Raw genomic sequence first — 57,671 nt, 5'->3', positions numbered from 1 at the left:
GGCCCGCCTGCCTCGATACACTGAACGCCGTTATAGCCCTCAACCATGTAGTCTTCGGGGCGGAGCTCTTCGGAATGAAAATCGACCTTTTCGAGAACGTCGATGACGGTCGGGATCAGGCTCTTGGTCAATGTGAAGGTGGAATCGTGCTTCGGGTCGCAACCGATCTGCAACACGCGCTTACCAATCTTGGAAAAGGCGACCGAGAGATTGGACGAGGTCGTCGACTTGCCGATCCCGCCCTTGCCGTAGACCGCGAAGACCTTGGCCCCATCGATTTCCATCGTCGGGTCAAGATGGACCTGCACGCTGCCTTCGCCATCGGCTCGCTCCCGGAGCTTCTCTGCGATGCGCGCCTCGCGTTCGGCGGTCTTGCCATGGGTGTAGATGTTCATTGGGCAGCCTCCCTGACCAGCCCCTCGAGACGGTCTTCCAATTCTTCGCCGGCCTGTTTCAGGGCGGCGAGCGTTTCTGCATCCGGCTGCCAATAGTTGCGCTCATGCGCCTCGATCAGCCGGTTGGCGACACGGGCGGCAGAAGCCGGATTGAGTGTGGCCAGCCGTTCCCGCATGTCAGCGTCGAGCACGAAGGTTTCCGTGATCTGCTGGTAGACCCAGGGGTCGACATCGCCTGTGGTCGCCGACCAGCCGAATGTATTGGTCACCTGCGTCTCGATGTTGCGCACGCCCTCATAGCCATGCTTCAGCATGCCCTCGAACCACTTCGGGTTCAGCGTGCGCGTGCGTGTCTCCAATGCGACCTGCTCACCGAGGGTGCGGACACGTCCCTCGCCTTGCGTCTGGTCGGAGATGAAGACCGGCAGCGAACCGCCACCCTTGGCCCTGTTGACCGCCTTGGTCAGGCCGCCCAGCGTGTCGAAATAGTTTTCGATCGTCGTCACGCCGATCTCGACGGAATCGAGGTTCTGATAGGCCATGTCGACCTGCCCGATCATCGCATCAAACACCTCGGCCTGCGCGCTGGTCTTGCCGCGACGGTTGATCGCGAAGCTCTTGCGGTTGCTGTAGGTCTGGGCGATCTCGTCATCGTCGCTCCAGGACGACGATGCGACCAGCATGTTGACGTTGGAGCCATAGGCGCCATCGGCATTCGAAAACACCCGGTAGGCCGCAGCCTCGATATCGCAGCCATGGCTTTCGCAATAGGCGAGCGCGTGCTTGCGGATGAAGTTCATCTCGACCGGTTCGTCTGCGACAGCTGCGAGATAGCTCGCCTCGGCAAGCATGCTTGCCTGGATCGGCAGGAGATCCCGGAAGATGCCAGACAGCGTCATGACCGCATCGATGCGTGGGCGCTGCAGTTCCTCAAGCGGCACCAGAACGGCGCCGCAGACACGGTTATAGGCATCGAGCCTCGGCCGCGCACCCATGAGTGCCATGGCCTGAGCCAGCGGCGCACCGCCGGTCTTGAGATTGTCGGTGCCCCAGAGGACGACGGCGACCGTTTCCGGCAGACGACCATCGGCAGCTAGATACCTTTCGAGTACCTTCGCGGCCTGGCGCTCGCCATCCTGGATGGCAAAGGCGCTCGGAATGCCGAAGGGGTCGAAGCCGTGGATATTGCGGCCGGTCGGCAGGAGTTCAGGCGTGCGCAACAGGTCTCCAGAAGGCGACGGTAGCACATACCGACCGTCCAGGGCGCGAACGAGACCGTCGATCTCGCCGTTGTGGGACAGTTCGCGGTTCATCGTCACCAGCTTGTCGATGCACTCCTTGAGCTCGCCCACGGCACTCTTCGTCATCCGGGCAATCGTCGCGGCGTCACCCTTGGCGATCGCGGCGATCAACTCAGTCTGAAGGTGCGGACGCACGGCAGGCGGCATGTTTGCGGCGACATGGTCGAGCATTTCCAAACGCTCGTTCTCTTCCATGGCTCGACCGGCAATGTGCAAACCGTGCGGAATGAGCGCGTATTCGACTTCGGCCACCTCGGCGACGAGCGCCAGCACCATGTCGGCCTCGGCAAGCGCAAGACCATCCTTGCCGAGATCCAATTGCTCGGCCTGCACCCGGATCAGTTGAAACAGCCTCTCGCGCTCGACGCGCGCCTCGGGCGCGGCACTGCGATAGCGATCCAGGCTGCCCTTGATCTCCGTCAGGCCCTTGTAAAGCCCGGAATGCGTGATCGGCGGCGTGAGATAGGAGATCAGCGTCGCGGCCGACCGACGTTTGGCGATCGTGCCTTCGGACGGGTTGTTCGCGGCATAGAGATAGAAGTTGGGAAGCGCACCCAAGAGGCGATCCGGCCAGCAGTCCGCAGACAGGCCGACCTGCTTGCCCGGCATAAATTCAAGCGCGCCATGCGTCCCGAAATGCAAGACGGCATCGGCGCGGTAGGTGTCTCGCAGATAGCGGTAGAAGGCAGCAAAGGCATGGTTCGGGGCAAAGCCGCCTTCAAACAACAGGCGCATCGGGTCGCCCTCGTAACCGAAGGGCGGCTGGATCGCGATCAATAGGTTTCCATATTGCCGACCGAGCACGAAGATGCCGCGACCATTGCTCAGAACACGGCCGGGCGCCGGGCCCCATTTCGCTTCGATGTCGGCCAGATGCTGTTCGCTACGAACATGCTGATCGACCGGAATGACCACATGCACATTGGCTTCGACGCCATAGAGCGGTGCATTGCCCTCGAGTATCCCCTGCTTCAGAGCTTCCGCATCGGCGGGCAGGTCGATGGAGTAACCCTCGGCCTTCAGCCGACGCATGGTCTCGAAAAGACTCTCGAAGACGGAGAGATAGGCGGCGGTGCCGATGCTGCCGCTGTTCGGCGGGTAGTTGAACATGGCAATGGCGATGCGGCGCTCTGCGCGCTCCTTGCGCCGCAGGTCGACCATGGCGGCGAGCCGATCGGCGAGCAGGACGACGCGTTCGTCATCCGGCTGCATGCAGGCCCGACCCGATGGGCAAGAGGCAAGTTCCCTCGAGCAGATGCAGGCGCGCGCCCCGCCACCGGCGTCAGAACGACCGCCGAAGACCATGGAGCCGATCGAGCCATCGAGTTCCGGGATCGCCACCATCAAGGTGGTTTCGATCGGCGTCAGCCCCTGTGTCGACGAGAACCAGACTTCCTTGCTCTGAAACTCGGTTGCCATCGCCGAGAAATAGGGAACGTCGAGCGCAGCCAGTGTCTGGGCAGCGGCAGCGGCATCGCTGTAAGCCGGTCCGCCGACCAGCGAGAAACCGGTCAGCGAGCAGAGTGCATCGATGCGTGAACCACCCGCGGCAGGCGTCATGAAGCGATCGATTGCGCCGCGCATATCGAGACCGCTGGAGAATACCGGCACGACATTGAAGCCGCGCAGTTCCAGCTCGCGGATGACACGGTCATAATGGCCGGTATCGCCAGACAGGATGTAGGTTCTGAGAAGCAGAAGCCCGATCGTGCCGCGCGCACCCGCCTTGTGCGGCAGGCTTGAAAGCTGCGTCGTGACCCTCGGCTTCAGGCCCGGATGATAGAGACCCATATCGGGATATGCGACCGGATCTCCGACCGTGATGCGGCCCTGGAGGCCCTTGCGCTCGCCCTTGGCATATTTGCCGACCAGCAGGCGGACCATGTTGGCGATGTTCTCGTCCGAAGCCGCGATGCGATATTGCAGCGTCAGGAAGTAATTGCGCACATCCTGGGCGGTGCCCGGAATGAAGCGCAGCAGTTGCGGCAGTCGGCGCAGCATGGCGAGCTGACGTTCGCCAGCGGTACGACCGCTATCCTTGCCGCCGCGGGAGCTTTTTCCCCGAAGCTTCTTCAGGAGCGCGAGCGGACCCTTCTGCTCCTCGCTCATCTTGAAGCGACCCATAGTCGTGTATTTCATGATCGTGCCGGCCGACATGCAGCAGGCCATGGCGTCGCATTCGAGGTGGCGTGCCTCGAGCACGTCGGCGATGGCGCGCACATGCTCTTCGACGAAGATCATCGAGACGATGATGATGTCGCCGCCAAGGATCGCCGCGCGGCAGGCTTCAAGGCTCGCCGGATTGTCGTTCCAGTCGGTTGCAGCATGCACCGAGAGTGTCAGCCCCGGCAGGTCTTGTGCGAGGCTGCGCCGGGCATCATCGACGGCCGCGACAATGTGATTGTCGAGTGTCACGAACACCACCCGGACCGGGGTGCTGTCAGCGGGCGAAATGAGCTTTCGCGTCATACAGCGTCTCCACGGTTATGGGGCGGATACCCTTGCGGGCGGCGAAGATTTCCGTGTTCCGGCGGGCCTTGCCACGCACGAAGAACGGGATTTTCTTGAGTTCACGCTCGGCGTCTGTCGTCCAGGTGACATCGCCCGTCGGCGTTTCGGCAGCCGGCAGGATTTCGCTGGCTACCGGTTCCTGTGCGACCGAGACAGGTGCCTCTGGCGTGTGACCGTGCAAATGCGAGGCCTGGGCCTGATCGTTGAATTCGAAGTCGTCGCGGAACATCTGCAGGAGATGCTCCTCGAGGCCCATCATCAACGGATGGACCCAGCTGTCGAAGATGACGTTCGCGCCTTCGAACCCCATCTGCGGCGAATACCGGGCCGGAAAATCCTGGACATGCACGGGAGACGAGATAACGGCGCAGGGAACGCGCAGCCGCTTGGCAATGTGGCGCTCCATCTGCGTGCCGAGAACAAGCTCGGGACGGGCGTCGATGATGGCCTGCTCGACGTCGAGATGGTCGTCGCTGATCAGCGCCTCGATACCGAATTCCTCGGCAGCCTCACGCACTTCGCGGGCGAATTCGCGCATATAGGTGCCAAGGCCGCAGACCTTGAAGCCAAGTTCGCGGCTCGCAATGCGGGCAGCGGCAATCGCATGGGTCGCGTCGCCGAAGACGAAAACACGCTTGTTGGTGAGGTAATTGCTGTCGACCGAGCGTGCATACCAGGTTGCCCGGTCCTCGGCCTCGCCAACGAGCTCCTCGTTCGGAAGCCCGGCCAATGCCCGCACTTCCGCGAGGAAGGCACGCGTGGCACCGACGCCGATCGGAATGGTGGAGACGAAGGGCATCCCGAAGGTCTTCTTCAGATAACGCGCCGCGCTATCGCCGATCTCCGGATAGAGCACGATGTTGAAAGCGGCCTCCGGCAAGCGCGCGAGATCCTCGACCGTCGCCCCAAGGGGCGCCACGACCCGCACATCGATGCCGTTGGCGGCGAGCAGCCGCTGGATCTCGGTGACGTCGTCGCGATTGCGGAAACCGAGCGCGGAGGGTCCGAGAATGTTGCAGCTGTTCGGTGCAATCTCGGTCGGGCGCTCCTGCCCGCCGGTAAAGCTGCGCACCAGCCTGTAGAAGGTCTCTGCCGCGCCCCAGTTTTCCTTCTTCTGATAGGATGGAAGCTCAAGGGGGACGACCGGGATGCCGACATCAAGCGTTTTGGCGAGCCCTGCCGGATCATCCTGCAGCAATTCTGCCGTGCAGGAGGCACCAACCAAAATGGCATCCGGCTTGAAACGCTCGGCAGCGTCACGGCAGGCGGCCTTGAACACATCGGCTGTCGAGCCTGCGAGATCACGCGCCTGGAAGGTGGTGTAGGTCACCGGCGGACGCGACTGGCGTCGTTCGATCATGGTGAAAAGCAGATCGGCATAGGTGTCGCCCTGCGGCGCATGCAGCACATAGTGCACGCCCTTCATCGAGGCGGCGATCCGCATGGCACCGACATGCGGCGGTCCTTCATAGGTCCACATAGTGAGTTTCATGATGCGGCCCTCCGGTTGCCGGAGCGGTCGCCCGCGATCATGGCCTTGCGTGTCAGCGGTCGGGCAAAGAGTTCGGCGAGATCACCAGCCTGCTCGTAGCCCTGGATCGGCGTGAATGCGAATTCGATCGACCACTTGGTAACGATGCCTTCAGCCTCGAACGGATTGGCAAGCCCCATGCCGCAGACGACGAGGTCGGGCTTGGCCGCGCGGCAGCGGTCGATCTGGATCTCGACGTCCTGACCCTCGGAGATGGAGACGCCCGGCGGCAGCATGGCAAGCTCGCCGGCCACGTGTTCGCGGTGAAGATAGGGGCTGCCGACCTCGATGATCTCGGCATCGAGCTCGCGGCTGAGATAGCGGGCGAGAGACGGCTCCATCTGGCTGTCGGGGAAGAGGAATATCCGCTTGCCGGCAAGGGCACTGCGGTAATGCGCGGTGGCTTCAAGCGCACGGCGGCGCGGGGCCTCGGTGACGGCGGCGAAACGAGCCGGTGACACGCCGAAGGTATCGGCAATCGCCTTCAGCCAGGCGGTCGTGCCTTCTTCGCCGAGTGGGAAAAGCGCATTGATACGTGATGCACCCAGGCTCTCAAGCGCGGCTGCCGTGGCGCCGAGATAAGGCTGCGCCAGAACAAACTTCGTGTTTGGACCGATTTTCGGCAGGCGCTCGCTGCTGCGACCGGGCACGAAGACGACATCTTCGAGACCGAGTTCATCCAGCAGCCGGGCAAACTGGTCTTCCACGACATCGGCGACCGAACCGGCCACTACGAGCCTTGCAACCTTGTCACTGGCACCGTGGACAGACTGATCCCGCACCAGAGCTGCTAGGAAATTGTCTTCACCCTGGGTGAAGGTCGTCTCGATGCCGCTGCCGGAATAGCACAGCACGCGCGGTTTGGAGCCGAAGCGCTTATCGAGCCGTTCGGCGGCGCGGTTGAGGTCGAACTTGATGACCTCGGAGGGACAGGAGCCGACCAGCACCAGCATGCGGATATCGGGCCGGCGCTCGAGCAGACGGGCGACTTCGCGGTCGAGTTCGTCATGCATGTCGACCATGCCTGCGAGATCGCGCTCCTCCATGATGGCGGTCGCAAAGCGCGGCTCGGAGAAGATCATCACGCCGGCGGCAGACTGGATGAGATGGGCGCAGGTGCGCGACCCGACCACGAGGAAAAAGGCATCCTGCACCTTGCGATGCAGCCAGATGATGGAAGTCAGACCACAGAAGACTTCATGCTGGCCGCGCTGCCGGATGGTGGTCGAAGGTGTTGCGCAAGAGACGAGTGGCTGGTTCATGAGGTGCTCCCCGTGAGAGAAGAGCCATTGCCAAGCGTCGAAGGCGATCTCAGCCGTTCGGCATGATCGAGCCTCGCGAGCCGCAGCTTCCAGAGGAACTGGCCTGCATTGATCACATAGGTGACATAGGCTGCAAGCGCGAGCACCATCAACGCGCCTGAGGTCAGTGAGCCGGCAAACAAAGCGATGAGATAGGCCGTGTGCAGCGCCAGAACCAGCATCGAGAAGACGTCTTCCCAGAAGAACGGGCGGGCGAACAGATAGCGGCCGAACACGACCTTTTCCCAGATCGAGCCGGTGATCATGATCGCATAAAGCGTCAACGTCTTCACGACGATGGATACCTGGGCGGCGAACAGGCCTTCACCCGTCACCAGAAAGCGAACGATCAGACCGAGGCTGACGAGGAAAACAAGAAACTGGACGGGAGCGAGGATACCCTGCACCAAGGTCCAGACACTTTCGTCGCGCCTGCGGCGCTCGTCCGGTGTGTAAAGGGCTCGGCTTGATGCCGACGGTGTGGGTATGCGCATGGCGGTCATCCCTTCTCCCATCCCCTCCCAAGGGAAATCGGGATTGGGTCAAGACTACGCCTGCCACAGCAGAAGTGTCAACTTAGGTTGACGTATATTTTTATTTACAGAAATGAAAAGTGAGTACATTGTAGCCGTGCTCGTCTGACGTGATGCCTGCCGTCCACGCCTGACGCCGCAAAGAAAAGGTTTCGCGGGCGGGGAGCACGGCGCGGGATGACGGACGGATCACTTCAAGGGATGAATGAGAGGCCAAATGGCACGGCTCCGTCGCATTGCGAGGGCCTGCAGCCGCTCACAAGGGTTGCCGTGGAAGGCAAGAGAGCATACCTAGCCCAAAGCGACGGGGAGAAGCTCCGCCGCCTAATTGAGGGAACGGTGGCTTCGATGACCGCCGAAAAGCTGTCGACGCGTTACGACCGAGGTCTGGAGCACGATCGCCTCTATGAGAGGGCGCTCGCTGAGTTTCGTATTCTCGTTCTTCACCCGCGCACGCGCCTCGCGTCCCTGCGCGCGTTTCTCGACCACGAACTTCCGCGCGGCCGGCCCTACTATGTCAAGGTACTTTTCCTGGAGACCGTCGCGCGCCTGCTCGGCCAGGAATGGGTCTCGGATGACTGCGACTTCATCGACGTCACGATAGCAACCTCGCGTCTCCAGGCCCTGGCAATTTCCCTGTCGCTCGACCTGCGGGAAGCCGATCGCAATCGACATGCGCCCGCTGCGCTGATCATGACGCCATCTGGCGAGCAGCATACGCTGATGCCGCACCTGATTGGCCTGCTCTTCGACAGCCTTGGCTGGACAAGCGAGGTCCTTGAGCCCTCGGCCTTGAGGACGCAGAGCTTCGCACGTGCCGTCGAAGAGGCGGATGTCGCCTGCATCGGCTGGAGCAACATCCGGCTTGCTACAGAATTCAAGACCCTGATTCAGGATGTGCGCAAGCTTCGCCCCGGGCCGCGCCTACCCCTCATCGTCGGCGGCGCAGCAGCGCTGGATTCCGTTGATTTTCTTGTAAGTTTGGGGATTGACTGCATCTGTGACAGCGTTTACTCCGCCGTAAAGATCTGCGAAAGTTACTATGAATTGGAAAGAATCAGCCAGCAGGCTAGCGCCGCTGGCCGAACGGCAGTGGTTACACCCAGCGGAATCGATTGGCTCACTCCATGAAGCCACTGAACGGTCATAGCGGTACAGATGGCTTCGCGGTTGCAGACAGCCTGTTGAAGACGCTCGATCCGGATTCGATAGGCTCGCTGGTGAGCCTCGGCGCAGACGTCGTTCTGCTCGTCGACCAGTCTTCGATCATCTCCCAGGTCTATTTCACAAACAAAGATCTCGCCGACTATGGCTTATCAAAGACGGTTGGCAAGCGCCTTCAGGACTGCGTAACGATCGAGTCGGTACCGAAGATCGACTCCATGCTGTCGGCAGATACCAGCCACCGCCCCCTGCGCGGCTACCAGGTCAACCACAAGTGCAGCGGCAAGCCCGATCTTCCGGTCGTCTACTCCGCCTACACCGCCCGTGACTTTCCCTATACCATCGTGGTTGGCCGCGAGCTGCGCCAGCAGATGCTCGACCAGCAGCGCCTCGTCCAGACCCAGATGGAACTGGAGGCCGACTACCGCGAACTGAAGGAAGCCGAGACCCGCTATCGGACGGCTTTCAAGGTCGCAACCGTTGCCTATGTCATGCTCGATGGCGAGCGGCGTACGATTCTGGATGCCAATCCGGCTGCCAGTACGCTTCTTTCTTCGACCGGCGCGCCGCTGTCCGGCAAGTCCATCCGCGACCTCTTCGCCAAGGAAGACCGGGACCGCGTGGGAGACGCGATCAGCGAGGCACGTCACAGTCCCAATCCGGTCAGTCTGGATGGTGTGAGAGTGGCCAAGGGCGAACCCGTATCGCTCACGATCCGCTCCTATCGGGAAAACGGCATCACCAATGTTCTTCTGGCGATCTGGCCAGCCGACCAGGACAAGGAAAGCAAGCGCCAGCGTACGGAGCGGCCGGTCGGTGGCACGGGCGTAGAGATTGCGGATCTGCCTGAGGCCGTCTTGCTGACGGATGCCGAAGGTGTCGTCCTCGCGGCCAATACGCTGTTTCTCGATCTGATACATGCGCCGTCACTGACCCAGGTTCTCGGTCGCAACATCGGTTCCTGGTTCACGAGTGCCGCGATCGATATTCGCGTGCTCTACACGCGTCTCCTGGACGAGCCCTCCATTCGCGGTTTCACCTCGACCTTGACGGATAACCTTTCCAGCGAAAGCGCCGTCAGCATCTCGGCCCGGCTCAATGCCGGCAACAACACGATCCAGTTGATCGTGATTCCTCAGACGACGGGCAATGAGCGACTGACCATTCCGTCTCCGGGCATGTCCGATCAGGCCGAGGGCTTTTCCGCACTCGTGGGCAAGGTTCCGCTCAAGGATCTGATCCGGGAATCCCTCGACGTCATCGAAAAGATCTGCATCGAGGCGGCACTCGATCAAACCAGCAACAACCGCGCCTATGCAGCGGAGATCCTCGGCCTTTCGCGCCAGAGCCTCTATATCAAGCTGCGGCGCCACGGGCTTGAGGACTACCGTCCCGGCCCCGATCGTCACGCCTGACAGACGATCAAGACTGTCAATTTTAGTTGACACTTTCCCGGGTGCGGACTAGCCTCTCCCCATGGCTCAGATCCCTTCCCATGTTCCGGCAGCTTCCTACCCGTCGCCTGCTGCGGTGGTGCAACTGCTGAAGCCGATTACATGGTTTCCACCGATGTGGGCTTTCGCCTGCGGGGCGATTGCCTCGGGTGCCGGCATCGGCGATCGCTGGTTTCCGATCGCGCTCGGCGTGCTCCTTGCCGGACCGCTGCTGTGTGGCATGAGCCAGGCAGTCAACGATTGGTTCGATCGCCATGTCGATGCGATCAACGAGCCACATAGGGTCATTCCATCGGGCCGCATGCCCGGCCAATGGGGACTGGCCATCGCATTAATCATGTCCGTTCTGTCGATGCTTGTTGCAGCATTTCTCGGCCCGCTCGTCTTCACTGCCGCACTTGTCGGTCTTGCGCTCGCCTGGGGCTACAGCGCACCACCCTTCCGCTTCAAGCAGAATGGCTGGATCGGCAACGGCGTGGTTGGCCTGAGTTATGAGACCCTGCCCTGGATTACGGCCGCGACTGCGGCACTCGGTCATGCACCGTCCACCCGCACCCTTCTGATTGCGCTCCTTTACGGCATCGGCGCACACGGCATCCTAACGTTGAACGATTTTAAATCGATCAAAGGCGACCAGCAGATGGGCGTCGACACGCTGCCGGTTCTGCACGGCGCCCTGAACGCTGCTCGGATTGCCTGTCTCGTCATGGCGGTCCCACAGGCCTGCGTCATCCTTCTGCTAGCACAGGCCGGCCTTGAAACAGGAGCGATCCTCGTCGGCGTCGTTCTCGCCCTGCAACTCCTCTGCATGATCCGCTTCCTACGCGATCCCGAAGGCAGAGCCGTCTGGTATTCGGCGGTGGGTGTGGGGCTCTATGTCACCGGTATGATGGCGGCAGCAGTTGCACTCGGTTCTCTGACGCCGCCCGCGCCATCCCTCGGATAGAAAGCGCGATCATGGGTCAGCTCGCCATCAAGCCCCGATCCAGCCGTCCCGCAGACGAGGGCCTCGGCTGGTTCGCGATCATCCGGCTGGGCCTCGTCCAGGCGGCACTCGGCGCAATCGTGGTTCTGACGACCTCGACCTTGAACCGGGTGATGATCGTCGAACTCGGTCTCGCCGCCGTCATCCCGGGCCTGCTGGTCGGCCTGCATTACGGCGTCCAGATCACCCGCCCCATCTGGGGCCACAAATCCGATACGGGCCGATCGCGAACACACTGGATCCTCGGCGGCCTCGCCCTCCTCGCCGTTGCCGGCACGGGAGCGGCTGCAACGACACTTCTCTTCGAGCAGTCGGTTTTCGCCGGCATCATGGCAGCCATCGTCGCCTACATCCTGATCGGCATCGGCATCGGCGCCTCAGGAACGTCCCTGCTTGCGCTGATTGCCATGAAGACCGCGGTCGAAAAACGCGCAGCAGCCGCAACGATCACATGGATGCTGATGATCACCGGCATCATCGTGACATCCATAGTCGTTGGCGCGCAACTCGATCCCTATTCCCACGAGCGTCTCGTCGCCGTCACGGCAGCGACCGGCGTGGTTGCCTTTCTCATCGGCATCATCGGAGTGACGGGCATGGAGTCCCGGCCGACAGTCGGTGCATCGGAAGAGCGCCCCGCGGTGGCTGGCTTCCGGGAGAGCTTGCGAGACGTGCTGGACGACCGGGAGGCGCGGCTCTTCACACTCTTCATCTTTCTCTCCATGCTGGCCTTCGCCACGCAGGACCTCATCCTAGAGCCCTATGCCGGCCTTCTCTTCGACATGACACCGGGCGAAACAACGGCACTCTCAGGAATACAGCATGGCGGCGTGCTGCTTGGCATGATGACGGTGGGGCTTTCGGGCGCGATCCTGGGAAAACGCCATCCCAATCTGCCGCGACATTTCATCACCTGGGGCTGCTTCGGCTCGGCCGTGGCTTTGGGCGCCCTTGCGCTGTCCACGCAAGCCGCGCCCTTCTGGCCGCTGGAGTTCAACATCTTCCTGCTCGGCGCAACCAACGGCGCCTTCGCGGTGGCGGCCGTCGGCACGATGATGATCCTTGCGGGACACGGCCGGACATCCAACTACGGAATGCGGATGGGCGTCTGGGGGGCAGCACAGGCTATCGCCTTCGGGCTCGGCGGCATCTTGGGAACGGTGGCGCTCGATCTTGGCCGCTGGCTGACGGCAAGTGATTCCCATGCTTTCGCGGCAGTTTTTTCGATCGAGGCGGGCCTTTTCCTCGTGTCAGCCCTCGTCGCAACGCGCATCGGACGTCAAGCGATGCGATCGCCGGCCCCGATCCAAAACGCTGCAATCATGCCTGGAGAATGAACCCTGAGGCCGGAAGCCCGGCACGGAGACGCGCATATGTCGAAGATTTATGACGTTGTCGTCGTCGGTGGAGGCCCTTGTGGCGCCATGGCGGCCGAGCGTTTGGTCGAAAAGGGCCATAGCGTGCTTCTCGTTGACCCGGACAACCGCATCAAGCCCTGCGGCGGGGCAATCCCATCGAGAGCGCTGGCCGACTTCGCCATTCCCGAGACCCAACTGGTGGCCCGTGCCAATGCAGCACGGATCATCGCACCATCAGGCCGGACAGTGGACATGACGATCGGCGACATCGGTTATGTCGGCATGGTCGATCGTGCAAGCTTCGACCCTTACCTTCGTCAGCGCGCCGCCGACGCCGGAGCGGAGAGACTTTGCGGCAAGCTCGACAAGATGACGGAAGGAGATGGCGGCCTGCTCGAACTGACCGTAGAATCAACGGCCAAGGATGCCGGCCCGGAACCGATCCAGATCCGGGCCCGACGCGTCATCGGTGCAGACGGCGCCAATTCGGCCGTGCGGCGCCTGATGTTCCCGGCCTCCCGCAAGCCGCCCTATGTCTTTGCCTATCACGAGATCGTCGAAAGCCCGTCCAACGCCGATGAGGCCGTCTTCAAGGCCGACCGCTGTGACGTCGTCTATGATGGCCGGATCTCGCCGGACTTCTATGGCTGGGTATTCCCCCATGGGGGCCACACCAGCATCGGCACAGGCACGGCCGTCAAGGGTCACAACATCCGGGAGGCGACGCGGGCCCTGAAGCTTACGGCAGGCCTTAGCGACTGTCGGGTCATCCGAAGAGAAGGGGCGCCCCTGCCCTTGAAGCCGATGAAGCGCTGGGACAATGGCCGCAACGTCCTGCTGGCCGGCGATGCCGCAGGCACCGTCGCGCCGTCATCGGGTGAAGGCATCTATTACGCCATGCTCTGCGGAAGGCTATCGGCAGACGCCGTGCACCAGTCGCTGCTGTCCAATAGCGGACGGGCATTGGCCGATGCGCGCCGGACCTTCATGCGAGCCCATGGCAGGGTCTTTCTGATCCTCGGCATCATGCAGAAGATCTGGTATCGAAACGACAAGCTGCGCGAGAAGTTCGTGGCCATGTGCGCCGATCCCGACGTGCAGCGGCTGACCTGGGAATCCTATCTCAACAAGAAACTCGTGCGCCGTGATCCCCTCGCCCATTTGCGGGTTTTCTTCAAAGATCTCGCCAAGCTGTTCGGCATCCCTGCGGGGCAAAGATGACGGCATCGCTGGCCTTTCTCTTCACGTCCGGCTGGATCAGTGCCGTGGCGATCGCGCTGTTGTGGGCAATCACCCTGATCGTCGCCGGGCGATCACCAGCACCACGATTGACTGTTGCCAATCTCGCGCCCAACGCCATCTCAGGCAGCGCTCTTCTCGCCGCCTTCGGGCTGGCCATGCGCCAGACACAGGTTCTGTGGCTGGCCCTGCTGCTGGCTATCTCGCTGGTCGCTTTCCTGATAGATCTGCGGATCAGGCTTTCAGCTCAGGCCTCCGGGTTAAGGCGGCGGACGGATTGATTGAGTGCGCCGGCAGCCGTCACCCAGACGAGATAGGGAACGAACAAGACCGAGGCGAGTGGCGCCACAGGCCAGGCAACCAGGATGAACAGCGCAACGGAAAGCCAGAGAACGGAAACATCCACGAGCGCGAGATCCATGCGCCGCATGCCGAAAAAGAAATAAGACCAGAGCGCATTGGCAACGATCTGCACTGACCACACGGCCATTGGCATGGACCAGCCGGCAACATCCCAGATCAGCCAGCCTGCATAGCCGATCAGCACGTAAAGGATCGTCCAGACGACGGGAAAGGCCCATTTGGGCGGCGTCCAGCTCGGCTTCCGCAGGTTCTCGTACCACTCACCGGGCTTGAAGACCGCCCCGCTTGACGCGGCTGCGAGAACAATGACGAGAAAGACGACTGCGGACATGATCCGGCTCCGGGTTGGTTTCCGTATAGTGAAGCATATGGCCTGCATTCTGGTTCCAAGTTTGGCTTCAGAATGGGAGGCGAACCATTCGGCGAGTGAACCGGACTGGTCAATTTTATGCTAGCATGACTTGTTACTACATCCGCGATGCCATGGGAGGATACACATGTCGAGGATAATTGCAGCCGCTTGCACAGTCGCAGCCCTTTTGCTGTCTCAGAACGCTTTCGCGCAGGAAGGGGACGCCGCAGCAGGCGAGGCCGTGTTCAAGAAATGCACGGCCTGTCACAACGTCGCCGACGCCAAGCATAAGGTCGGTCCTTCCCTCCAAGGCGTAGTCGGCCGCCAACCCGGTGTCGCTGAGGGCTTCAGATACTCCAAGGCAATGACGGATTTTGGCGCTGGCAAGGTATGGGATGACGCCCAGTTGGCCGCTTATCTTGAGAACCCGCGTGGCGTGGTCAAGGGCACGCGCATGGCCTTTGCTGGCTTGAAGGATCCTAAGGAAGTCGCGGACGTCATCGCCTATCTGAAGACCTTCCCGGCCCCCTGATCGCTGGGGGTTCGTTCCGCCGGAATGCAGATTCCGGCGGAATTCCGCGCAGAAGTGTAAAAAAAAGTTTACATATCGCTCGTCTTCTCCGAATATGCAGATATTGCACCATCCTCAGGCAACCGCTTACCGGATGCGCCAAATCGGCGCTCGCAGCGACAGCGGACCCACGAGGCTGGGCTCTTTCGTGGGAGGAGAGCGCGGTGGGTTTTTCTTTTGCGAATGATGTCGCCACGCCTTTGCTTGACCAGGTGTTCGTCCCTGACGACCTGAAGAGCATGGATCATGAGACGCTCTGTCGTCTCGCGCAGGAACTGCGCGGTGAGACACTGCGGGTGGTCTCCGAAACCGGCGGTCACCTCGGTTCTAGTCTCGGCGTCATCGAGCTAACGGTCGCCATTCACGCCTCCTTCTCGGCCCCGCGCGACACGATCATCTGGGATGTCAGCCACCAGTGTTATCCCCATAAGATCCTGACCGGACGGCGAGATCGCATGCGCAGTCTGCGCAAGAAGAACGGCCTGTCCGGCTTTACACGTCGTGGCGAGAGCCCTTTTGACCCCTTCGGCGCCGCTCACTCATCCACCTCGATTTCCGCAGGTCTCGGCTTTGCCACCGCCCGGGACTTGAAGGGGGAAGACGGACATGTCGTGTGCATCATCGGCGACGGCGCGATGTCCGCTGGCATGGCCTTTGAGGCGATGAACAATGCAGGCGCTTCAGGTCGCCCGCTGATCATCATTCTCAACGACAACGACATGTCGATTTCAGCTTCAACAGGGGCACTCAACCGCCACCTGTCGGACGTTCGCCGGAAAGCCGGGACGAATGTCGGCAACGTGTTCGAGAATTTCGGCTTCGACTATCGCGGCCCGGTCGATGGGCATGATCTCGACGTGCTGATTCCACTTCTGGCAGAGCTGCGGGACGAGAAGGATGGTCCTATCCTCTTGCATGTCGTCACGCGCAAGGGCGCCGGATATGCACCGGCCGAGGCAGCAGAGGACAAGTATCACGGAGTGAACCCGTTCGATGTGACAACGGGCAAGCAGAACAAGGCAGAAGCAAAGGCGCCGAGCTACACGCGGGTCTTCGCCGATGCCCTGATCGCGGAAGCGGAAACGGATGACCGGATTGTCGCCATCACGGCCGCCATGGCGGCGGGCACCGGGATCGACCGTTTTGGAGCCGCATTTCCCGACCGGACCTTCGATGTCGGCATTGCCGAACAGCATGCCGTCACCTTCGCGGCCGGTCTCGCCGCCGCCGGCATGAAACCATTCTGCGCGATCTATTCAACCTTCCTGCAGCGCGCCTATGATCAGATCGTCCATGACGTGGCCTTGCAGCAGCTGCCTGTCCGTTTCGCCATCGACAGAGCCGGGTTGGTCGGGGCTGACGGACCGACCCATGCCGGCGCCTTCGATATTCTCTACCTCGCCAATCTGCCCGGCTTCACCGTGATGGCAGCAAGCGACGAAGCTGAACTCGTGCATATGGTTGCGACGGCGGCGGCCCATGATCACGGCCCGATCGCATTTCGCTACCCGCGTGGCGAAGGCACAGGCGTCCCCCTTCCGATCCGAGGCGATATTCTCCCGATCGGCCGCGGCCGCATTATCGAGCAGGGAGGCCAGATCGCGCTCCTGTCCTTCGGTACCCGGCTTGCCGACTGTCTCAAGGCGCGCCGCCTTCTGGCACTTGAAGGAATTTCCGTGACGGTCGCCGACGCGCGTTTTGCCAAGCCGCTCGATACCGCGCTTCTGGCTGAGCTCGTCGACAACCATTCCATGCTGGTGACCATCGAAGAGGGAGCCACAGGCGGGTTCGGCGCCCTCGTCCTTCACCACCTCGCCAATCGTGGCATGCTCGACGGACGTTGTGCCGTCCGCACCTTGACGTTACCGGACACGTTCATCGCCCAGGCAAGCTCCGAAGACATGTACGAGGAAGCAAAGCTGACCGCCCGCCACATTGCGGCTGCAGCGCGCAACGGTCTTACGGTGGCAAGGCCAAATGCCGATATTCGCAGGTCCGCAAGGACCGGACAGCAGGAACTGCCGACGCGCCTCCACCGCGCGGAGGACCGCTGAGCTAAACCACAAGACGGCATCAGGCGTATTCGACTACGAGAGGTTTGGCGTCGGCGCAAGAATGCACTAATATCACATCGGGATGAGCGGATCTGCCCAAGCCGATGACCGGGAGGGTGATATGGCGGGAGAAAAGAACGGGGGACCACCCGGAAGGGCGGACGAACCTCCGTACAATGGTGATGGTAGGTCTTTACTGTCGAAGTCGGACACGCGGCTGACAAGTCTGGAGCAACGAATTCTCGAAGGCGCGATCCGGGATTCCGTGCCGCGGCTCGTGGGAGCGAGCCATGCGGATTTGACAAAAGGTCCGCGCGTTAGCGAGATGCCGCCGGAGATCGATTTTCATCTGCATCCGGAACTGGATCCGAAGGCGCGCGAATTGCCCGGAACCGACAAAGCGATCACTTACCGATCCGCACTTACTGAGGCCCTCGTCCAGGCAGATCCCCGTGGTCACCGGGAGATCATCGAGGAGTTGCAGCGCAGTGATCTGCCGATGCACACGCTCGCGATCCAGCTGTTTTCGCCCGTCGCCGCGCAACTTGGTCGGCTCTGGTGCAATGACGAAACCGATTTCATTCAGGTGGCCGTGGCCTCGACCAGGCTCGGCATGATCGTCAATCATCTGTCGCAGAACCGCAGCCAGACCATTCGCGACCGCCAAAAGGCGCGCCGTGTGTTGCTGGCGCGGACCCCGGGCGCCCTGCACACCATCGGCGTATCGATCGTCGCTTCCTGTTTTCGTGATATGGGCTGGGACGTCGAAGGTGGGGCGGATCTCGAACTCAACGACAACCTGTACATGCGCCTGTCGAATTCCTCCTACACTCTTCTGGGTATCTCGGTCGGCCGTGTCGACGAGGTGGATGAATGCGCCACCGCCATTCGCCGGGTTCAGTCCAGGCGCGGCCCGGGTCCAATGAAGATCGCGGTCGGTGGTCCGGCCGTCATGAAGGACCCACGTGCCTTCGGCAATATCGGCGCCGACATGGTGGCGAAATCGGCGATCGAGGTCATGCATCTGGCGGACAGGATGGGTGCCTGACAGCAATGCATGCGGTGAGGACGCGGGCGTCAGTTCGTGACGCCAAAGACCAGCGACCAAGGCCCAAACGCGTCGGGTCGGCGCTCGCCAAGTCCATAGATAACTTGAACCGGATCCACCTCAAAAGTGGCACTCACGTCATGTGATGTGGGATTGGCCATAAGGATGTAATGCCGTCCATCCTCAAGCGGCCACTCGACACGGATGATACCATTCTCGGCGGCATAACGCCCTCCCTGACCCATGCGTGACAAAAGCGGCACGACACGCTCTCGCCGAAGCGCAATGAGCTGGCGGTAGCGCTCGACCCAGATCGAACCTGTCTTCGATCCCGCTTCGTCCCAGTCGAGGACAGCCGAGCGGAATGTCTCAAGCGATGTCGGGTCGAGCACATGCTCTCCGTCGAAACCCGGCAACTTCGAAAGCTCCTTCCGGCGGCCATCGCGCACAGCTGCGTTGAGCTCCTCGTCGAAATCGCAGAAATAGGGAAAAGGCTTTTTCGAACACCACTCCTCACCCATAAACAACATGGGGATTTGCGGTGAGAGCAGCATTATCGAGACTGCGCAGGCGAGTGCCGGTTCGGGGAGTGCTGCCATGACCCTGTCACCCTGAGCGCGGTTGCCGATCTGGTCGTGATTGTGAAGGAAGGAAACGAAGGCGGAAGGCGTCAGATGGGTACTCGGCCCGCCGCGTCGTTCACCGCGATACGGCATCACGTCACCCTGATAGACGAAGCCTTCGGCGAGAGCCTTTGCAAGAGCTGCACCCGCATCCCGGTAATCGGCGTAATAGCCGAAGGTCTCGCCGGTCGTGGCCACATGCAAGGCGTGGTGGACGTCGTCATTCCACTGAGCGTCGAACGTGTCGGTGTTGGGCTGGCCGCGCTCGAGCAGACGCGGATCGTTCTCCTCGTTCTCGACGATGAGATGAATGTGGCGATCGGCAAAACGCTCCCGCACACGCGCTGCAAGTTCGTGCAGGAAATGCGGCTCGCTGTCGTCCCGGATCGCGTGTACGGCATCAAGCCGCAGTCCATCGACATGAAACTCCTCGATCCAGAAGAGAGCGCTTTCGATCAGGAATGCGCGCACCATCTCGCTCTGCGCATCATCGAAGTTGATGCCGTCACCCCATGGCGTCTGGTGATGCGGCGAGAACAGCGGCGCATAAGCCGGCATGAAGTTTCCGGACGGGCCGAAATGATTGTAGACGACATCGAGGAAGACGGAGATGCCCCTTTGATGGGCTGCCTGAACGAGCAGCGCCAGATCCTCCGGTCGTCCATACCGGCTGTCCGGCGCATAGGGCATGACACCGTCATAACCCCAGTTCCAACGTCCGGGAAAATCGGCGATCGGCATAAGCTGGATCGCCGTTATGCCGAGGCTGCTGAGATGATCCAGCCTGTCGATCGCGGCTCGGAAGGTGCCCTCGCCCGTGAATGTCCCGACATGCAGCTCGTAGATGACCATGTCCGCCCAAGGCCGCCCGCGCCAAATGGCGTCGCGGGTCTTCTGCGTCGAAAGATCGACGACCTCGCTCGGCCCGAAGACATCCTCCGGCTGGTGCCGGCTTGCAGGATCCGGGACCAGAAGGCCATCGGGCAGTCGAAACCGATAGCGGGCACCTGGCACTGATCCCGTGACCTTCAGACTGAACAGGCCATCCGCCTGCCGATCCATGTGTTTCCCAGGAGCGCCATCGATTTCGAGTGTCACCGATTTGCAATACGGCGCCCACAACCGAAACAAGACCCCGTCATCTTCAATGACGGGGCCGAAGAGATATTCGTTCACCGCTGCTTCTCCATACACTGGCACCAGCAGGCAACGCAGAAAACGATGAATGGTTCGCGCGAAACGCGAATGGTGGAAAAACAGTTATCGCGTCACGCCTTGGGTGAGAACGGCAGCGGGAAGGTGACCGCCTGCCCCGTTTCAGCAGACTTTTGTGCGGCGAGCCCCATGGCCACCGCCCACCAGCCGTCATCGAGCGCAACCTCCACCGGCTGCGCGCCATTTGCCGCCTTCTGGAAACGTTGATGCTGATAGAAGGTAGAGCCATTGTGGTCACCGGCTTCAAGCAGCTGCTGATCAACCGGAATTTCGACGACACGCGGCCCTTTGGGATCACGTGGAGAAACGATGACCTGAGCGATCGGTGGCTCGCCGAGATGTTCAGGCCAGAAGCGGCCGGGTCCTGGCACCAGGCACTCGATCTTGCCGGTGGGGCCAACTGCCGAGATTTCCTCCTGATAGCGGGCACCCTCGGCGAACATGCAGAGCTCCAGCATCGCCCTGGCACCCGACGCAAAGTCGACGATCACATAGGCATTGTCCCAGATGTCTGAAGGCTTGCCGTCATAGAGCTCGTCGAGATGGTTCACCGACTGCCCACCGGAAGCCATGACACGCACGGGATCGGATTTCAGAATATGCCGCATCAGGTCGAAGAAGTGGCAGCATTTCTCCACCAGTGTTCCTCCGGTATTGCGGTTGAAGCGGTTCCAGTCACCGACCTTTTCCAGGAACGGGAAACGATGCTCGCGGATGGTCAGCATACGGATGCCGCCGGTCGCTTCGTCTGCCTGCTCGATCATCCGGGCAACGGGCGGCATGTAGCGATATTCCATGGCAACCCAGATCGGCGCCGGATAGGCGGCGCGAAGTGCTGCGAGCCGCGGCGCATCCGCAGGGTCTGTGAACAGCGGCTTCTCGACCAGCACCGGCAGCGGCCGGATTGCGGCAATCTTTTCCAACTGCTCGAGATGCAGATAGTTGGGACTGGCGATCAGCAGGCAGTTCACCGCCTCGACGGCAAGCAACTCCTCGATCGAGGCAACCATCTTTGCCGTCGGAACCGCCTCCGCTGACAGGGCACGCATGTCGGCATCCGGCTCATAAATCGCGACCACCGATGCATCCTGCAGAAGGGCGATGTTGCGCAGATGCTCCTGCCCCATCATGCCGCAACCGATGATCCCGTATTGAAGTCCTGCCACGCTTTCCTCCTCAATTGAGCCGCTCCTCGCGGTCATGTCATTTCAGCCGCGATACGTATCGGGCGACGGTGTGATCGAGCCAGGTCCGCGAGACTTCCGCACGGGCTCCCTCCTGATCCTGGCTGATGCGTTGAATATGTGTGGCGGGCGCGCCTGGCCTCAGACCGAAGCTCACAGGCGCCCAGTCCGGCACCACGTCGAGACCGATCTGGTCCTCGGCTCTTGCAATCCAGAGCGAGAGCTTGGTGCGATAGAACAGATAGAGCGATTCCGAAACCGCCTCGCGATCGATGGTCTCGGCATAGGAGCCGTCGAGCCAGATCTCCTCAAGGGCCGCAGATCGACCGGAAAGGCGCCGCAAACGCCGGATCCGGTGGGCCTCCGTAGAAGTACCGAATGTCGGTAGTCCATCCGGTTTCGGCAGTCGGTCGATGGACAGGATCTCGGCCGTCGGCAAACCGCCGCCGCCCAGCAATTCCAGGCGAAACATGGCATAGACGGATTTCGGATCGGATATCGCCCGAACATAGTTGCCGGAGCCCTGGATGCGCTCCAGAAGCCCACGATTCTGCAGCTCCGCCAGAGCCTTGCGCAAAGTGCCGACGGCAATGCCGAGTTCTTCGGCCATATCCCGCTCTGGCGGCAGCTTTTCACCGTCGATCAGCCGTCCCGCCGCGATATCACGCACCAGAAGCTCGGTAATCTGCACATAGATGGGAAGGCTGCCGGGCGGCTGCGTTGCGGAGTTCTGTGGCACTTCGGTATCGCCGAGAAAAAATTGATACACTATTGATCTACATCAAATCGAGTGTTAGGCAAGAGGAAAGTTGGAGCCTTGGAGGAGACCTCAATGACTGTCGTACCTGTCACATCGGCCGATATCGATGGCGCGGAAGTGTCGTGGTTCGCAGCCCTTTGCTCTGACGATTATCAATTTCTCGGCGTGCCCGATGGTGCTCTGCGCTCAAGCTTCGAGCACTGCTCCGACATCGTCCAGAAGGCCGAGCAACTGGGCTTTCGCAACATCCTCTGCCCTTCCTCCTACCAGGTAGGCCAGGACACCCTGAGCTTCGTGGCCGGCTGCGCACCGATCACCTCCAAGATCAACATGCTGGCCGCCATCCGCTGCGGCGAGATGCAGCCGATCATGCTGGCGCGGACCGTCGCCACCCTCGATCACATGCTGAAGGGTCGATTGACGCTCAACGTCATCAGCTCGGACTTCCCCGGCGAAGTCGCAGACAGCGCCTTCCGCTACAAGCGCAGCCACGAGGTGGTCGAGATCCTCCGCCAGGCCTGGACACGTGACACGATCGACCACGAAGGCGAAGTCTACCAGTTCAAGGGCGTGTCGACCGAGCCCGCCCGCCCATACCAGCAGAACGGCGGCCCCCTTCTTTATTTCGGCGGTTACTCCCCGGACGCGCTGGAGCTCTGCGGCGCGCAATGCGACGTCTATCTGATGTGGCCCGAAAAGAAGGACCAGCTCGCCGAGCGGATGAAGGCTGTGCATGCGCGCGCCGAAGCCCATGGCCGTACCCTCGATTACGGTCTGCGCGTCCACATGATCGTCCGTGACACCGAGAAGGAAGCCCGCGAGTATGCCGAATACATCGTCTCGAAGCTCGATGACGAATATGGCAAGCTGATCCGCGACCGCGCGCATGACTCGATCTCGCTCGGCGTCGCCCATCAGGCCCGTGCCCGCGAACTTGCCGACCAGTTTGGCTATATCGAACCGCATATGTGGACCGGCATCGGCCGCGCCCGCTCCGGCTGTGGTGCAGCCCTTGTCGGTTCGACGGACCAGATCCTCTCGGAACTGGAGGAGTACAGAAAGATGGGCATCCGCGCCTTCATCCTGTCAGGATATCCGCATATCGACGAGGCGGTTCACTTCGGCACCAAGGTGCTGCCGGAACTCAAGACTGTCTCTCTCCCCCATGCTTATGGCCGCGTTCCCTCGGAAACGCCGCCCACACCTCTCGGAAATGGAGTTCGCCGCTGATGCAGCGCGTCAATCTCACCCCAGACCTCACCTTCAGCCGCCTCGTCTACGGGATGTGGCGCATCGGCGACGATGCCGACACCTCGCCCAAACACGTCCAGGCCAAGATCGAAGCCTGCCTTGCTCAGGGCATCACCACTATGGACCAGGCCGACATCTATGGCGGCTATACGGCGGAAGCCGTGCTCGGCAACGCGCTGAAGGCCTCGCCTGGCCTGCGCGACAAGCTCGAGATCGTCACCAAATGCGACATCGTCGCCCCGGTCGGTCGCCATTCGACAGCCCGCGTCAAATATTACGACACCTCAGCGGCTCACATCACGGCCTCGGTCGAAGCCTCGCTCACCGACATGGGCACCGATCATGTCGATCTGCTGCTGATCCACCGCCCCGACCCTCTGATTGATCCCGATGAAACCGGCCCGGCGCTCGATGCGCTGGTCGCGTCCGGCAAGGTGCTGGCAGTTGGCGTCTCCAACTTCCGCCCCTGGGACTTCTCGCTGCTGCAGTCGTCGATGGAGAACAACCTCGTCACCAACCAGATCGAGATGAGCCTGCTCGCGACAGATACCTTTGTGAATGGCGATCTCGCCTATCTGCAGGAGCGCATGGTCCCGCCGATGGCCTGGTCGCCGCTCGGTGGCGGACGCCTCCTCGACGGATCGAAGCCGGAACTCCTGTCGGCCCTGAAGCGCATTGGCGCAGAACATGGCGTCGACGAAACGGCTGTCGCGGTTGCCTGGCTGCTGCGTCATCCGGCCACCATCATGCCGGTCATGGGCACCAATTCACTCGATCGTATTGCCAGGATTGCAGACGCGACGAAGGTGGAGCTGGATCGCCAGACCTGGTTCGAGCTTTATACGCTTGCGATCGGACGGGAGGTCGCCTGATGATGGCTGCCAATGACATTCATGCGTTGGAGGCCGTCTTCGTTCCCGGCGCCGACAACCATCGTGCCTTTCGCAACGCACTGGGCAGTTTCACCACGGGTGTAACCGTGGTGACCGCGACGACACCGGACGGTCCGATCGGCATGACGGTGAACAGCTTTGCCTCGGTTTCGCTCGATCCGCCTCTGGTGCTCTGGTCGCCCGCCAAGAGTTCCTCGCGATACGGCGCATTCACAGGCGCCCGCCATTTCGCGATCCACGTGCTCGGCGCGGATCAGGATCACCTGAGCGCCGCCTTCACTCGCGGCGGCAGTGGTTTCGATGGGATCGAGGTCAGGTTCAACGACGAAGGCGTGCCGGTTCTGCCGGGCACGCTCGCGCGTTTCGAATGCGCCGAACAGGCGCAGCATGACGCCGGTGATCACACGATCATCATCGGCAGGGTGTTAAGGGTCGCACATCGGCAGGGAGAACCGCTGTGCTTCTCGGGGGGACGGTTCGGACGCTTCGCGGTCTGAGCTGGGAGTTTGGGAGGAGGTCGTCGGTGCATGCCTGGCATGCGCGGCGAGGCAGTTGAGGACGATCCGGAACAAGTACCGCAAGGAGGATTTTACTCCGCCGCGGCCTGAAACTGGAACAGCCGTGTTTGCGCGGCGGGGTATAGTCTTCGATAGTCTCGCGAATTGACCGATGATAAAACGGGTGGAGACATGACAGCACTATCGAACCTGACCAACCTGCTCGGCCGGCTCAACGCCGCCGTGCTGATGGTCGGACTCTGGCTGGGCGCCGGCGCTCTCGGCATCATGCTGTTCTTCATGCTGATGCAGGTCTTCTTCCGCTACTTTCTCGGCAACGCTCTGCCCTGGAGCGAGGAAGCGTCGCGCTTTCTGATGCTCTGGATGACGGGGCTTCTGGTGCCCACCGCTTTCCGCCAGGGAGGTTTCGTCGCCATTGACCTGATCATCGACCATCTGCCGCGCCTTCTGTCCGGCTTGATCAGCCTGTTGTTCCTCCTCTTGATCGGAACCGTGCTCTATGTCGGCATGCGCATCGGCTGGAGTGAAGTTACCGGGATCGGTGGGCGTTTCGCGATGGCGGCGATCGCCGTTCCCACATCCTTCGACCTGTCCACCTGGATAAAGGTACCACGCGGCTGGATGATGGCGTCGCTCGCGGTCGGCATCACCCTGATGTTCGTGGTCAACATAGAGCTCGTTCTGAGGACATTCCTGAAGCTTGTGGGATATGACCGAGACCTGATGCCGATCCGCATCGCCGGACAGCTGGGAGCAGAATGATGCTGAGCCTTTTCCTGCCCCTCTTCATCGTCTTCCTGCTCTTCGGCCTGCCGATCGTCTTCGGCCTGATTGCGGCACCCGCCCTCATCCTCTGGTGGAACGGCCAGGAGCGCGACATCGTGCTCCTCTACCGCAACATCTATGCGGGCATGGACAGCTTCCCGCTGATGGCGATCCCCTTCTTCATGCTAACAGGGGAACTGATGAACCGGGCCGGCATCACACTGCGCATCGTGCGCTTTGCCCAGGCCATGGTGGGCCATATGCGGGGCGGCCTTGCACAGGTCAATGTCGTCGACTCGATGATGTTCGCCGGCATTTCCGGTTCGGCCGTCGCCGATGTTTCCGCACTTGGAGCTATGCTGATCCCGGCCATGGAGAAGGAAGGCTATACCCGCCGCTTCGCCGCTGGCATCACGGCGGCGTCGGCCATCATCGGGCCGATTATTCCGCCATCCGGCATCATGATCATCTATGCTTATGTGATGGGCGAAAGCGTTGCGGCCCTCTTCCTTGCCGGCATCGTGCCCGGCGTGCTGATCGGCATCAGCCTGATGGTGATGATCCGACTGCTGGCCAACCATTACGACCTGCCGGCCGCCACCAAGCGCGCCTCCTGGCGCGACCGTGGGCGGGCGATGATCGGCGCGTTCTGGCCGCTCCTTACCCCCGTCATCATCATGGGCGGCATCCTCGGCGGCGTCTTCACACCGACGGAAGCGGCGGCGATTGCCGCCGGTTACGCCTTCTTCCTCGGTCTCTTTGTCATCGGCACCCTGAAGTTCAAGGATATCCCGGGCATCCTGATGCGCGCGGCGATGACATCCGCCGTCGTGCTTCTGCTGATCGGGGCAGCCATGGCCTTCAAGACCGTTGCATCGCTCGCCCATACGCCGGAACTGCTGGCCGATCTGTTCCTCAGCCTCAGCGACAACCCACTTGTCCTGCTCTTCCTTGTCAACATCCTGTTGTTCATCGTGGGCATGTTCCTGGACGCGGGGCCGGCGATCATCGTGCTCGGGCCGATCCTCGGTCCGATCTTCACCTCGCTCGGCGTCGACCCGGTACACTTCGCGATCATCATGGTGGTGAACCTGACGGTCGGCCTGCTAACCCCGCCGATGGGCCTTGTGCTTTTCGTCACCGCCTCGGTCTCCGGCCTGAAGGTGGAGACAGTGGCGAAGGCCGTCATGCCATTTCTCTTGGCGGAAATCGTGGTGATCTTCTTGATCACCTACTTCCCCGCCCTGACCCTAACGGTCCCGCGCCTTGCGGGCTTCGTCGACTAACTTGAGAAAACGGGAGGAACCAGAATGCTCAAGTCCATGTTCAAGACTCTGCTGCTCGCCAGCGCATTGACTATCACGGGAGTGGCGCAGGCCGCAGACATCACGCTACGCGCCACCGCCAATTCCAACGAGAACGACGAGGACTATGACGGCCTCGTCGTCTTCAAGAACTATATCGAAAACGCCTCGAACGGCGCGATCGCCGTCGAGATCTTCATGGGCACGCAACTCTGCGCCACGGGCGAAGAATGCCTCCAGGGCATCGCCGATGGATCGCTCGACGTCTACATCTCGACCTCTGGCGGTGCAGCCGGCCTCTTCCCCTATATCCAGGTTCTTGACCTGCCCTACCTGATGAGCGACGACCGGATTGCCGAGGAAGTGCTGACCGGCGACTTCACCCGCAAGCTGCGTGAAAAAGCGCTCACCGACAGCGACAATAAGATCCGCCTGATGACCATCGGCAACACCGGCGGCTGGCGCAACTACGCCAACACCAAGCAGCCGGTAAAGTCGCCCGAAGATCTGAAGGGGCTCAAGATGCGCACGGTGCCTGCAGACCTGCCGCAGCAGGTCGCAACCGCAGTGGGTGCAGCTCCGACCCCGATCCCGTGGCCGGAACTCTTCACCTCGCTGCAGACAGGCGTTGTCGAAGGCACGGCAAACGGCATCACTGATATCATGTCAATGAAGTTCCCGGATGCGGGCCTCAAATATCTGACGCTCGACGGCCACAGCTACATGGGCGCCTTCTGGTGGATGTCGAACGACCGCTTCCAGGGCCTGACGCCCGAGCAGAAGCAGATCGTCGTCGACGGCTTTGCCGCCCTCCAGCAGGCGACCTTCGCCTCGCCGAAGCGCAAGGAAATCGCAGCCTATCAGGACTTTGCCAAGGCCGGCGGCGAGATCTACGTGCCGACGCCTGCCGAGAAGGAAGCCTTCAAGACCGCCGTCTCGCCGGTCTTCGACTGGTTCAAGACGAACGTCACGGGCGGTGCGGAAGTGTTCGACCAGTTCACGGCAGCGGTTGCCGATGCCCAGAAGAAGGTTGACGCCGAGCGCGCAGCTGACTTGAACTGATGAACGTGGGATGCGCGGCTAGACCGCGCATCCCATCCGAACCGCCCTGCGCATCGCGCGAGATTTCAATCTCCGGGGCGACCCACCAGAGGTGATCCATGCCAGAACCGTCGACCGCCTCGCCCGATCCGGAGCGAGACCGCCAGTCTGCGACTTTGAGCGAGCAATGGCAGAAGCTTTTCCCCGGCCTCTCCGTGACCGTGTTGATCGCGCTGGCGTCAGCCTTCCTGTCCGAACACTACGGCGCGCCGGCCATGCTGCTTGCGATCCTGATCGGGCTTGCGCTGCACTTCCTAGCCGAAGACCCGAAGACCGCTGCAGGCCTCGACTTCGCCTCGCGCACGGTTCTTCGCATCGGTATTGCCCTGCTCGGCCTCAGAGTGAGCGTCGCGATGTTCGCCGAGCTCGGTGCAGCCGTGATCGCAATGATCGTTGGCGCAGTTCTGCTCACCATCGTCTTCGGCATCCTCGCCTCGCGCCTCTCTGGACAGGGCACGGCCTTCGGCGTCCTGACCGGTGGTGCTGTCGCGATATGCGGGGCTTCGGCAGCCCTTGCGATCTCCGCGACGCTTGGCAACCGCAGCAAGGAAGCCGACCAGCAGATGGTGTTCACCGTCATCGGTGTGACCATGTTGTCCACCCTTGCCATGATCTTCTACCCGATCCTCGCCAGTCTGGCAGGGATGGACGATCACCAGACCGGCATCTTCCTCGGCGCGACAATCCATGATGTCGCCCAGGTCGCTGGCGCCGGCTTCTCTGTCTCCGTTCCCGCAGGCGAAACAGCCGTCTTCGTCAAGCTGATCCGCGTCACCATGCTGGCACCGGTGGTCCTCGTGGCAGCACTGGCCTTTCGAAGCACGGTCTCCGGCGATGTGAAGCGCCCGCCCCTCCTCCCTGGCTTCGTCGTCGCCTTCCTTCTGCTTGCAGCATTGAACTCGCTCGTCAGCATCCCGCCCGTGGTCGGCGACTGGGCGGGCGTGGTCTCGCGCTGGGCGCTGCTGGTCGCAATCGCCGCCGTCGGCGTGAAGACCTCGCTGCCGGAAGTCTTCAAGATCGGCGGACGCGCGATCGGCGTGCTGGTCGCCGATACCGTCTTCCTTGCACTGATCGTGCTGGCAGTCCTCGTTTTCGTTGGGCTTTAACGGAAACGATCGGGACCATTGGGCAGGCGCTGAAAATCCGCTAGAGGATCATGACCCGGCATGCCGGCGAAGCATGAGGAGGATCCATGGCAAAGACACCCAAGACAGCGAAAAGCGCCCAGAAGCCGGCGCTGACGCAGGATCCCCATGCAGTTCGCGAACCGCGCGCCAACAATCTTGAGATGGCGATTGGCCATGAGGTGCGGACCTATCGCAAGAAGCTCGGCATCACGGTTGCCGATCTGGCCGCCGCCACCGGCATGTCGGTCGGCATGCTCTCGAAGATAGAAAACGGCAACATTTCGCCTTCGCTGACCACACTTCAGGCGCTGTCGAAGGCGCTGGGAATGCCGATCACAGCTTTCTTCAAGGGCTTCGAGGAGCCGAAGTCGGCGAGCTTCGTGAAGGCGGGCGAAGGCGTGAACCTGGAGCGCCGGGGAACTCGGGCCGGACATCACTACAGCCTTCTCGGCCACATCGAGAACAACACCTCCGGTGTTGTCGTCGAGCCCTATCTGATCACGCTGAACGCAGAGTCAGACGTCTTTCCGACCTTTCAGCACGAAGGCATGGAGTTTCTCTACATGCTCGAAGGCGAAGTGGTTTATCGCCACGGGGACAGCCTCTACCGGATGCAGGCAGGCGACAGCCTATTCTTCGACGCCGATGCACCGCACGGCCCTGAAGAACTCGTGGCCCTGCCGGCACGTTACCTGTCGATCATCTCCTATCCGCAACGCCGATAGTTGCCCAACAGGAAAACTTTATTCCCTCAGATTGATTTTCTCGGATGCCGCTGCTAGCCCTTTCTCCAGAGACTTTGGAGGGCGTGGCCATGTGCGGCATTGTAGGTCTGTTTCTCAAGGACAAGGCGCTGGAGCCCCGGCTCGGCGATCTCCTCTCGGACATGCTGATCACCATGACCGACCGAGGACCGGACTCGGCCGGCATCGCCATCTATGGCGGCGTCGATGGCAAGACCGCCAAGGTCACCATCCAGTCCGCCGCCCCGGAAAGTGATTTTGCGGGCCTCGCCGAAGATCTGGTAGAGGCAGGCATCGCCGCGGAAATCGAATTAAAGAGTACCCATGCGGTCATCTCGATCGCCGCGAGCCAACTGACCGAGATCCGGTCTGCCCTCGCTGATAGCCGCCCCAATGTCCGCATCATGGGCTCCGGCGAAAGCGTCGAGATCTTCAAGGAAGTCGGCCTCCCCAAGGATGTCGTACAGCGTTTCGGCGTCCGCGCCATGGGCGGCACCCACGGCATCGGGCATACCCGCATGGCGACCGAAAGTGCGGTCACGACACTTGGCGCGCATCCCTTCTCGACCGGGGCCGACCAGTGCCTCGTGCACAACGGCTCGCTGTCGAACCACAACAACCTGCGCCGCGAACTGATCCGCGAAGGCATGTCCTTCGAGACCCAGAACGACTCGGAAGTGGCCGCCGCCTATCTCACGGCAGAAATGGCCAAAGGCAAGGATCTGGGGGAAGCACTGACCGGTGCGCTTGACGATCTCGACGGCTTCTTCACATTCGTTGTCGGGACAAAGACCGGTTTCGGCGTGGTGCGCGACCCGATCGCCTGCAAGCCAGCCGTCATGGCCGAGACCGACCAGTATGTCGCCTTTGGTTCCGAGTACCGCGCGCTCGTCAATCTGCCTGGTATCGAGACCGCCCGCGTCTGGGAGCCGGAACCGGCGACCGTCTATTTCTGGGACCATGAAAAGGCCGCCTGAACCGCGACACTCCGAGAAAGCTTGCCCAATGCCAATCTTCGACCTCTCCCATACCCCGCTTCGCGAGTTGAACAGTGCGCTCCACAATCTCGGCACCGGCGCAAACGACCTCGAATTCGAGGTGGTCAACCCGCGCGGGCATCATGCTGTTGCCGTCGGCATCGATGCGCCTGTCACCGTCGAGGTGAAAGGATCGGTCGGCTATTACTGCGCCGGCATGAATGACGGCGGCACCGTCACCATCCATGGCTCTGCCGGTCCTGGCGTGGCTGAAAACATGATGTCCGGCACGGTGGTGATCGAGGGCGACGCATCGCAATATGCCGGTGCCACCGGTCGCGGCGGTCTGCTCGTCATCAAGGGCAATGCCGCCTCCCGCTGCGGCATTTCGATGAAGGGCATCGATATCGTCGTGCACGGCTCGATCGGCCACATGTCGGCCTTCATGGGTCAGTCCGGCCACCTCGTCGTCTGCGGCGATGCCGGCGAGGCCTTGGGCGACAGCATCTATGAAGCAAAGCTCTTCGTGCGCGGCTCGGTGAAAAGCCTTGGCGCAGATTGCGTCGAAAAGGAAATGCGCCCGGAACATCTCGAAAAGCTCGCCGAGCTGCTGGCGAAGGCTGGCGTGACGCATGCCAAGCCCGAGGAGTTCAAGCGCTACGGTTCGGCCCGCAAACTCTACAATTTCAACATCGACAATGCCGATGCGTATTGAGGCGAGGAAAAGCTGATGAGCTACCACAACCCCTTCACCCCGCCGCGCAAGTCCGCCACCTTCGATGATCATACGCTCGCCGAAATTCGCCGCGCGGCGGCAACCGGCATCTACGACATCCGGGGCGGCGGCACGAAGCGCAAGGTCCCACATTTCGACGACCTGCTTTTCCTCGGCGCGTCGATCTCCCGCTACCCGCTCGAAGGCTACCGCGAGAAATGCGACACATCCGTCGTTCTGGGTACCCGCTTTGCCAAGAAGCCGATCGAGTTGAAGATCCCGATCACCATCGCCGGCATGAGCTTCGGCGCCCTCTCCGGCAATGCCAAGGAAGCGCTCGGTCGCGGCGCGACGCTGGCTGGCACCTCGACGACCACAGGCGACGGCGGCATGACCGACGAGGAGCGCGGCCATTCTGAGAAACTCGTCTACCAGTATCTTCCCTCCCGCTACGGCATGAACCCTAGGGATCTGCGCCGCGCCGATGCGATCGAAGTCGTGGTCGGCCAGGGGGCGAAGCCCGGCGGCGGCGGCATGCTGCTCGGCCAGAAGATCTCTGATCGCGTCGCTCAGATGCGCAACCTTCCAATGGGCATCGACCAACGCTCCGCCTGCCGCCATCCGGACTGGACGGGCCCCGATGATCTGGAAATCAAGATCCTCGAGCTGCGCGAGATCACCGACTGGGAAAAGCCGATCTATGTGAAAGTTGGCGGCGCCCGCCCCTATTACGACACCGCTCTCGCTGTGAAGGCCGGCGCTGATGTGGTGGTGCTGGACGGCATGCAGGGCGGCACGGCGGCCACCCAAGACGTGTTCATCGAGAATGTCGGCATGCCGACACTGGCCTGCATCAGGCCCGCCGTGCAGGCGCTGCAGGATCTTGGCATGCATCGCAAGGTCCAGCTGATCATCTCGGGCGGCATCCGCTCCGGTGCCGACGTGGCAAAGGCCCTGGCACTCGGCGCCGACGTTGTCTCGATCGGCACGGCAGCACTCGTCGCGATCGGCGACAACGACCCGAAATGGGAAGAGGAATACCAGAAGCTTGGCACCACCGCCGGCGCCTATGACGACTGGCACGAAGGCCGGGACCCGGCCGGCATCACCACACAGGATCCGAAACTCGCAGCTCGTCTCGATCCGGTCGCTGCAGGCCGCAGGCTCGCCAACTACCTGAAGGTCATGACGCTGGAGGCGCAGACGATCGCGCGCGCCTGCGGCAAGAACAAGCTGCACAACCTGGAGCCGGAGGATCTCTGCGCGCTAACGATGGAGGCCGCCGCAATGGCGCAGGTGCCGCTCGCCGGCACCAGCTGGTATCCCGGCAAGGGAGGTTTTTAAAAGACCTGATGGCCGCATCCTGATCCCACGGATGCGGCCATTCTTTTTCAACACATGTGTCTCAATCCATAAAAACAGGGGAACGACGTGACACAGGATCTGGCAGGCTTCGCTGCGGAGCGAGGCATCAAATACTTCATGATCAGCTTCACCGATCTCTTCGGCGCTCAGCGTGCCAAGCTGGTCCCGGCGCAGGCCATCGCAGAGATGCAGAAGGAAGGCGCCGGTTTCGCGGGATTTGCCGCCTGGCTCGATCTGACGCCGGCCCATCCCGACCTTTTCGCCATTCCGGATGCCTCCTCGGTCATCCAGCTCCCGTGGAAGCCGGAGGTCGCCTGGGTCGCTGCCGACTGCATGATGGACGATCAGCCCGTCGCCCAGGCCCCTCGGGTCGTGTTGAAAAAGCTGGTAGCAGAAGCCGCTGAACATGGGCTTCGCGTCAAGACCGGCGTCGAACCGGAATTCTTTCTGATTTCGCCGGACGGCGAGACGATCTCAGACAAATACGATACGGCCGAAAAACCCTGCTACGACCAGCAGGCACTGATGCGCCGCTACGACGTGATTGCCGAGATCTGTGACCACATGCTGTCGCTCGGCTGGAAGCCCTACCAGAACGACCACGAGGACGCGAACGGCCAGTTCGAGATGAACTGGGAGTATGACGACGCGCTGAGGACGGCCGACAAGCATTCCTTCTTCAAGTTCATGGTCAAGTCAGTCGCCGAAAAGCACGGGCTGCGCGCCACCTTCATGCCGAAACCGTTCAAGGGTCTAACCGGCAACGGTTGCCATGCGCATATCTCGGTCTGGGACATCGATGGCAAGGTCAACGCCTTCGCCGACAAGGACATGCCTTTCGGCCTGTCCGCCAAGGGCAAGACCTTCCTCGGCGGCATCATGAAGCACGCCTCCGCACTCGCCGCGATCACCAATCCGACCGTCAATTCCTACAAGCGCATCAATGCGCCACGCACCGTCTCCGGCGCCACCTGGGCACCGAACACCGTCACCTGGACCGGCAACAACCGCACCCATATGGTGCGCGTCCCCGGTCCCGGACGCTTCGAACTCCGCCTGCCCGATGGGGCTGTAAACCCCTACCTTCTCCAGTCGATCATCATCGCGGCGGGTTTGAGCGGCATCAAGAGCAATGCCGATCCCGGCCCGCATTACGACATCGACATGTACCGCGATGGCTACATGGTGAAGGATGCACCACGACTGCCGCTGAACCTCCTCGATGCGCTACGCGCCTTCGAAGAGGACGGTGTTCTGAAAGCCTCACTCGGCACGGAATTCTCGGACGCCTATCTGAAGCTCAAGCACGACGAATGGGCCAGCTATTGCTCCCATTTCACCGCCTGGGAGCGCCAGACGACACTGGACGTCTGACGCTCTAGATCAACCGGCGATGTCGATCCGTCGTTCGCTGTCGGCATCGAACAGATGCAGATCCGCCGGATCGAAGCCGAGCGACATCATCTCGCCCGACCTGAGCGGCTGGCGATCCGTCACGACCACATTGATCTCGGGTGTCGTGGCAGACGTGATGTAGGTCATCGAGCCGGTGCTCTCGACGACACCGACCGGCAGTCGGATCTGTGCGTCTGCTTCCTCGACCAGCCGGAGATGCTCTGGCCGCAGGCCGACGATCAGCTTGGAGGCTGTCGGCAGAGGCCGATCTAGCGTCACGACTTGCGGATTGCCGAGTTCGAAAACCAGAGACCGCCCATCCGCACCCGCCTTGGCCGGGATGAAGTTCATCGCCGGCGAACCGATGAAGCCGGCAACGAACTTATTGACCGGCCGATCATAGAGCTCGAGCGGAGGCCCCTGCTGCTCGATCACGCCCTGCCGCATGACGACGACATGATCGGCCATGGTCATCGCCTCGATCTGGTCATGGGTGACATAGACGGAAGTGGCACCCAGCCGGTCATGCAACGAGCGGATTTCCTTGCGCATGTGCACGCGAAGGGCGGCGTCGAGATTGGAGAGCGGTTCGTCAAACAGAAACGCCTTCGGATGCCGGATGATGGCCCGGCTCATCGCCACGCGCTGGCGCTGACCGCCGGAGAGTTCACGCGGGTAGCGGTGCAACAGATTGGACAAGCCCGTCGTCGCCGCCACCTCTTCCGCCGCCTTCTTGGCCTCTGCCTTCTTCACCCCGCGAATACGCAGGGAATAGGTGAGGTTCTCTTCAACCGTCATGTGCGGGTAGAGCGCATAGGACTGGAAGACCATGGCAAGGTCGCGCTTGCGCGGCGGTACGCCGTTCATCTTCTCGCCGGCAATGATCAGGTCACCCGCCGAAATGCTTTCGAGACCAGCCAGCGACCGCAGAAGCGTTGACTTGCCGCAACCGGACGGACCGACCAAGGCGACGAAGGAACCCTTGCGGATCTTGAGATCGATGTCGCGCAGGGCGTGATAGGCACCGTAGTACTTGTTGACGCCGGATAGTTCGATCTGATGGGTCATTTGAGAGCTCCAGACGTGAGCCCGGAGACGATCCGGCGCTGCAAGAGAACAAAAACGGCGAGGATGGGTGTCACATAGATCGTGGCAAAGGCCATGATGTTGTTCCACTCATTGGTATTGGGCCCCATGAAGGAATTAAGGCCGACGCTTGCGGGTTGGTATTCGACCGCCTGGATGATCGACTTCGAATAGACGAACTCGCCGAAGGCCTGCATGAAGATCAGGATGGCGGACACCAGGATACCGTTGCGCGCGAGCGGCAGAACGATGTGGAAGAAGGCACCGATCCGCGAATTCCCGTCGACCAGCGCCGCCTCCTCGAGCTCGATTGGCACGCTCATGAAGGTGGCGCGCACCAAAACGACGAAGAAGGGCATGCTCTTCGCAGCAATCGCGATGATCACGGCGGTACGCGGGTATTCGAGCATGCCGAGCTGCGAAAAGCCGACGAAGATGGGGGTAATCATCAACGAGGCCGGCAGCACCTGCAACATCAGGATCAGGAAGAGCCCGATATCGATCCATCCGTTGCGATAGCGAGCAAGCACGTAAGCGCAACCGGTTCCGAGAACCGTGATCAGAGCGACCGCGCCGAACGCGATGACGAGCGAATTCCACATGTATCGGGCAAGGTTGCGGCTCTCCCAGACATATGCGTAGGTCGACCATTGCGGATCGGACGGCCAAAAGCTGGGCGGCGTGGCGAACATCGCGGAACCGCTCTTCAAGGTGGTGATGTACATCCAGTAGAGCGGGAAGAGATAGATTGCGGCGAGCACGATTGCGATCGCCAGCATCAGTCGGTTGCGCCAGGGCTCGCTCATCCGCGCACCTCCTGCTTGGTTGAACGGACATAGACCACCGAAGCGAACATCACGACGACGAGCATCAGGACGGAGATCGTGGCTCCACGGGCGAAATCATACTGACGGAAGGATTGATCCCAGGCCCAGTATTGCGCGACATTGGACGAGTTATTCGGCCCGCCCGATGTGATGGCGGCGAAGAGGTCGAACTGCTGCAGGGTGAAGATCAGCCCGAGCGAGATGATCGCCCCGATGGTCGAGCGCATCATCGGCAGCGTGATCGTCCAGAACCTTTGCCAGACATTGGCGCCATCCAGTTCCGCGGCCTCATAGAGATCCTTCGGGATACCGGAAAGACCGACGGAAAGCAGGATCATGTTGAAGGATGTCCCAAGCCAGATATTGGCGATGATCACGGCCCAGAGCGAGTAGTTCGGATCCGAGCGCCAGAAGATGTTCTGCGAGATGACGCCTGCTTCCCGCAGGACGTAGTTCAGGACGCCGAAATCACCCGAGAGTATCAAGTTCCAGATCGCGCCGACAACGAGACCGGGCATAACCCAGGAGACGAGAAAGAGACCACGCAGCCAGGACGCGCCTGGAAAATTGGTCCAGAAGAAAAGAGCAAGTCCGAAGCCGATGACGAATTGTCCGGCGATCGAAGCCGCGACGAAGATCGCCGTATTGCTGAGGATCGGCCAGGTCTCGCGTTGCGCGAACAAGGAGACATAGTTCTTGAAGCCGACAAAGGGCCGGAAGAAGGTCCCGAGCGAGAACATGTCGACTTCCTGGAAACTCATCAGCACGTTGTAGAGCAACGGCAAGCCGGACAGAACGAAGAGAAAGGCGAGCGGCAGCGCCATCAGGCCGATATCGAAACCGCGGCCATCAGTCAGGCTGGACAGTATCTTGCGCATGCTGGTCTCCGCATCGCGATTGGCACCTCCGGTCAGGCCGCCCCCGCCACTTGTGGGAACGAGGACGGCCGTCCGGGAGATAGGCTAGACAGGGATCCGATAGCGTTGAAAGCAGGCTTCGGACCCCTGCGGATAGGGTCAGCCGGTGATGGCCGCGATGGTTTCAGCCGCCTGATCGAGCGCTTCCTTGGGCGACGATTGACCCGTGAGCGCCGCCTGGATGGCATCCTGGATCGCCTTGGAGATCTTCGGCCATTCGGGATGCGGCCCGCGTGGCTGGGCATATTGCAACTGCTCCTGGAAGACCTTGAGAGCCGCGTCCTTCCTCTCGTTGCCGGTCGCCGGCAGGGTTATGTCGGAACGGGCCGGCAGCTGGCCAAATTTCTCGAACATCTGGTCATCTTGAGCTGCAAAGTATTCCAGGACCTTGAAGGCTTCTTCCGGCTGCTTCGTGTTGGCGAAAATCGCCCAGTTGAAGTCACCCATGGCCGACGAGCGCTCGGCACCGGCTTCCGGCACGGGCAGAAGCGCCACGCGCCAGTCGAACTTGGCTTCATCGCTCATCCGGTTCAGCTCCCATGGCCCGGAGATCGCCATGGCCGCATTGCCCGAGTTAAAGGTGCCGGTGGAATCCCACTGTCCGCGCGTCAGGCTGTCCGGAGAGGCAAGCTTCTCATCCATCAGGGTTTTCCATGTCTCGAGCGCCTTCACAGCGCCCTCTGCATTGATTGCCTGGTAGCCACCGCCGCCCATCTGCGCCCAGGGAAGAAACTGGAAGGTCCCCTCTTCGCTGGCCTTGGCCGAGAAAGCGAGGCCGTAGACGTTTTTCGCCGGATCGTTGAGCTTGCGCGCGGCATCAAGCAGTTCAGCCCAGGTCTGCGGCGGCTTGTCCGGATCGAGGCCCTTCTCCTTGAACATGTCGGCATTGTAGTAGAGGGCGATCGTGTTGGTGGCCTTCGGCACACCGAAGAGCTTCCCGTCCCAGGTCACCGAGTTGAGCGGGCCTGCAAAGTAGTTTTCTGTCTTGATCGCTTCCGATTTCGCGATCCGGTCCGTCAGGTCGAGAAAGGCGCCACGTGAGGCAAACAAGGCATGCTCGGGATTGTCGATCGCGATGATATCGGGCGCCTGTCCGGTCGAATAGGCGCGCATCGCCTCGCTGACGACGTCGTCGAACTGGATCTGGCGGTATTCGACCGTGATGCCGTTTCCGAGCGCATTGAAGTCATTGATCAAATTGGGTGCCGGCTGGATGTCGCGGTCGAGTGACCAGACGGTGATCTTCACTTCTTCTGCCTGGGCCGATAGCCCGAACAGGGAGACACTGGCCAGCGCCAAGGCGCCGAAGGCGATATGCTTGCGAATACCCATGGTTTCCTCCTCTTGGGTTCTTGCATGGGCCCTGTCCTCCACAAGACCCATATTTCCGAAAGCTCAGACCGGATCGGTGACGAAATCCCCGCCCCGGCAATTCTTCAGATGATTCAGACCATGCACCTGGCCGGTCATTTCCAGCGCGTCGCGATAGACCGGATCGTGCCAGCCCTCGATGTCGATCGAACCGGACCAGCCCGCGAGCCGCAGCTCCGAGATGACATCCGTCCAGTTGGTATCGCCGAAGCCCGGCGTGCGCATAAAGACGAAGGGGTGTTTTCCGAAGACACCGTGTTCGCGGATCACGTCCCAGCGGATCGTGGCGTCCTTGCCATGCACGTGGAAGAACTTGTGCGCCCATTTACGGATCTGCGGAATCGGGTCGATCAGATAGACCATCTGATGGCAGGGCTCCCATTCGAGCCCGATGTTGTCATCCGGGGTCTCGTTGAAGATCAGCTCCCAGGCATCCGGGTTGTGGGCGATATTCCAGTCGCCGGTCTGCCAGTTGCCGTCCATGGCGCAGTTTTCAAAGGCGATCTTCACGCCCTTGTCTGCAGCACGCTTGGCCAGCTCGCTCCAGATTTCGCGATAGCGCGGCAGGCTCTCCGTCAGAGGACGGTTACGGATACGACCCGTAAAACCGGCGATGCAGGTCGCGCCGAAATGATGGGCATTGTCGATACAGTCCTTCCAGCCCTGAAGGGTCTGAAGGTCCATGTCGGTCTCTTCCAGCGGATTGCCGAACATCCCGAGCGTCGAAATCGTGATGTCGCGATCCCCAATCGCCTCGACGCAGCGCTTGCCGAGATCGGCGAGATCCTGGCCATTGGTGGTCTGCCAGAAGAAGGGCTCAAAACTCTCGAAGCCCATGTCGGCGATCTGTCCGATCCGCTCGGCCGCCTTGCCGCCACTGGCGCTGACCATGGTTCCGATACGAATGGATTTTGCGGGATTGCTCACGAGCTCAATGTCCTTCGACTGAAATGCTGACGGGAAGTCCGGTCCGGGCGCTCTCGATCGCGCCGAACACCATGGAAAGGCTGTTGATGTTGTCGTCGCTCGCAGTCTCGGGCTTCCGCCCGGATGTCACCGCGTCGATGAATTCGGCGAGCACGCTCCGATGTCCGTGCGTCTCGTCCTCGTCAGGCGCCAACGGCACGGGCAAGATTTGCTGACCGCGCAGCAGGCCGGGTTCACTGCCGGCGACCGTGGCCTCAAAGGTCTCCTCGCCGTCCCAGGTGATCATGCCCTTCGAGCCAACGAGCCTCCAGGCGCTCTCCCAACTCGTACGCCGCCCTTCGGCGCACCAGGAGCCGCGATAGGTGAAGACAGCATCGCCCGAGAGCTTGAAAATCGCGTTCGCCGACGCGCCATGGGCATACCAGGAGCCAGACGGATTGCTCTCCACGCAATAGACCGAAAGCGGGTGCTTGCCCGACACGAAGCGGGCGGCATCGAAGGTGTGGATCGCCATGTCGAGCAGCAAGACATTGTCCATCTCTTCTCGAAAGCCACCGAAATGCGGGGCGATAAAGAAGTCGCAGTGGATGCCGGAAAGCTCCCCGATCAAACCATCCTCGACGGCGCGGCGCAGGCGCCGGACACCGGAGATGAAACGACGATTCTGAACCACGGCATGCACTCGGCCACTCTGTGCGGCAAGCGCAAGCAGCGCCTTGGCCTCATCCATGGACGTGGCGAGCGGCTTTTCCGACAACACATGGCAGCCGAGTTTGAGCGCTGTGGAGACGACGTGGAAACGCGCGGACGGCACCACCACATCGAACACCATGTTCGCCCGGGTCGCTTCGATCACCGATGCGAGATCGGTTCCGATGATCACGTCTTCCAGTGCGAACTCGGCCGCGAGCGCCTTCGCCGTGGCAGGATCGAGATCGACGAGGCCGACAATTTCGACCTCTCGCCCCGGATCGGATGCAGACTGAAGCGCTCGAAGCCAGCCTTTGGCCATAGCTCCGCACCCGCACAAAACGGCTCTTGATGTCACTGATATCCTCCCAAAGGATGAGCGGAACTCCTCTTCCACGCATCCCGTAAACGTTTACGACACTATGAACGAGACCTCGCATGTGTCAATAGTTTTTCGTAAACGATTACGGACCATCGCTTGGGGAGGGGAAATGACAGGCATTCGCGAGCTGGCCGAACATCTGGATATCTCGATCGGTACGGTTTCGCGTGCGCTGAATGGCAAGCCCGATGTCAACGAGGAGACGCGCCGACGCGTGCTGGAAGCGGCAGAGAAGCTGGGTTACGTCGCCAATCAGGCCGGCCGCTCGTTGCGCAAGGGCGCAACCGGCATCATCGGCTTCATGATGCAGACCGGCCATGACATTACCGGCCAGGGGGATACCTTCTTCATGCGCGTCTTCGACGGCATGCAGACGGTGCTCGCCCGCCACAAGCTCGACCTCGTCGCCCTGCTCTGCTCGTCGGAAGAAGATCCCGACGCCTACCTGAAGCGCATCGTCGCCCGGGGCTTCGCCGACGGCATCATCCTGTCGGCAACGCGCTTCCAGGATCCCCGCTTCGAGCTTCTGCACAAGACGAAGATCCCCTTCATCACACTTGGCCGAAGCCAGACCGATGTCGGCCAACCCTGGTACGATCTGGACTTCGAAGGCATGGCGGAAGACGCAATCGAACGCCTGGTGGCGCGCGGCCACAAGCGGATCGCGATCAGCCGCCCCCATGGCGACATCAATCTCGGCCATGTCTTCGAGAACCACTGCCGCGTCGTGCTCGCCCGCCACGGGCTCGAACTCGACCCGGCCAATGTCTATCGCTCCGGCCCGAATGAACCGGGCGGCTATCACGTCGCCCAGCAAGTGATGAAATCACGCGACCGTCCCACAGCGATCATCCTCCTCAACGAGGCGACCGTGGTCGGCTTCTATCGCGGCCTGCAGGAGGTGGGACTGAAGCCCGGCAAGGATATCGCAGTCATCGGGCAATATAGCCCGCAGGCGCAGTTCCTGAACCCGGTTCTCACCTGCTTCCGCCCAGATTTGAGGGGACTCGGGATCGCCTTGGCAGAAAGCCTGCTCGCCACCATGCCGGATTTCACGCATCACTATCCGGATGCTGTTCGCAGGCGCCTTTGGCCGATGATCCTGATCGAGGGTGAGAGCGACTGATGCCACTGCCGGCTCAGGCCCGCAATGCCTCCTGCCGATAGCCGGTGTCGATCGTCACGCTTCCCCCGACGGCACGCGAGACACAGGCACACATCTTCTCTCCCTCGTGTCGCTCTTCAGGGGAGAAGAACACGTCACGATGGTCGATCGGCGTGGATGCATCGACGATGCTGACCGCGCACAATCCGCATTCACCGCGGCGACAGTCATAGACCATGTCGATCCCCGCCTCCATCAGCGCATCCAGCATGGTCTGGTCGGCACGTACCTCGACGGTTCGGCCATATTGGGGAACGGTGACCGAGAAAGGCTGCTCCGCGAAACGCCCGCTGTCGCCGAAAACCTCGAAGCGCAGCCGGCTCATCGACCGGCCGCTCTCGCGCCAGGTATTGCGCGCCGCTTCCAGAAGCCCATGCGGGCCGCAGATGTAGGCCTCGCCGTCCACTGGAAGGGCGGCAATCTCGGCCGCAAGGTCGAACGCCCGCCCCTCGTCCTGCACGAAGGTCTCGAGACCATCTCCCAGCAAAGCCTGCAGCTCGTCGACAAAAGCCATCTGCGCCCGGCTCTTCGCGCCATAAATCAGCCGCACGGAATGACCGCGCGCGATGAGCGCCCTCGCCATGCCATAGATCGGCGTGATCCCGATACCGCCAGCGATCAGCAGATAGTGTGAAGCCCGCCAGGAGAGCTCGAAGCGGTTCTCCGGCTCGGTCATCTCGGTTTCGTCACCGACTGCCATGTTCCAGACGAAGGCTGAGCCACCCCGACTGTTGGGATGCAGTTTGACGGCGATCTTCAGCGTGCCCGGCGCGCTCGGCAGCACCGTATAGGTTCGGATTGCCGGCTCCCCCCGTATGACAACCTTGATATTGGTATGCGACCCCGGATCAAACGCCTGCCGCAGCCCTTCCACCGCGAATGTCACGGCCCGGACATCCTCTGCCGGGGTTTCGATCGATACGACGCGCGCTGCACGCCATTCCAGCTTGGAACGCATGAAATCCTCCCAGATAAATTGATCCCAGATCCGATCAGCCGGCCATCAGGGCAAGCGCCAGAACCTTGCGGCGCAGATCGGGCTGCTCCTCCAGCACGAAATCGAGGTTTTGCCGGGCAAGCCGCGCATGCTCCCGAGCCAACGCCTCGGCCCGCGCGCCCTCCCTCAATTCGATGGCCGATACGATCGCGTTGTGCTGCGCCTGCGCGACCACAAGCGTCCTGTAGAACGCCGGCGCATCGGACTCCGTGTTGACGAAGGCATTCGGGCTCGCAAAGGGTAGGCTTGTCATCCGTTCGATCTCGCGGCGCAGAACCTCACTTCCCGCGAGATCCCAGAGCAGGCGATGAAACCTGCCGTTCAACGCCTCATAGCGCTCGAAATCCATGAAAGATGCCTCGGCCATCAAGACATCATCGAGTTGGACCACGACCTCGCGAATGGCTTTCATCCGGGCTGGCGTTGCACCGCGCTCGGCAGCAAGCCGCGCGGCAGTGCCTTCCAGCACGCCCCGCAACTCGATCGCATCGATCACCTCCTGCCGGCTGAACGAACGCACAGCATAACCGCCGGACGGGATGAGCGCGACCAAGCCCTCCTGTTCAAGCCGCTGCAAGGCGGCCCGGAGCGGGGTGCGCGATACAGACAGACGCTCCGCAAGTGCGACTTCAGACAGCCGCTCGCCCGGCTCGATCTCACCCGTCAGGATGAGATCTCGCAGTCCAAGCAGTGCCTTTGCCGTCTGCTGTTTCGGAGCGCGTTCGTTATCAGCCGTCATTTCATCACTCCGCAGCGACCGCATGAGGCCCGGCCTGCGGCTTCGTTTCGGCGTCGATCATCCGGTCGATCAGCTTACGCGCCCACATCGATCCGGCATCGATGTTGAGGTTGTAGAACTGGTGATCGGGATTCGCATCGATCGCCCGCTGCTGGGCTTCGAGCACCTCTTCGTCCTCACGGAAGACACTGGCGACGCCTTCGCGCAGCTCATGTGTGCGCGCCTGGTTGCCGAGGTCGTAGTTGCGCGCAAAGGCCCAGAAATAGAGACAGGTCTTGTCCGTCGACGGCGTGATCGTGTTGAGCACATAGCCATTGACACCCTTGGAGCGATCACCCTGCTTGGCGCCGGTTCCCGCTTCGGCAACGCCGACGTCGATGGTGACAGTGCAAGGCGCCTCGAAGCGGATGATCTGCCAGCGGTCGACCTTGCCCGGGCGACCAAACTGCTTGCGCCAGAAGGGCGGCGGGTCGATGTCTTCCATCCAGCGCGTGATGTAAGCGAAGCGATCGGAGTGGCTCGCTTCGAACGGTGCTTCGGCAACGGCACGATTGCCGATCGACGAGCCGTGCACGAAGGTCTCGTGGGTGAGATCCATCAGATTGTCGACAACCAGACGATAATCGCACTTCACCTCTATCATCTTGCCATCGGCGGCCCAGTCGGGATCCTGGTTCCAGTGCATGTCGGGGATCTGTGCGGGATCGGCGAGCGCCGGATCGCCCGGCCAGATCCAGATGAAGCGATGCTTCTCGGCGATCGGATAGGACTTGACGCAGGCCGACGGATTGATCGTGTCCTGCGATGGCATGTATACACAGCGCCCCGTCTCGTCGAATTCGAGACCATGATAGCCACAGATGACATTGTCACCCTCGAGCCGCCCGAGCGACAGCGGCACGAGCCTGTGCCAACAGGCATCGGCGAGCGCGACAGGCGTGCCATTTTCCTTGCGATACAGGACAACCGGCTTGTTGCAGATCGTCCGCGGCAAAAGCTGGCGCTTCAACTCGACATCATAGGCCGCAGCGTACCAGGCATTCAGCGGAAAGGTGGGTTTGGACATGACAGCTCCTCCTCTATCGAACGCTAGAGAGCCACAATGTATACAGCATGTCAACAAAAGCTGCGGCGAAACGCTTCGGAGGCGTGGAAAACCGCCCATTTAACGTCTCATGTATACACGCACCATCAACCAGGAACAGCACTCCAAAACAACTGCATCAGACGCTCAGTCACCAACCGAAGCGCTCCACCTAGTCTTGTTTTAATCAGGAATTCTGATACGCATTGAGAAATGCAGGGGGACCCGATTTGAGCAGCCGTTTTTTGATGATCACGCCGGAAGACGGCAAGGATGTCCTCAAGAGCCTCGCCGCGCCGGCACGATTGGCGATCCTGGAACTGCTTCACGCCAGAGGTCCACTCAACGTCAACGAGATTGCCGAGGTGCTGGAACTCCCGCAATCAACCACATCCACACATCTCAACCAGATGGAAGAAGCGGGCCTCATCCGAACCGAGGTTCAGAAGGCACGCAAGGGCAGCCAGAAGATCTGCCATGCCGTGCACGACGAGATCGTCCTCACGTTTACGCGACCCAATGAGGCGACAGACGAGGCTATCGAAGTCTCCATGCCGGTCGGCCTCTATAGCGGCTACGACGTCTACGCCCCCTGCGGCATGTGCGGCCCAGATGCGATCATCGGTTACCTCGATAGCCCCGACACCTTCCTGTCTCCGGACCGCATGAAGGCGGGCCTGCTCTGGTTTACCCGCGGCTATGTCGACTATCAGTTTCCCAACAATGCCAGGATCAAGGGCGCACCGATCCGGGAACTCGAACTGCTCATGGAGCTCTCTTCGGAAGTGCCGGGCACCTCCGAAAACTGGCCGTCCGACATCACCATTTCGATCAATGGCAAGGCGGTCGCGACCTGGACGTCACCCGGCGATTTCGGCGATCGGCGCGGCAAGTTCACGCCCGACTGGTGGAAGCTGCGCGGCAGCCAGTATGGCGTTCTTAAAAGTTTCCGGGTGACGGACAACGGCACCTTCATCGATGGCATGCGGGTCTCCGAAACGACACTCGGCGACCTCGAGCTGCTCGATCACCGATCGATCCGCGTCCGGATCGAAGTGCCGGAAACGGCCGAACATCCCGGCGGAATCAACATCTTCGGCCGAGGCTTCGGCAATTACGATCAGGACATTGTCCTGCGGATCAAGACCTGAAGCGCCCCTCCTATTTCCCCTGCATATTGCCGGATTGACCTCCGGTCGATCCCGTGTATCATATCCTTAATTATGATAGATATCCGAAAAACGGATATATTTGGAGGAAATGCACATGCGGGCTGTCGGCACCGTTCACCGCGATTACAAGATCAGCACGATCGATCCACGTCTGTATGGCTCCTTCGTCGAACACCTCGGTCGCGCGGTCTACACCGGCATCTATGAGCCTGATCACCCGACCGCTGACGAAAACGGCATGCGCCAGGACGTCATCGATCTCGTCCGCGAACTCGATGTTCCCGTCGTCCGCTATCCCGGCGGAAACTTCGTTTCGGCCTATAACTGGGAAGACGGCATCGGGCCGAAGGAAGACCGCCCGGTCCGCCTCGACCTCGCCTGGCATACCTCGGAATCCAACCAGGTCGGCATCCACGAATTTGCCGACTGGGCCAAGGCCGCCAACACCGAGATGATGCTCGCCGTCAATTTGGGATCTCGCGGCCTGGATGAAGCCCGCGCCTTCCTCGAATATGTGAACCACCCCGGCGGCAGCTACTGGTCGGATCTGCGCCGCAAGAACGGTCGCGAAGAGCCGTGGAACGTCAAGCTCTGGTGCCTCGGCAACGAGATGGACGGCCCCTGGCAGATCGGCCAGAAGACCGCCGAGGAATATGGTCGGGTCGCATTCGAGACGGCCAAGGCCATGCGCGCTTTCGACAAGTCGATCGAGCTGGTCGTCTGCGGCTCCTCTTCCCCCAAAATGCCGACCTATCCGGCCTGGGAAGCAACCGTCCTCGACTACACCTATGACAGCGTCGATTACATCAGCCTGCACATGTATTTCGAGAACCATGCCGGCGACACCGCGGCCTATCTGGCGCAGAACGCCCGCTTGGATGACTACATCGAGACCATCGCTTCCGTGATCAAGGTGACCAAGGCAAAGAAGCGCTCGAAGAAGGACGTCTATATCAGCTTCGACGAGTGGAACGTCTGGTACCATTCCAACGAAGCCGACCGGAAGGTTCTCGAAGGCCGCGATGGCTGGCCGCATGCGCCTGAGCTTCTCGAAGACATTTACAACTTCGAGGACGTGCTGCAGGTCGGCTGCATCCTCAACACCTTCATCCGCCGCGCCGACGTCGTGAAGGTCGGCTGCCTGGCGCAGCTCGTCAACGTCATCGCGCCGATCATGACCGTGCCCGGCGGCCCTGCCTGGCGCCAGACGACCTATTACCCTTACCTCTTTGCCTCGCGCTACGGCCGTGGCACCTCCTACCAGCTGTCGATCGATTGCCCTGGTTATTCGACCGACTTTGCCGAGGCCGTTCCCTATCTCGACGTCTCCGCCGTCGAGAGCGATACCGACGGCGCGCTGACCCTCTTCATAGTCAACCGCCACGAGAGCGACGCCATCGCTCTCGATGTCGCGCTCGACGGCTTCGGTGACCGGACGGTCATCATGGACAAGGTCATCGCCGGGCATGCGCTGAAGGCGGTGAACGGTCCGGACCAGCAACCCGTGGCGCCTGTGGACGGCAGCGGGGTCACCATCGAAAGCGGACGCCTCAAGGCAGAGGTCGCGCCGCTCAGCTACCGGATAATCCGGCTCGGCCAGTAAGCCAATCGACGACGGGGAGGAGAAACCATGTCGGCTTCGATTGAAATTGACAACGTCACCAAGCGCTACGGCGCACTGACCGTACTCGAGGACATTTCGCTGTCTATCGAAGCGGGTGAATTCGTCGTCTTCCTGGGGCCTTCGGGCTGCGGCAAGTCGACCCTTCTCCGCATGATCGCGGGCCTCGAAGACGTCACGGCCGGGAGCATTTCGGTTGCCGGCAGCCGGGTGGATACCTTGCCGCCAGGCAAGCGCGGGGTCGCCATGGTTTTCCAGTCCTATGCGCTCTACCCGCATATGACCGTGAAGCAGAACATGTCCTTCGGGCTCGAAAATATCGGCATGGCGAAGGGCGAAATCGAGAGCCGCGTGCTCGCCGCCGCCGAGACACTCGAGATCGGCCATCTGCTCGACCGCAAGCCGCAGAAGCTCTCGGGCGGCCAGCGCCAGCGCGTTGCCATCGGCCGCGCCATCGTCAAGGAGCCCAAGGCCTTCCTGTTCGATGAGCCGCTGTCGAACCTCGACGCTGCCTTGCGTGGCCGCACGCGTCTCGAGCTTGCGCAACTGCACCACCGCCTCGGCTCGACGATGATCTTCGTCACCCACGACCAGGTGGAAGCGATGACGCTTGCCGACCGGATCGTCATCATGAACGCCCGCAAGATCGAACAGATCGGCACGCCGATGGATGTCTACCAGCGTCCGGCGAGCAAGTTCGTCGCAAGTTTCATCGGCTCTCCGGCCATGAACTTCCTGCCCGTCACCGCCTGGCAGAAAACCACGACGGGCCTTGCCGTGAGCACGGCAGGCCTCGGAATTGTCAAGACGGGCTTCCATGTCCCGGATGGTTCCAGTCCTGACGGTGCCACCCTCGGCATTCGCGCCGAGGATGTCGGCGTCGTGACCGACGGGACCGCCGGCGTGCCGCTGACGGCCGAAGTGGTCGAGCGCCTTGGCGATCGATCTCTCGTTTACGGCGTGCTCGACGACGGCAGCAAGCTTGTCGTGGAAGCCGACGGCCGCTCGCTGATCAAGGCCGGAGACCGGGTCATGGTCTCGGCCGATCCGCATGCCTTCCACCTCTTCGGCGCCGATGGTCGCGCCTATCGCCGGGAGGTGGATTGACATGGCCGAGAGCTATCGCCGCAGTCAGTGGAGCCATGGGCTCTTCGTTCTGCCTTATCTGCTGGTCTTCATCGCCCTACTCGTGTTTCCCCTCTTCTGGGGCATGTGGCTGAGCCTGCACAAGGTGGACCTCTTCGGTCCGGGCCGCTTTGTCGGCCTGACCAATTATATCCGCGTCGCCGGCGACGCCGTCTTCCTGCAGGCCCTGCGCAACACCATCGTCTTCGTGCTGGTCAGCGTGCCGACACTCGTGGCGCTGGGCCTGTTTCTGGCGCTCGCACTCAACAGGACAACGCGCACTACCAGTTTCTTCCGAGGTCTCTTCTTTTCCTCCTCGGTGCTCTCGGTGACCATCGTCACCCTGATCTGGCGCTTCGTCTTCATCCCCGGAGATGGATTGCTGTCTGTGCTCTTCACGGAGGCGGGCATCGACCAGATCAACTTCATCTCGACGAGGGGCTGGTCGCTGTTCGCCGTCGGTGTCGCGACCGTCTGGTGGTGCGTCGGCCTGCCGATGATGCTCTTCCTCGCAGCCTTGCAACAAGTGCCTCAGGATCTTTACGAGGCAGCAGCGCTCGACAATGCCAGCCCCTTGCGCGTCCTGACACGCATTACCCTGCCGTCGATCGCGCGCACCATCATGCTCGTCACGATTATCCAGATCGTCTTCCAGTTCCAGCTCTTCGGACAGGCCCAGTTGATGACCAACGGCGGCCCGAACGGATCCTCGCGTCCGCTGGTCATGTACATCTACGAAGTCGGCTTCGTCCGATGGGATGTCGGTCGTGCGGCAGCGGCGTCCCAATACCTCTTCCTGATCATCCTCGTGGCGGCCATGGCGCAGTATGTCGTGTCCTCGCGCAAGACGGAGGACGGCGCATGACCTCTAGAAACGAGACTTACAAGCCGGAAGTGCTGACGACCTACCGGCCGCTGCTTTGGGGCGCAGCCCTCCTGTCCATCGTCATGATGGCGCCGGTGGCCTGGCTGATCGGCCTCTCGATCAAGAGCAACCAGGATCTGATGGTCGGGACGGACTCGGTTTTCCGCGCGCCCTATACGATCGCCAACTACCTGAACATCTGGCATTCCTCCCAGGTCTTCGGCTGGTTCTTCAACAGCCTCGTCGTGGCCACCGGTCAGACCCTGCTGGTTCTGGTGCTGTCGTCGCTCGCCGGCTACGGATTTGCCCGGCTGGAATTCCCCTTCCGCCGGACGCTGTTCATCATCGTCCTCTTCGGCCTCGCAGTACCCGAACAGGCGGTCATCATCGCCCGCCACCAGATGTTCAACTGGTTCGGCCTGCACAACACCTATCTCGGCCTGATGCTGCCGGGCCTGTCGGGCGCATTCGGTGTCTTCCTGATGACGCAGTTCTTCCGGGCGATCCCCAAGGAGATCGACGAGGCGGCCCTGCTCGACAACGCCTCGCAATGGCGGATCTTCTGGAAGGTCATGCTGCCGCAGACCCTGCCTGCACAAGCAACGCTCGGCATCTTCACCTTCCTCGGCGGCTGGAACGACTATTGGTGGCCCCTCATCTCTGCGACCAGGAAAGAGATGTACACCCTGGCCGTCGGGCTTGCTTCGTCGCAATCCAACTTTGCCCAGAGCGAGGGCCTGGGCTTTCTCGCGGCCCAGGCGGTCTTCGCCAGCGCCCCGGCTCTGATCGTCTACGTGATCTTCCAAAAACACATCGTGACGGCCGTTTCCGGCGGTGCGGTGAAGTGAAGCCTACCCGGCCGGAGAGGAGCCGGCCGGCTTTATTCCAACAGGGCCAAGAGCCCGACACAAGGGAGTGAGACACGATGAAAAAGATTCTGATGACCACCGTTGCGATCGCCGCGCTGGGCTACGGCGCCTCGGCGCAGGCGCAGACCACAATCGAGCTGCAACGCTTCTTCGGCGCCTGCGAGGCAGACTATGGCAGCGTGACCGACGTATCCGCCGCCGTCGGCGAATGCGGCATCATCACCGCGCTGGTCAACAAGTTCGAAGCCGATAATCCGGATATCGACGTCAACGTCACCACAGTCGAATGGCCGGGTTACGACCAGCTGAACGCCCAGCTGGCTTCCGGTGCAGCACCCGACGTCGTCTCCATGCATTACTCTGCCATCTCAGACTACCAGAGCCGTGGCCTCATTGAGCCGATCAACGAAGTGCTGGCCGCTCAAGGCGTGTCGCCGGAGAACTTTACCGATGCGGGCCGCAATGGCGTCACCAAGGAAGGCCAGCTCTATGGCCTGCCCTTCGACAACTGGACAATGCTCTTCCACGTCAACCTGAACCTGATGAAAGAAGCGGGCCTCGTCAACGCGGACGGCACGCCGATGCTGCCGACATCGGCAGAAGAACTGATCTCGCAGGGCAAGCAGTTTACCGAAAAAACCGGCAAGCCCTATCTCATCCAGATCATGGCCAACGAGACGGCATCCTACGCGCGCATTCTCTACACCTTGCTGCAGCAACAGAACTCCGACTTCTTCTCCGATCCGACTGCCATCAAGCTGAACACGCCAGAAGCCAAGGCCGCCGTCGAGCTGATGAAGGCGACCAAGGATGAGGGCATCTCAACCACCGGTCTCGACTATGCCGCCGCCGTCTCGGGCTTTGCCAATGGCGAAGGCGGGATTGCCGTCAACGGTACATGGCTGATCGGCGACTATGTCGCCCAGTCCGAGAAAGAAGGCACGGCGCTCTCGAACGGCTATACCGTCTATCCCGTACCGCAGCTCTTTGCGGCACAGGACAGCACCTATGCCGATGGCCACAGCTGGGTCATGCCAAAGAAGGACCGCACGCAGGAACAGGTGGATGCCATCGGCAAGCTCTTCAAGTTCCTGTCGGAGAACGATTTCCAGTGGGCCCGCACCGGCCACCTGCCGGCTTCCAAGGCAGTCTTCGACATGGACGAGTTCAAGTCCCTGCCGCATCGTGAAAACATTGCGAAGATTGCCGACACCGGCCGCTCGCTGCCGGCCGAGGTCCAGCGCCAGTTCCCGATCCAGGACATCATCGGTGAGGAAATCGGTGCTGCCGTGAATGGTGACAAGTCGGTCGACGAAGCGCTCGCTTCGGCAGAAAGCCGCGTCAACGAACTGCTCGGCGACCTCTGATCCCTGCCCGACTCCCCAAGGCCTCCCTGGCCTGCCTCGCGCACTCCGGTGTGCGGGGCTTTTTTGATGAGCTGATCGGTCCACCTCGGGTGACGGAGCGCGCAGTCAAATGTCCTGTTTGTAGCGCCGCATGAAACCTCGGTCGATCCGGTCCTTCCAGCGGGCAACCCAGCGCCCCACTACGGCCAATCCCCATTTGTCGGCAATCGCACGGCCGTTCGGGAGCGATATCAGCACCAACCAGGAGCGCTGCGGACGATAGACTTCAAGCGCCTCCCCCTTCAAGCTCCGATGGATGTTCTCCGCAAGAACGGGACCCTGACGGACCGCAAAGACACCCGCCTTGGGACGCGGATCGGCGAGACACGCCACGTCGCCGGCGGCGAAGATATCCGGATGCGACAGGGAACGAAGGTTTTCATCGACACGGATGAACCCCCCGGCATCCAGCAGAAGCCCGGTGTCTCGCAGAAATCCTTGCGAACCGCTCGAGGTCGTCCAGATGACTTCGTCGGCGACAAGTCTCCGGCCATCCCGCGCGACGACTTCACCATTTTGAAAACCGACCACGTCAAAAGCCGGATGGTGAGCGATCCCTGCCACCCCTAGTTCCTTTTCCACCAGTCGCCGTGCCCGATAGCTACGCTCCGGCACCGGTCCCGCAGACCGCCCGATCAGCGCGATCTGCACATCCCGACTGGAAAATCTCTGTTTTAGGGCGAAAGCGACCTCGACCCCCGCCACCCCCTGCCCCACGACTGCGAGCCTGATGCGCTCGCCCGCGGCGATGAGAGCATCGAGCCGTCCGAGGCGATCGGTGAAGCTTGAAATCGGCTTGACGGAAATGCCGGCTGATATCCCCAGCGGAAGCGACGGCGTGGATCCAATGTCGACCGAAAGGAGCCGGTAGCCAACAGAGCCGCCCTCTGCGAGACGCACGATCCGTTCTTCGGGATCGATATGCGTGGCCGACGTTTCGAGAAAGGTCACACCGAAGCGCAAGCACAATGCGGCCAGATCGATATGAAAGTCGTCAAAGCTGTACACGCCGGCGATGTAGCCCGGGAGCATGCCGGAATAAGGCGCATACCGGCCGGGGGAGACGAGCGTCATTCTCGCCCCGAGACCAGATAGGCCGAGCCTCCGGATCACCTCGACATGCGCGTGACCACCACCGAGCAGCAGGATCTCGGCGTCGATGCTGCCGTCTTCATCCATGATCGTTCTCCTGATCGCCCAGCCGATGCACCGGTCCGCCCGCCGCCTCCGCATCGGCCTCGTCATGCGTGACAAGAATGACCGGCAGACCGGCGCTGCGAGCGCGGTCAAAGACGAGTGAGCGCATCTGGTTGCGAAGCGCCATGTCGAGTTTGGAGAAGGGTTCATCGAGCAACAGCAGGCGGGGTTGCGAGACCAGGACACGGGCGAGCGCCACGCGCGCCTTCTGGCCACCTGACAGCGTCGCCGGATCGCGATCCTCAAAGCCCGGTAACTCCATCTCCCGAAGGATCTCGGCTGCCATCCGCCATCTGAGCTTCCGGTCCGAAACCTCGCCGGGAATGGCGAAGGCAACATTGGCGCCGACGGACATATGCGGAAAGAGCAACGGATCCTGGAAGAGGATACCAGCCCGTCGCTGCTCCGGCGCAAGCGCCAGAAGATCAATATCACCAACGGAGACTTCACCCTCCGCATGAAAGGCAGGCTCGAGAAAACCGCCGATGAAGGAAAGCAGCGTCGATTTCCCTGAGCCCGAAGGACCCATGACGGTGAAAATCGAGCCAGGAGGCACTTCTGTATCGAGCGCGATCAGAAGATCATCTCCGAGGCGGATCACGATATTGGAGAGGCGAAGACCTGTGTCGACCTGACTTTGCGACATCATCACACCCTCATCTCACGACGGTTGCGATGGAGAAGAACCGGCAAGAGCGCGGCAAGCGCGAAGGCGAGGAAGGGGAGAATGGTCTGCAACAGGGCATAGACTCCAATGACGCGGCGGTTGTTGCCGGAGGCGAGTGCCACAGCTTCCGTGGTGATGGTGGTCAGCCGTCCCTCGCCGATCAGAAGCGTCGGCAGATACTGCCCGACCGAGACTGCAAAACCGACAGCAAGAGCGGTCAGAATAGGGCGGATCAGCATCGGCAGGCGGATCGACAGAAGCACCGAGAGACGTGAGCGGCCGAGCGCGGTGGCGATGATTTCATAGCGGCGGTCGAGCGCCCGCCACGGATCGGCAAGGGACAGGAATACGTAAGGCAGAACGAACACAAGGTGCACCAGGATGAGAGCGGTGAGGCGTTGATCACTGCCGCTGCCGACAAATAGCAGCTGAAGGCCGAAAACGAAGGCGATCTGGGGCACGATGAGCGGCAGATAGAGGAGCAGCAGGCTCCTGTCACCGCCCCGTCGCCCCGTCTGGATCTCGCGCTCGAGGCAGCCGACCGTCAGCACCACCGCGATCAGTGTCGAGGCAAGCCCCGCGATCAGCGTCGTCACCAGAGGATCGCCGATGCGCGGAAGGGTCGTCATCCAGCTGCGCAGGGTGAAATCGCGCGGCAGGAGATCTGGAAACTGCCAGAGGCCAGCGAGCGACCAAAGACCGAGGAGGAAAAGACCCGCGAACACGCTTGCGCCTATGATGGTGACTGCGATCATCGCGAGCCTACGGACGGTCAGGTCATGCACGAAACGATAGCCGCGATCGCCGAACGATCTCAGCAGCATGGCGCCGATCCGTTCCAGACCAAACCATGCAAGCAGTGCAGCTAGGGTGACGCCGAGCTGAAGAACTGCACCGGCCGACGCGAGAAATCGCACGGAAAGGTCAGGGTCGTTCATCCACTGGACGAGACGCGTGGCAAGCGTGCCGGGCAGATTGGGGCCGAGGATCACGGCGACATCCACGACCGAGGACGAATAGGCAATGACGGCATAAACAGCGAAACGGATTTGCCGATAGAGCGCCGGCCAGAGCAGATAGACGAAGCCCGCAATCCGTCCATAGCCGAAAGAGGCTGCCAGTCTGCGGGCAGCAGTGAGGTCGACCTGCGGCAGAGCTGCCAAGGTCACCAGGAACAGGAAGGGCGTTTCCTTGATCACAAGGCCGGCGATCATGGCCAGCCCCCAGGGATCATGCGGAATGAGAATGTCGGGCGGCCGCTCTATTCCGAAAAGCGGCGCCACGAGCCGAATGAGAAAGCCGGAGGGCGCGATGAGGAAGGCGAGCCCGAAAGCCGCGGCAGCATGCGGCACGGCGAGAAGCGGGGAGATGATGTGCTGGATGCGCGCAAGAACGGGTGTCCCGGCAAAGCCCGCGACAAACAACAGGGTTATAGCGAGCGAGAGGATGGTGGCGACAAGCCCAGTAACCAGACTGAGAACAGCAGCGGGAACAAGCCCCGGCGTGGCAAAAAGAGCTCGGAATGGATCGAGGCCAAGAGCCACACCGCCGAGCGCCGGCAGGTAGCCCAAGGCTGGCAGGAGCGTTCCGAGAAGGCCGAAGGCGATTGGCAGCAGCAACAGGCCGAGCGTGAGCAAGACCGCGCCTCTGGGAAGCAGCGCGGTCAAGCGATCGACAAAACTGCGAGCCTTCAGACTTCGCTGCACGGCTCAGTTGCCGCTGGCATAGCGTCGACGCCACTCGACTTCGATCCGCTCCATCCAGCTGGCATGCGGTTCGGCAATGACAGGCCCCAGCTTTTCAGGCGAAAGCGTCGCAACGCCCAGATCGAGTGCGGCGAAGGCAGAACGATCGGCATCCGGCAGCTTCACCATCGAAAGGACGGTCGGGTCACCCCAATAGGTCGGATCCTGCTTGCGCAGCTGCGCCTCCGGCGAAATCAGGAAATTCGCCGTCAGCAGCGCGCCTTCCTTGGCATTCGCATTGTAGGGAATGGCGACGAAATGGGTATTGCCGAGCGTGCCGCCGGAGAAGGTGAAGGATCGCACCGTGTCCGGAAGCTCCCCCGCCTTGATGCCAGCCGAGGCTTCCGACGGGTTGAAGGCGAAGATGATGTCGAGTTCGCCATCGGCGAGCTTTTGCTTCATGTCCGGATAGTTTTGCGGAAAGGCCTTGCCAGACCGCCATGCGGCGTCATGGAGCTGGTCGAGATAGGCAAAAAGCGGCTCGACGTCCCGTTCGAAACTTGCCTCGTTCACAGGTTCGGCAAGCTTGCGCGGATCGGCGATCACTTCACTCAGCACCTGCTTGAGGAAGGACGACCCGATGAAATCAGGCGGAGCCGGATAGGAGAAGCGACCAGGGTTCTTCGTGGTCCAGTCGAGCAGTTGGCTTGCGCTGTCAGGCAGGGTTGAGGCGTCGGTCCGGGCGCTATCATAGAAGAAGACCATCTTCGCACCGCCCCAGGGGCTTTCCAATCCCTCAGTCGGCTCGGTGAAATCGGTCAGGATCGTCGGCTGGTTTTCGACATCGACATAAACCCAGTTCGGCAAGGACGTCGCCCAGCCCGGTGTCAGAAGCAGCTCCTGCTGCTTCATCGACACGAAATTCTCGCCATTGATCCAGATCAGATCGACGGAACCGCCTGCGTCCTTGCCGGCGGCTTTCTCGGCAATCACCTTGGCGACGGCGCTCGCCGTATCATCGAGCTTCACCTGGACGACGGTCACTCCGTAGCGGGACTGCATCTCGGCGCCGACCCATTCGAGATAGGCGTTGATGTTCTCCGACCCACCCCAAGCGTTGAAATAGACCGTCTGGCCGGAAGCGCTCTTCTCGATGGCAGCCCAATCGGAAAGATCCGGGCCGGACGCAAGTGCTGGCAAACCGCTGGCCGCCGCGATGAACCCTGCGGCGAAAATCCCTGTCATTAATCGCATGATCTGCCCTTCTCCCTGAAATTGACCGTATCGCATTCGAGCACCTTGGCTCTCTTTTCTGGAACTACGCTCGTGATGTCCGACGGATTTCATGATGGTCGTCCAGACTGGATCCGTCGTCTGGCCAGCGCGGCCTCGATCTCGGCACTCGGCAGCGGATCCTCTGCAGCCCGAGCCAATACGGCAAGATCGCGGGTTATCCGCATTTGCTCGACGAATGCCCGGCATCCCCGACACATCGCCAGATGAAGACGGATGTTCAATCGTGGCCACAAGCCCAGCTCGCCATCGATCAGAAGGCTCGCGCGTTCGGCAACTTCGCTGCATCGAAACATGGCTTAAGCTTCCCCCAACCCTGTGATCTCACTGTTCATCGCGAAGCACCCCGCTTGCGGATCTGCCGCACCACGGTCGGGATCAGCGCGACGAGCGCCAGCGCGAAAAAGGCGAGCGTGATCTCGGGCGTCACGAGATCCGAGATCTTCGCTTCCTGGCCGCTCTCCTGTGCGGCAAGGAGGACGCTGTCGACGCCCTGCCCGAGATAGGCATAGGCAAAGGTGCCGGGCAGGATGCCGAAGAACGTCGCTGCAAAAAAACGGCCAAGACTGATGTCGAACAGAGCTGCGGCAATGTTCACCACGAAGAACGGAAAGACCGGCGCCAGACGGATGACGAAGAGGTAGCCGAAAGCGTTTTCGCGGAAGCCGTCGGCAAGCTTCTTCACCACACCATCGACGCGATGGCGAAGGAAACTGCCGAAGGCCGATCGCGTTGCAAGGAAGAGGATCGAGGCCCCGACCGTGGCACCGACCGCGACAAGTGCGCCGCCGACCATCCAGCCGAACAGAAAGCCGCCGAAGATGGTCAACACCGAAGCGGCCGGGAAGGAGAAGGCGACGGCGGCAATGTAGATCCCAAGGAAAAGCATTGCCGACCAGAGGAAATTGGCATCGACATAGGCCCTCAGGGCCTGCCTCTGTTCGGCGAGAAACGCCAGACTGAGATAGTCCTGCAGGCCAAAGGCATAGCCGAGAGCAAGGCCAGCAAAGACGACCACCACCGGCGTAAATCGCCAGATTTTGCTTCTGCTGGACGTGGTTGTGGGGACGGGCTCGTTCTTATCCGACGAAAGATGGCCCGGGCGAGACGCGTTGCGTTCAGTCATGGACATCTCCCGAAAAGCAGTCGACGCGCTGTAAGAACGCACCGCCAGCGACGACAGACACGGCATGGTCACTATGACTTGATGGGGGCGAATGCGGCTGGACTTTAAAGATGTTTGTTTCGCTAATGGCCGCCGGATTGATGTGAGGGGCGGCGTGACGCAGGTCGAAGGGGATGATCAGGCTCTGGTTTTGCGCCTGATGGATGGCGATGCTGCGGCTTTCGATCTTCTCTATCGGCGCCACAATGCCTCGATGATCCGTTTTGGCACCGGCATCGTCCAGCACCGGCACCTTGCCGAGGAGGTCGCGCAGGACACATGGATCGCCGTGCTCGGTCGCATCGATCTTTTCGAGGGACGCAGT

Annotated in this window: 53 protein-coding genes (2 of these 53 cut by a window edge); 29 read left to right on the top strand and 24 right to left on the bottom strand. The window is 61.4% G+C overall.

From position 1 onward, the window contains the following. The 5 genes in view from bchL to bchF are tightly spaced (each overlapping or abutting the next) and all read right to left on the bottom strand, a layout consistent with a single transcriptional unit that may run on beyond the window. Positions 1–395 carry the 5' portion of a ferredoxin:protochlorophyllide reductase (ATP-dependent) iron-sulfur ATP-binding protein gene (gene bchL / locus BW978_RS06525; protein WP_083697520.1) on the bottom strand. 535 nt of this gene lie to the left of the window's left edge, so 395 of the gene's 930 nt are visible here — the first part of the coding sequence; it begins with the start codon at positions 393–395; its stop codon lies beyond the left edge, outside the window. Further along, complete coding sequence (locus tag BW978_RS06520; RefSeq protein WP_076393432.1) at positions 392–4,165, bottom strand: magnesium chelatase subunit H; 3,774 nt, start codon at positions 4,163–4,165, stop codon at positions 392–394. Before BW978_RS06520 ends, bchL begins: the two co-directional genes overlap by 4 nt. Continuing rightward, positions 4,137–5,699, bottom strand: a complete 1,563-nt coding sequence (gene bchB / locus BW978_RS06515; protein ID WP_076393430.1) for a ferredoxin:protochlorophyllide reductase (ATP-dependent) subunit B — start codon at positions 5,697–5,699, stop codon at positions 4,137–4,139. The genes BW978_RS06520 and bchB overlap by 29 nt, the downstream gene beginning before the upstream one ends. Next, positions 5,696–7,000: a ferredoxin:protochlorophyllide reductase (ATP-dependent) subunit N gene (locus BW978_RS06510; RefSeq protein ID WP_076393428.1), complete on the bottom strand. Its 1,305-nt coding sequence runs from the start codon at positions 6,998–7,000 to the stop codon at positions 5,696–5,698. The genes bchB and BW978_RS06510 overlap by 4 nt, the downstream gene beginning before the upstream one ends. Then, positions 6,997–7,542, bottom strand: a complete 546-nt coding sequence (gene bchF, locus BW978_RS06505; protein ID WP_083697519.1) for a 2-vinyl bacteriochlorophyllide hydratase — start codon at positions 7,540–7,542, stop codon at positions 6,997–6,999. Before bchF ends, BW978_RS06510 begins: the two co-directional genes overlap by 4 nt. 378 nt (positions 7,543–7,920) lie before the next feature. Here bchF and BW978_RS06500 point away from each other — a divergent pair, with 378 nt between their 5' ends. From BW978_RS06500 to BW978_RS06475, 6 genes are all read left to right on the top strand, one after another. Beyond that, complete coding sequence (locus tag BW978_RS06500; RefSeq protein ID WP_076393426.1) at positions 7,921–8,703, top strand: cobalamin-binding protein; 783 nt, start codon at positions 7,921–7,923, stop codon at positions 8,701–8,703. Beyond that, positions 8,700–10,151, top strand: a complete 1,452-nt coding sequence (gene ppsR, locus BW978_RS06495; RefSeq protein WP_076393424.1) for a transcriptional regulator PpsR — start codon at positions 8,700–8,702, stop codon at positions 10,149–10,151. Before BW978_RS06500 ends, ppsR begins: the two co-directional genes overlap by 4 nt. Before the next feature lie 61 nt (positions 10,152–10,212). Then, positions 10,213–11,136 (top strand): chlorophyll synthase ChlG, encoded by a 924-nt coding sequence (gene chlG, locus BW978_RS06490; protein ID WP_076393422.1) that lies wholly within the window; start codon positions 10,213–10,215, stop codon positions 11,134–11,136. Positions 11,137–11,147: 11 nt separating this feature from the next. After that, positions 11,148–12,512, top strand: a complete 1,365-nt coding sequence (locus BW978_RS06485) for a BCD family MFS transporter (RefSeq protein ID WP_076393420.1) — start codon at positions 11,148–11,150, stop codon at positions 12,510–12,512. A 36-nt stretch (positions 12,513–12,548) separates the two neighbouring features. After that, positions 12,549–13,754 carry a geranylgeranyl diphosphate reductase gene (locus tag BW978_RS06480; protein ID WP_076393418.1) on the top strand — a complete coding sequence of 402 codons (1,206 nt, stop codon included), beginning with the start codon at positions 12,549–12,551 and terminating at the stop codon, positions 13,752–13,754. After that, positions 13,751–14,053, top strand: coding sequence for a hypothetical protein (locus BW978_RS06475; RefSeq protein WP_076393417.1), 303 nt, complete (start codon positions 13,751–13,753; stop codon positions 14,051–14,053). The genes BW978_RS06480 and BW978_RS06475 overlap by 4 nt, the downstream gene beginning before the upstream one ends. Here BW978_RS06475 and BW978_RS06470 read toward each other — a convergent pair. Beyond that, positions 14,020–14,466, bottom strand: coding sequence for a TspO/MBR family protein (locus BW978_RS06470; protein WP_076393416.1), 447 nt, complete (start codon positions 14,464–14,466; stop codon positions 14,020–14,022). The two genes, BW978_RS06475 and BW978_RS06470, sit on opposite strands and share 34 nt — an antisense overlap. 166 nt (positions 14,467–14,632) lie before the next feature. Between BW978_RS06470 and BW978_RS06465 the strand changes: the two genes are divergently transcribed. The 3 genes from BW978_RS06465 (at position 14,633) to BW978_RS06455 (ending at position 18,160) form a co-directional block, all read left to right on the top strand. Continuing rightward, positions 14,633–15,019 (top strand): c-type cytochrome, encoded by a 387-nt coding sequence (locus BW978_RS06465; protein WP_076393415.1) that lies wholly within the window; start codon positions 14,633–14,635, stop codon positions 15,017–15,019. A 203-nt stretch (positions 15,020–15,222) separates the two neighbouring features. Continuing rightward, a complete protein-coding gene (locus BW978_RS06460; RefSeq protein ID WP_083697518.1) occupies positions 15,223–17,112 on the top strand; it encodes a 1-deoxy-D-xylulose-5-phosphate synthase in 1,890 nt (629 codons plus the stop codon). 298 nt (positions 17,113–17,410) lie between these two features. Then, a complete protein-coding gene (locus BW978_RS06455; protein WP_244551910.1) occupies positions 17,411–18,160 on the top strand; it encodes a cobalamin B12-binding domain-containing protein in 750 nt (249 codons plus the stop codon). A gap of 29 nt (positions 18,161–18,189) precedes the next feature. Here the strand turns inward: BW978_RS06455 and treZ are convergent, their stop codons facing one another. The 3 genes from treZ to BW978_RS06440 form a co-directional block, all read right to left on the bottom strand. After that, positions 18,190–19,959 (bottom strand): malto-oligosyltrehalose trehalohydrolase, encoded by a 1,770-nt coding sequence (gene treZ, locus BW978_RS06450; RefSeq protein WP_076393413.1) that lies wholly within the window; start codon positions 19,957–19,959, stop codon positions 18,190–18,192. A 92-nt stretch (positions 19,960–20,051) separates the two neighbouring features. Next, positions 20,052–21,164, bottom strand: a complete 1,113-nt coding sequence (locus BW978_RS06445; protein ID WP_083697558.1) for a Gfo/Idh/MocA family protein — start codon at positions 21,162–21,164, stop codon at positions 20,052–20,054. 37 nt (positions 21,165–21,201) lie between these two features. Continuing rightward, positions 21,202–21,951: a GntR family transcriptional regulator gene (locus tag BW978_RS06440; RefSeq protein WP_139330368.1), complete on the bottom strand. Its 750-nt coding sequence runs from the start codon at positions 21,949–21,951 to the stop codon at positions 21,202–21,204. 63 nt (positions 21,952–22,014) lie between these two features. On the opposite strand from BW978_RS06440, the gene BW978_RS06435 reads away from it, so the two are divergent. The 12 genes from BW978_RS06435 (at position 22,015) to glnT (ending at position 34,075) form a co-directional block, all read left to right on the top strand. Beyond that, entirely contained in the window at positions 22,015–23,172 is a 1,158-nt protein-coding gene (locus BW978_RS06435; RefSeq protein ID WP_054147791.1) for an LLM class flavin-dependent oxidoreductase, read from the top strand. After that, positions 23,172–24,065 (top strand): aldo/keto reductase, encoded by an 894-nt coding sequence (locus BW978_RS06430; RefSeq protein ID WP_076393411.1) that lies wholly within the window; start codon positions 23,172–23,174, stop codon positions 24,063–24,065. Before BW978_RS06435 ends, BW978_RS06430 begins: the two co-directional genes overlap by 1 nt. After that, on the top strand, positions 24,065–24,583 hold the full coding sequence (locus tag BW978_RS06425) for an NADH-dependent FMN reductase SmoA (protein WP_076393410.1): 519 nt from the start codon (positions 24,065–24,067) through the stop codon (positions 24,581–24,583). The genes BW978_RS06430 and BW978_RS06425 overlap by 1 nt, the downstream gene beginning before the upstream one ends. A gap of 192 nt (positions 24,584–24,775) precedes the next feature. Then, positions 24,776–25,366 carry a TRAP transporter small permease gene (locus BW978_RS06420; protein WP_076393409.1) on the top strand — a complete coding sequence of 197 codons (591 nt, stop codon included), beginning with the start codon at positions 24,776–24,778 and terminating at the stop codon, positions 25,364–25,366. Continuing rightward, positions 25,366–26,655: a TRAP transporter large permease gene (locus BW978_RS06415; RefSeq protein ID WP_076393408.1), complete on the top strand. Its 1,290-nt coding sequence runs from the start codon at positions 25,366–25,368 to the stop codon at positions 26,653–26,655. The genes BW978_RS06420 and BW978_RS06415 overlap by 1 nt, the downstream gene beginning before the upstream one ends. A 24-nt stretch (positions 26,656–26,679) precedes the next feature. Continuing rightward, on the top strand, positions 26,680–27,735 hold the full coding sequence (dctP, locus tag BW978_RS06410; RefSeq protein ID WP_076393407.1) for a TRAP transporter substrate-binding protein: 1,056 nt from the start codon (positions 26,680–26,682) through the stop codon (positions 27,733–27,735). Positions 27,736–27,833: 98 nt separating this feature from the next. Continuing rightward, the gene (locus BW978_RS06405; RefSeq protein WP_076393405.1) at positions 27,834–28,880 is read left to right on the top strand and encodes a YeiH family protein; all 1,047 of its coding nucleotides are present in this window, start codon (positions 27,834–27,836) and stop codon (positions 28,878–28,880) included. Between the two features lie 86 nt (positions 28,881–28,966). After that, a complete protein-coding gene (locus tag BW978_RS06400; protein ID WP_076393403.1) occupies positions 28,967–29,626 on the top strand; it encodes a helix-turn-helix domain-containing protein in 660 nt (219 codons plus the stop codon). Between the two features lie 89 nt (positions 29,627–29,715). Continuing rightward, positions 29,716–30,621, top strand: coding sequence for a class II glutamine amidotransferase (locus tag BW978_RS06395; RefSeq protein WP_076394842.1), 906 nt, complete (start codon positions 29,716–29,718; stop codon positions 30,619–30,621). A 28-nt stretch (positions 30,622–30,649) separates the two neighbouring features. After that, positions 30,650–31,336: a GltB/FmdC/FwdC-like GXGXG domain-containing protein gene (locus tag BW978_RS06390; protein ID WP_076393401.1), complete on the top strand. Its 687-nt coding sequence runs from the start codon at positions 30,650–30,652 to the stop codon at positions 31,334–31,336. A gap of 15 nt (positions 31,337–31,351) precedes the next feature. Then, the gene (locus tag BW978_RS06385; protein ID WP_076393399.1) at positions 31,352–32,680 is read left to right on the top strand and encodes an FMN-binding glutamate synthase family protein; all 1,329 of its coding nucleotides are present in this window, start codon (positions 31,352–31,354) and stop codon (positions 32,678–32,680) included. 87 nt (positions 32,681–32,767) lie between these two features. Then, complete coding sequence (gene glnT / locus BW978_RS06380) at positions 32,768–34,075, top strand: type III glutamate--ammonia ligase (protein ID WP_076393397.1); 1,308 nt, start codon at positions 32,768–32,770, stop codon at positions 34,073–34,075. Between the two features lie 9 nt (positions 34,076–34,084). Here the strand turns inward: glnT and BW978_RS06375 are convergent, their stop codons facing one another. The 6 genes from BW978_RS06375 to BW978_RS06350 all read right to left on the bottom strand — a co-directional run bounded on the left by BW978_RS06375 (position 34,085) and on the right by BW978_RS06350 (position 40,272). Beyond that, entirely contained in the window at positions 34,085–35,164 is a 1,080-nt protein-coding gene (locus BW978_RS06375; protein WP_076393395.1) for an ABC transporter ATP-binding protein, read from the bottom strand. Further along, positions 35,161–35,988, bottom strand: coding sequence for a carbohydrate ABC transporter permease (locus tag BW978_RS06370; RefSeq protein WP_076393393.1), 828 nt, complete (start codon positions 35,986–35,988; stop codon positions 35,161–35,163). Before BW978_RS06370 ends, BW978_RS06375 begins: the two co-directional genes overlap by 4 nt. Beyond that, complete coding sequence (locus BW978_RS06365) at positions 35,985–36,887, bottom strand: carbohydrate ABC transporter permease (RefSeq protein WP_076393391.1); 903 nt, start codon at positions 36,885–36,887, stop codon at positions 35,985–35,987. Before BW978_RS06365 ends, BW978_RS06370 begins: the two co-directional genes overlap by 4 nt. A 138-nt stretch (positions 36,888–37,025) precedes the next feature. Continuing rightward, complete coding sequence (locus BW978_RS06360) at positions 37,026–38,258, bottom strand: ABC transporter substrate-binding protein (protein ID WP_076393389.1); 1,233 nt, start codon at positions 38,256–38,258, stop codon at positions 37,026–37,028. 63 nt (positions 38,259–38,321) lie between these two features. Next, entirely contained in the window at positions 38,322–39,224 is a 903-nt protein-coding gene (locus BW978_RS06355; RefSeq protein ID WP_076393387.1) for a sugar phosphate isomerase/epimerase family protein, read from the bottom strand. Positions 39,225–39,228: 4 nt separating this feature from the next. Next, the gene (locus BW978_RS06350; protein ID WP_076393385.1) at positions 39,229–40,272 is read right to left on the bottom strand and encodes a Gfo/Idh/MocA family protein; all 1,044 of its coding nucleotides are present in this window, start codon (positions 40,270–40,272) and stop codon (positions 39,229–39,231) included. 133 nt (positions 40,273–40,405) lie between these two features. On the opposite strand from BW978_RS06350, the gene BW978_RS06345 reads away from it, so the two are divergent. Then, positions 40,406–41,422, top strand: coding sequence for a LacI family DNA-binding transcriptional regulator (locus tag BW978_RS06345; protein WP_076393383.1), 1,017 nt, complete (start codon positions 40,406–40,408; stop codon positions 41,420–41,422). A gap of 13 nt (positions 41,423–41,435) precedes the next feature. Here BW978_RS06345 and BW978_RS06340 read toward each other — a convergent pair whose 3' ends face one another. The 3 genes from BW978_RS06340 to BW978_RS06330 are packed head-to-tail and all read right to left on the bottom strand — an operon-like array spanning position 41,436 to position 44,263. Then, positions 41,436–42,419, bottom strand: coding sequence for a PDR/VanB family oxidoreductase (locus tag BW978_RS06340; protein ID WP_076393381.1), 984 nt, complete (start codon positions 42,417–42,419; stop codon positions 41,436–41,438). A 34-nt stretch (positions 42,420–42,453) separates the two neighbouring features. Further along, positions 42,454–43,197, bottom strand: a complete 744-nt coding sequence (locus tag BW978_RS06335; RefSeq protein WP_076393379.1) for a GntR family transcriptional regulator — start codon at positions 43,195–43,197, stop codon at positions 42,454–42,456. A gap of 4 nt (positions 43,198–43,201) precedes the next feature. Further along, positions 43,202–44,263, bottom strand: coding sequence for an aromatic ring-hydroxylating dioxygenase subunit alpha (locus BW978_RS06330; protein WP_076393377.1), 1,062 nt, complete (start codon positions 44,261–44,263; stop codon positions 43,202–43,204). A 248-nt stretch (positions 44,264–44,511) separates the two neighbouring features. Here BW978_RS06330 and BW978_RS06325 point away from each other — a divergent pair, with 248 nt between their 5' ends. The 6 genes from BW978_RS06325 to BW978_RS06300 all read left to right on the top strand — a co-directional run bounded on the left by BW978_RS06325 (position 44,512) and on the right by BW978_RS06300 (position 51,300). Next, positions 44,512–45,432, top strand: coding sequence for an ArsR/SmtB family transcription factor (locus BW978_RS06325; protein ID WP_076393375.1), 921 nt, complete (start codon positions 44,512–44,514; stop codon positions 45,430–45,432). Positions 45,433–45,547: 115 nt separating this feature from the next. Next, the gene (locus BW978_RS06320; RefSeq protein ID WP_076393373.1) at positions 45,548–47,056 is read left to right on the top strand and encodes an arabinosylfuranosidase ArfA; all 1,509 of its coding nucleotides are present in this window, start codon (positions 45,548–45,550) and stop codon (positions 47,054–47,056) included. A gap of 27 nt (positions 47,057–47,083) precedes the next feature. Further along, positions 47,084–48,181 carry an ABC transporter ATP-binding protein gene (ugpC, locus tag BW978_RS06315; RefSeq protein ID WP_076393371.1) on the top strand — a complete coding sequence of 366 codons (1,098 nt, stop codon included), beginning with the start codon at positions 47,084–47,086 and terminating at the stop codon, positions 48,179–48,181. 1 nt (position 48,182) lies between these two features. Next, complete coding sequence (locus BW978_RS06310; RefSeq protein ID WP_076393369.1) at positions 48,183–49,064, top strand: carbohydrate ABC transporter permease; 882 nt, start codon at positions 48,183–48,185, stop codon at positions 49,062–49,064. Then, positions 49,061–49,912 carry a carbohydrate ABC transporter permease gene (locus BW978_RS06305; protein WP_076393367.1) on the top strand — a complete coding sequence of 284 codons (852 nt, stop codon included), beginning with the start codon at positions 49,061–49,063 and terminating at the stop codon, positions 49,910–49,912. The genes BW978_RS06310 and BW978_RS06305 overlap by 4 nt, the downstream gene beginning before the upstream one ends. 77 nt (positions 49,913–49,989) lie before the next feature. Continuing rightward, on the top strand, positions 49,990–51,300 hold the full coding sequence (locus BW978_RS06300; RefSeq protein ID WP_076393365.1) for an extracellular solute-binding protein: 1,311 nt from the start codon (positions 49,990–49,992) through the stop codon (positions 51,298–51,300). A 105-nt stretch (positions 51,301–51,405) separates the two neighbouring features. Here BW978_RS06300 and BW978_RS06295 read toward each other — a convergent pair whose 3' ends face one another. From BW978_RS06295 to BW978_RS06270, 6 genes are all read right to left on the bottom strand, one after another. Beyond that, complete coding sequence (locus tag BW978_RS06295) at positions 51,406–52,518, bottom strand: FAD-dependent oxidoreductase (protein ID WP_076393363.1); 1,113 nt, start codon at positions 52,516–52,518, stop codon at positions 51,406–51,408. Next, on the bottom strand, positions 52,511–53,185 hold the full coding sequence (locus BW978_RS06290; protein ID WP_076393361.1) for an ATP-binding cassette domain-containing protein: 675 nt from the start codon (positions 53,183–53,185) through the stop codon (positions 52,511–52,513). Before BW978_RS06290 ends, BW978_RS06295 begins: the two co-directional genes overlap by 8 nt. Beyond that, positions 53,185–54,840 (bottom strand): ABC transporter permease, encoded by a 1,656-nt coding sequence (locus BW978_RS06285; RefSeq protein WP_244551909.1) that lies wholly within the window; start codon positions 54,838–54,840, stop codon positions 53,185–53,187. The genes BW978_RS06290 and BW978_RS06285 overlap by 1 nt, the downstream gene beginning before the upstream one ends. A 72-nt stretch (positions 54,841–54,912) precedes the next feature. Then, the gene (locus tag BW978_RS06280) at positions 54,913–56,142 is read right to left on the bottom strand and encodes an ABC transporter substrate-binding protein (protein WP_139330366.1); all 1,230 of its coding nucleotides are present in this window, start codon (positions 56,140–56,142) and stop codon (positions 54,913–54,915) included. 89 nt (positions 56,143–56,231) lie between these two features. Continuing rightward, positions 56,232–56,477, bottom strand: a complete 246-nt coding sequence (locus BW978_RS06275) for a zf-HC2 domain-containing protein (protein WP_076393359.1) — start codon at positions 56,475–56,477, stop codon at positions 56,232–56,234. 35 nt (positions 56,478–56,512) lie between these two features. Beyond that, positions 56,513–57,307: a TVP38/TMEM64 family protein gene (locus BW978_RS06270; protein WP_083697516.1), complete on the bottom strand. Its 795-nt coding sequence runs from the start codon at positions 57,305–57,307 to the stop codon at positions 56,513–56,515. A 154-nt stretch (positions 57,308–57,461) separates the two neighbouring features. Between BW978_RS06270 and BW978_RS06265 the strand changes: the two genes are divergently transcribed. After that, positions 57,462–57,671 carry the 5' end (the start) of an RNA polymerase sigma factor gene (locus tag BW978_RS06265; protein WP_175616853.1) on the top strand. 399 nt of this gene lie beyond the right edge of the window, so the window shows 210 of its 609 coding nt (coding positions 1–210); its start codon is at positions 57,462–57,464; its stop codon lies beyond the right edge, outside the window.

The sequence above is a fragment of the Rhizobium sp. RU33A genome (assembly GCF_900156055.1).
Classification (GTDB): Bacteria; Pseudomonadota; Alphaproteobacteria; order Rhizobiales; family Rhizobiaceae; genus Allorhizobium.
The sequence above is the reverse complement of the archived record's forward strand: the minus strand, read 5'-3'. Positions and strand labels throughout refer to the sequence as shown.

Excerpts from the sequence above, each read along its gene's own strand:
- BW978_RS06520 (WP_076393432.1), bottom strand. The coding sequence starts at position 4,165 with ATGACGCGAAAGCTCATTTCGCCCGCTGACAGCACCCCGGTCCGGGTG.
- bchB (WP_076393430.1), bottom strand. The coding sequence starts at position 5,699 with ATGAAACTCACTATGTGGACCTATGAAGGACCGCCGCATGTCGGTGCC.
- BW978_RS06510 (WP_076393428.1), bottom strand. The coding sequence starts at position 7,000 with ATGAACCAGCCACTCGTCTCTTGCGCAACACCTTCGACCACCATCCGG.
- bchF (WP_083697519.1), bottom strand. The coding sequence starts at position 7,542 with ATGACCGCCATGCGCATACCCACACCGTCGGCATCAAGCCGAGCCCTT.
- BW978_RS06500 (WP_076393426.1), top strand. The coding sequence starts at position 7,921 with ATGACCGCCGAAAAGCTGTCGACGCGTTACGACCGAGGTCTGGAGCAC.
- ppsR (WP_076393424.1), top strand. The coding sequence starts at position 8,700 with ATGAAGCCACTGAACGGTCATAGCGGTACAGATGGCTTCGCGGTTGCA.
- chlG (WP_076393422.1), top strand. The coding sequence starts at position 10,213 with ATGGCTCAGATCCCTTCCCATGTTCCGGCAGCTTCCTACCCGTCGCCT.
- BW978_RS06485 (WP_076393420.1), top strand. The coding sequence starts at position 11,148 with ATGGGTCAGCTCGCCATCAAGCCCCGATCCAGCCGTCCCGCAGACGAG.
- BW978_RS06480 (WP_076393418.1), top strand. The coding sequence starts at position 12,549 with ATGTCGAAGATTTATGACGTTGTCGTCGTCGGTGGAGGCCCTTGTGGC.
- BW978_RS06475 (WP_076393417.1), top strand. The coding sequence starts at position 13,751 with ATGACGGCATCGCTGGCCTTTCTCTTCACGTCCGGCTGGATCAGTGCC.
- BW978_RS06470 (WP_076393416.1), bottom strand. The coding sequence starts at position 14,466 with ATGTCCGCAGTCGTCTTTCTCGTCATTGTTCTCGCAGCCGCGTCAAGC.
- BW978_RS06465 (WP_076393415.1), top strand. The coding sequence starts at position 14,633 with ATGTCGAGGATAATTGCAGCCGCTTGCACAGTCGCAGCCCTTTTGCTG.
- BW978_RS06435 (WP_054147791.1), top strand. The coding sequence starts at position 22,015 with ATGACTGTCGTACCTGTCACATCGGCCGATATCGATGGCGCGGAAGTG.
- BW978_RS06430 (WP_076393411.1), top strand. The coding sequence starts at position 23,172 with ATGCAGCGCGTCAATCTCACCCCAGACCTCACCTTCAGCCGCCTCGTC.
- BW978_RS06425 (WP_076393410.1), top strand. The coding sequence starts at position 24,065 with ATGATGGCTGCCAATGACATTCATGCGTTGGAGGCCGTCTTCGTTCCC.
- BW978_RS06420 (WP_076393409.1), top strand. The coding sequence starts at position 24,776 with ATGACAGCACTATCGAACCTGACCAACCTGCTCGGCCGGCTCAACGCC.
- BW978_RS06415 (WP_076393408.1), top strand. The coding sequence starts at position 25,366 with ATGCTGAGCCTTTTCCTGCCCCTCTTCATCGTCTTCCTGCTCTTCGGC.
- dctP (WP_076393407.1), top strand. The coding sequence starts at position 26,680 with ATGCTCAAGTCCATGTTCAAGACTCTGCTGCTCGCCAGCGCATTGACT.
- BW978_RS06405 (WP_076393405.1), top strand. The coding sequence starts at position 27,834 with ATGCCAGAACCGTCGACCGCCTCGCCCGATCCGGAGCGAGACCGCCAG.
- BW978_RS06400 (WP_076393403.1), top strand. The coding sequence starts at position 28,967 with ATGGCAAAGACACCCAAGACAGCGAAAAGCGCCCAGAAGCCGGCGCTG.
- BW978_RS06395 (WP_076394842.1), top strand. The coding sequence starts at position 29,716 with ATGTGCGGCATTGTAGGTCTGTTTCTCAAGGACAAGGCGCTGGAGCCC.
- BW978_RS06390 (WP_076393401.1), top strand. The coding sequence starts at position 30,650 with ATGCCAATCTTCGACCTCTCCCATACCCCGCTTCGCGAGTTGAACAGT.
- BW978_RS06385 (WP_076393399.1), top strand. The coding sequence starts at position 31,352 with ATGAGCTACCACAACCCCTTCACCCCGCCGCGCAAGTCCGCCACCTTC.
- BW978_RS06375 (WP_076393395.1), bottom strand. The coding sequence starts at position 35,164 with ATGACCCATCAGATCGAACTATCCGGCGTCAACAAGTACTACGGTGCC.
- BW978_RS06370 (WP_076393393.1), bottom strand. The coding sequence starts at position 35,988 with ATGAGCGAGCCCTGGCGCAACCGACTGATGCTGGCGATCGCAATCGTG.
- BW978_RS06365 (WP_076393391.1), bottom strand. The coding sequence starts at position 36,887 with ATGCGCAAGATACTGTCCAGCCTGACTGATGGCCGCGGTTTCGATATC.
- BW978_RS06360 (WP_076393389.1), bottom strand. The coding sequence starts at position 38,258 with ATGGGTATTCGCAAGCATATCGCCTTCGGCGCCTTGGCGCTGGCCAGT.
- BW978_RS06345 (WP_076393383.1), top strand. The coding sequence starts at position 40,406 with ATGACAGGCATTCGCGAGCTGGCCGAACATCTGGATATCTCGATCGGT.
- BW978_RS06340 (WP_076393381.1), bottom strand. The coding sequence starts at position 42,419 with ATGCGTTCCAAGCTGGAATGGCGTGCAGCGCGCGTCGTATCGATCGAA.
- BW978_RS06335 (WP_076393379.1), bottom strand. The coding sequence starts at position 43,197 with ATGACGGCTGATAACGAACGCGCTCCGAAACAGCAGACGGCAAAGGCA.
- BW978_RS06330 (WP_076393377.1), bottom strand. The coding sequence starts at position 44,263 with ATGTCCAAACCCACCTTTCCGCTGAATGCCTGGTACGCTGCGGCCTAT.
- BW978_RS06320 (WP_076393373.1), top strand. The coding sequence starts at position 45,548 with ATGCGGGCTGTCGGCACCGTTCACCGCGATTACAAGATCAGCACGATC.
- ugpC (WP_076393371.1), top strand. The coding sequence starts at position 47,084 with ATGTCGGCTTCGATTGAAATTGACAACGTCACCAAGCGCTACGGCGCA.
- BW978_RS06310 (WP_076393369.1), top strand. The coding sequence starts at position 48,183 with ATGGCCGAGAGCTATCGCCGCAGTCAGTGGAGCCATGGGCTCTTCGTT.
- BW978_RS06305 (WP_076393367.1), top strand. The coding sequence starts at position 49,061 with ATGACCTCTAGAAACGAGACTTACAAGCCGGAAGTGCTGACGACCTAC.
- BW978_RS06300 (WP_076393365.1), top strand. The coding sequence starts at position 49,990 with ATGAAAAAGATTCTGATGACCACCGTTGCGATCGCCGCGCTGGGCTAC.
- BW978_RS06295 (WP_076393363.1), bottom strand. The coding sequence starts at position 52,518 with ATGGATGAAGACGGCAGCATCGACGCCGAGATCCTGCTGCTCGGTGGT.
- BW978_RS06290 (WP_076393361.1), bottom strand. The coding sequence starts at position 53,185 with ATGATGTCGCAAAGTCAGGTCGACACAGGTCTTCGCCTCTCCAATATC.
- BW978_RS06280 (WP_139330366.1), bottom strand. The coding sequence starts at position 56,142 with ATGCGATTAATGACAGGGATTTTCGCCGCAGGGTTCATCGCGGCGGCC.
- BW978_RS06275 (WP_076393359.1), bottom strand. The coding sequence starts at position 56,477 with ATGTTTCGATGCAGCGAAGTTGCCGAACGCGCGAGCCTTCTGATCGAT.
- BW978_RS06270 (WP_083697516.1), bottom strand. The coding sequence starts at position 57,307 with ATGACTGAACGCAACGCGTCTCGCCCGGGCCATCTTTCGTCGGATAAG.